Here is a 51,726-nt window from a genome sequence, read left to right on the forward strand (position 1 = left end):
TAAAAAATAATTTATTAGGGAGAAACAGAGCATAAAGGAAAATCTTTCTATATGTTTTATACAATATTGAGAATCATTGTTTGAAACTGATTTATTCCCTAGCTCATTTTAAATTTGATTTGCTGTCATATTTAGCATTTGAGATAAACGACTGGTTATAAGTCTATTCTGAATGAGAAAGTTATGACAACAATGACTGGGAAAACAAAAAGATAGACTGTAGCAAAAGTTCTTTTCCACATTTCTTCATCGTTGAATATAGCAATACAAGTAAGCTATGATAGAGATAGTGGATGGGGTCTTAGTATCATTGACCCACTTTTAATACAGTCTATCAACTAATATTCAATATCCGTAGGAAATCCCTAGATATTACTTCTTCAAGTCTTTAACAAGTTCTTGAGTATCACGTGCAATGACAATCTCTTCATCAGTTGGCACAAGAACAACCTTTACCTTTGAATCGTCAGTAGAGAGAATCTGCTCTACTCCACGTACTTCATTGCGCTTCTTGTCCAACTTGATACCAAGATACTCCATGTCTTGACAAGCATCCCAACGCAATCCAGTCTGATTCTCCCCAACGCCTGCTGTCCACACAATGATGTCTACACCATTCATAGCAGCAGCATAAGCACCGATGTACTTCTTAATACGATAAGTGTACATCTGCAGTGCTAAATGAGCAAGTTGATTACCTTCGTTATCAGCATTCTCTATGTCACGCATATCAGAGCTGATACCCGTAATACCCAACACACCACTCTCCTTATTCAAGAAGTCTGCCATTTCCTGTGGTTTCTTACCGAGCTTCTCCATCAAGTAAGTTACTGCAGAAGGATCGATATCACCAGAACGAGATCCCATCATCAAGCCTGCCAATGGCGTTAAACCCATTGAGGTATCGATGACCTTACCATTCTTGATAGCTGCAATAGACGCACCATTACCAATGTGACAAGTGATAATCTTCTGTGTCTTGATGTCTACACCTAACATTTCACATACACGTTGTGACACATAACGATGACTAGTTCCGTGGAAACCATAGCGACGAACATGATACTTCTTATAGAGATCATAAGGAACAGCATATAGGTAAGCATAATCTGGCATAGTGCTATGGAAAGCATTATCAAACACTGTTACCTGTGGTGTGTGAGGCATCAAAGCATCCACAGCACGCAATCCGCGCAAGTGTCCAGCATTATGAACTGGCGCTAAGTCTATAAGACTTTCAATACCTTCTTCTACTTCTTTTGTAACGATACAACTCTTCTCAAAGAGGTCACCTCCTTGCACTACTCGGTGTCCAACAGCGTCTATCTCATCAAGACTCTTTAATGCACCAATCTCTGGATCTAGTAACACTTTGAACACAAGAGCCACACCTTCTTTATGTGTAGGAAGGTCTGCCATGATTTGTTTCTTCTCACCATTAGGGAGCTTAACCTTTATGAAAGCCTCATCAAGTCCAATGCGTTCTACACCGCCCTGAGCCAACACTGACTCGTCTTTCATATCGTACAACTTGTACTTAATAGAACTACTTCCGCAGTTCAAGACTAATATCTTCATATTTTGATTATAGGAGTTAAAGGAGTAAAGGGAGTGAAATGGAGTTAAGGTAAATGTTCTTATTAGGGTAAAGCAATACCAATAAACGATTCACACGCAGATAAATATAACCCCAGAACTTACGCTCTTCCCTTCCTCTTTATTGATTACTTAATTACTTAGGAGTGTTCCCCTCTATACGGACGACTCCTCTCTCCATAGGGAGAGGAGCTGAGGAGAGGCTTCTTTATAGCTTTTTTGCATCTTGAGCTTGGCATGCTGTGATAGCTACCATATAATAGATATCATCTACACAACAGCCACGAGACAGGTCGTTAACAGGGCGGGCAATACCTTGGAGGATAGGTCCTATTGCCTTAGCACCACCAAGACGTTCGATTAACTTGTAGCCAATGTTACCTACTTCCAGGTTTGGAACAACAAGCACATTAGCCTTACCTGCTATCTCCGAACCTGGTGCCTTCTTAGCAGCAACAGCAGGGACTAGAGCAGCATCAGCCTGTAATTCACCATCAACCTTCAGTGTTGGGAACTTCTCCTTGGCTATCTTTGTTGCCTCAACAACCTTATCTATAATGTAAACACTCTTACCCGTCTCACGGTCGATAGCATCTTTTGCTGATCCCTTAGTAGAGAAACTCAACATAGCAACATGTGGGTCTTGGAAGCCAGCAACGCTCTTTGCGGTCTCGGCAGTAGTGTAAGCGATTTGAGCCAACTGATCGGCTGTTGGGTTAGGAGTAACAGCTACATCACCCATAACGACAATACCATTCTCACCATACTGCTGTTCGTGAGTGAGGATGAGCATAGCTCCACTCACACAAGTGATACCTGGCGCACATTTAATAATCTGTAAAGCAGGGCGAAGGGTGTCACCTGTTGTAGAGAGAGCACCTGATATCTGCCCGTCAGCGCCCTCTGTCTTAATAATCATACAACCCAGATAGAGATTATTCTTCGTCACCAACTCACGTGCCTGTTCGATAGTCATACCCTTTTTCTGGCGTAGTTCAGCTAGCTTAGCAGCATATTCTTCGCACTTAGGGTTATTCTCTGGGTCAACAATGGTCGCCTTGTCAATGTTCTTAAGCCCCCACTCTGTGGCGAGCTTATGTATGTTGGCGGGGTTACCAATGAGGATTAGATTGGCAATGTCATCGGCTAATACCCTGTCAGCCGCTCTAAGGGTTCGCTCCTCTTCTGCCTCGGGGAGCACGATACGTTGCTTATCGGCTTTAGCGCGTGCAACGATTTGCTCTAATAAATCCATAGTTCTTATTCTATTGTAATAATTGTACTTCGGTCTTTAAATTGTTTACCTGCAAAGATAGCTAAATTAACTCATAATCCCAAACAAGAGTCTTGTTTTATATCAGAAAAGAGCTATCCTCTTGGCTATCCCAGCTTTTCTACATATCTTTGTAGCCTAACCAGATTATAGACAACATGATTAAATTCCACGATGTAAAGACGTCTGATCGCGAACTAATACAAGGTTATACACTTTGTGGAGACCGTCAGAACTGTGATTTAAGCTTTGCAAATATCATCTCATGGAGGTTTCTTTATAACACACAAATCGCTGAAGTCGATGGCTTCTTAGTGTTCCGCTTTTATACAGGGCACCATCTCGCATACATGGCACCAGTATGGAAATGTGCATGGGATGAGGCTATGCGCGACCGATTCGCTGCCGTTGTCCGACAGATGAGGGACGATTCTATCACCTTAGGGCATCCTTTCTTAATGCTAGGTGTATGCAGTTATATGGCGGAGATACTAGAGACTACTTTCCCCAACACCTTTGACATCAAACCAGACCGTGACCACTTCGATTATATCTACTCACATGAAAAGCTCGCAACACTATCCGGTAAGAAGTTACAAGGTAAGCGAAACCACTGCAATAAGTTCCGTAAAACATTCCCAAACTACGTATATAAGGACTTAACAAAGGACATGATTCCAGAGTGCATAGCTGTGGAAGAGAACTGGCGAGAGGTTACAAAGGAGGATACTGAGGGCGATGAAGAATTATCGGAAGAGCTTCGTTCGATGACACGTGTATTCGATTTATGGGATGAAATCGGTGCTATCGGTGGCACAATATGGGTAGATGATAAGTTGATTGCCTTCACCTTTGGCGCACCTATCACCAACAAAGTATTCGATGTATGCGTTGAAAAGGCTGACACAACCTATGAAGGGGCGTTTTCTATCATCAATCAGGAGTTCGCCAGACACCTCCCTGAGCAATACGAATACATGAATCGTGAGGAAGACCTTGGTATTGAGGGCTTGAGATACGCCAAACTTTCATACAAGCCAGACATTCTTTTAGAGAAGAATGTGGTCATGGAGAAATATCCCTTGGCGCAAGAAGAGGATCAGCAACGCATTAAGGAGGAGACGATCAGCCTATGGCGAGATACTTTCCACGACGTGGAACCATTCATACAACTCTATTTCTCACGTGTATTCAAGCCCGAATTTAACATCACTTGCCAGGCTGATAAGCATACTGTTGCAGCCCTTCAAGCCTTGCCCTATACAATGAAATACTACGATGAGGAGGTGCGCACGGCTTATATCTCTGGTGTTAGTGTGCGTGAGGAGTACCGAAAGAAGAACATGGGAGGCAACTTGATGTCGCAAGCTCACTTCCAACTCTATCACAAGGGGGCTGTCTTTGCAACATTGATACCTGCCGAAGAGTGGTTATACGACTGGTATGAACGATGCGGATATGCACGACATATCATGGTAACGGCACCGCCTACTGATGTTGACAACATGGACTTTGATTCGTTCGACAAGTGGCAACGTTCCAAAGATTGCGTTCTATTGCATGATGCGGAGGGTTTCGATATTATCAAGGAGGACCATCGCATTGCGCTTTCTATCGACCCGAATGCTAAAAGACAAACGGAGAATATACAAGGAATGATACGTGTTATCAATGCAGAAAAGGCGTTGCAGCTTTATGCTCAACGGCATCCTAATCGCATAGAGAACCTCCGTATATACAATGACTCGGATATTCCAAAGAATAACATGTACTTCCAAATAAAGGAAGGGCACGTTTGTCATACGAATCAACCACTGCCGAACACACGTTCATTGACAATCAATGAGCTGGTAGACTATATCTTCAAGGATGACAAACTAGAGATGAATCTAATGTTGAATTAGGTTAGTTCGAATAGAAGAAGGCGTTTCCTCATTACAAGGAGACGCCTTCTTCAAAACAAAGAAACGCCCTTCTCGCATTGAGAAGGGCGTTTCCTTATTTTCGTTCCGATGGTTCAATCTAACGAATCAATACCTCGTTGCACACCGACCCATCCTCTACTTTCATACAGACGTCTGTCTCGCAAGTTACTCCTCCCTATTCGGAGAGGTTGGGTGGGGCTTACTCTGAATTTAAGACAGCACCATCTCCTTTGTCAAGATACTCTCCAGTTGTTCGGCAGAAAGGCGCAGTTGGAACTCACCATGCATGGCAACACTAATGCGACCAGTCTCTTCTGAAACGATGATAGCCAATGCGTCCGAATCTTGTGAGATTCCCATGGCTGCACGGTGACGCAGACCTAACTCCTTAGGAATATCTTGCTTGTGGCTTACTGGCAATATACATCCTGCCGCCTTAATGCGTTGTTTGGAGATAACCATCGCTCCGTCATGCAGAGGCGAGTTCTTGAAGAAGATGTTTTCAATCAGTCGTTGATTAATGCGAGCGTCTATCAAGTCGCCAGTCTCAACTATGTCTTCCAACATCACACCCCGTTCTATAACAATCAAAGCACCCACCTTGCCACGACTCATACTCATGCAAGCCATGACGATAGGCATAATTGTTTCCTTATCAACCTCCTCCTTGTTTGCTCTCGTAAATAGTTTGATAATGTTTTTTACCTTCCGATGTGCGCCAAGACTATACAGGAAGTGGCGTATGTCTTCTTGGAACAGAACGATAAGACCAATGACTCCCACCGAAACCAGCTTATCAAGGATACCACCTAAAAGTCGCATCTCTAGCACCTGACTGACAATGAGCCATAGGATAACAAACAACATAATTCCGATGAAGATGTTCAGTGAGCGTGACTCCTTCATCACACGATAAATATAATAGAGCATCAATGCCACAAGCACGATGTCGATTACATCCTTTATACCAAATGGGAAAAACATAAAAGAAAAGCTTTATTATTTCACTTTACAGTATTTTGTCGCATTGCACCAACTATTTTAACAGCTTCAACCGCCTCACGAACATCGTGCACTCGCAGTATGTTTGCACCTTTCAGTAGGGCGATTGTGTTCAAAATGGTTGTTCCGTTCAGACTTTCAGCCGCCGTAATCCCCAAAAGTTGATGAATCATTCGCTTCCTACTAATGCCTACAAGGATGGGAAGTTCCATTACTTGCAACCGTTCCATGACGCTCAATAGCTCGTAATTGCCCGCTACAGGATCCTTACCAAAGCCGAAACCAGGGTCGAGAATAATGTCTTTTTGCCCCAAAGTGCGCAATTCTTGCACCTCACGAGAGAAGTCGATAAGCATGTCATGAAGGTTAGCTGCGGTAGACATAAGGATATAAGGTGCCCCAAGTTCGGCTACTGTACGGAACATTTCAGGGTCTTTACCTTCCTCAACATCGTTGATTATATCTGCACCGAACTCCTCAATCGTCCTTCGGGCAATATCAGCATGGAAAGTATCAATGGACAGTATGGCATCAGGCTCGGCTTCTTTGACAATCGGGAGAGCAAAGGCTAATCGCTGCATCTCCTCTTCTGCACTGACAACAACGCCTCCTGGACGTGTTGAACAGGCTCCGATATCAATAATCTTAGCCCCTTCAGCAACTATCTGATGGGCTCGCTGGCGGATAGCCTCAGCCGTTTGCACTCGACTATTAGCATAGAATGAGTCGGGCGTAACGTTCATAATTCCCATCACCAGCGGTTCGCCCAAGTCGATGAGTTGCCCACGAACGTTGATAGTATAGCTTATGGGCGTTCCATCACCCAATGTTTTCATCTTCTCCATAGGCACAAAGGTAATGTAATTATTGCACATTTATATCAGAAAAGGGCAACCTTTTTAACGAAAAGCATAAGTTTCAGTAGGCAAACAGACGATAGTTCCAATGCTTTTCACCAACGATTCAACTTCAATCGAACGTTCAGAAAGGGCGAAAAAAGCATTCGACCCAATGGTATAGATAGGACGAAACCTGCGGAAATAACCTACTACATTTGTAAAGAAATACTGCTAAAATCTATGCTTATAACTGCGTTTTTATCGAAGAGCACCCTCCTTTGGGTCAAATACGCGCGTTTTGACGAAGTTTGCAAACAATCGTATAACTCATTAATAACCAACGTTTTACGTAAATCTTACATTCTTTTCAATCGAAAGTAACCGACCATCAATGGAAAAAATAACCTATTTTTACCTAAAAAGTACGTACTTTTCACCCAAAACGTATATACGTTTCACTAAAAACGGATATACATTTCACCAAAAACGTATATACGTTTCACCAAAAACGGAGGTACGTTTTCATAAAAACGGAGGTACGTTTTCTAAAAAAGGTATATACGTTTTTATTTTGAAGAATATCGCTTCCTATTTGGCTCTATATTGATAATTCCGTTTGTAAAAGATATTCATTCCATACGATAGATATAATAGACAAGAAAAAAGGATGTGCCCATCTAGGCACATCCCTCGCATTTATATTAGTTTGTTAAGCGACTCTGAACGGGTTATTGACCATAACCATCGTTCTGCTTAATATTCTTGTTTGCATCTATCTCATAGCTTGGTATAGCTGCAAGAGCTTTGAAGTAATCGCGGTTGTAACTACGCACATCTGCTGGGAGAACAGCGCTCCAACCACGGTCGGATTCGTTAGTATAACGTGTGATAGTCTCATTGTTGCGTATTGCATCAAAGAAACGTTGACCCTCACCAACGAGTTCCTTACGGCGTTCGAGTGATATACGAGCGGCTGTAATAGTTGACGCTGTTACCAAACGAGACGCATCCGACGTTCTATTCTTCAATAGATCATTCAAATACTGGACTGCTTTTGCAGTGTTACCATCCTTAAATGCAGCTTCAGATGCTATCAGATAAACCTCTGAAAGACGTAATATTGGCACGCTAGCATAACGAGGATCACCATTGTAAGCAGGCATCTTGTTTAGATAAACCTTTGCGCCATGGAATATGTTTTTAGTGTCATTGCTAGGTGCAAGGAACACATCTGCGCGCACGTCGTTAGGGTCTTGAGCCAGAAGAGCAAGGAAGTTCTTGTTGGCAACAGCCTCACCATAACCAGGAACATCAGGACGATTCTCTGCATATAGATAGGCTATACCCTCACGGTCATTCCAATCATTTGTGTTGGTAACAGGTATCTCGAAAAGCATCTCTTTGGCGTGTGCTGCATCGTCTTTCTTCCATGCATTCACATACTCAGAGATTGTCCATAGACTCTTACCAGAGTTGTTGATAACATCTTCAGCAGTACTGAGAGCATTTGCCCAATCGCCCTTTGTCAAGTAAACACGTGCTAAGAGAGCCTTTGCAGCATAGAGACTAACATAACCAGAAGTAGTCTCTGATGGGAGCTTACCAGAGCTAATTGCTTCGGTCAAGTCCTTTATAACTTGAGCATAACACTCTGCAACAGTACTACGAGCAGGCTTAACATTTGATTGTAAAGAACTTGTTACCAGTGGAACTCCTAGCGAGGCACCATTGTCCTCTGTATAGGTCTTACCATAAACACGTGTCAAATCGAAAGTCGCCATAGCACGTAGAACCAATGCTTCTGCACGATATTGTGCTATCTCATCAGCCGCCTCAGTTTTATCAGACAACTTACCACCATCGGCTGCCTCTATGATTCGGCAAGCACGACCTATCACTGCATAAGGAGATTGCCAGATTGCTTCCGAACGATCAAAGTCGGATGCTGTGGTGTAAGACATCTGATAATAGAAGTTCGCACGGTTACTTCCGTAAGTTGAATTATACACTAAGTCTTCACCATGCAACTCGCCATATAGGAACATTTGCTGACCATAGTAATCGACCATTTTACTATTTCCTTTAAAGACAGCATACATACCCGCACGAGCCGAAGCAAGGTCACTACTACTCTGGATGGCTGTCTCCGCAGGGACAGAATCGGCTGGTTTCTGCTCAAAGAAGTCGTCACCACATGATGACATACCCATCAGGACTGCACCTGCGAGCATTAAGCCGTATATGTTTTTATTGTATTTTCTCATAAACAAAAATTCTTCAATTAATAATTTAGAAGCCTAACTCAATACCGAAAGTGAATGTTCTTAAGGCTGGAGTTTGGAATACACATAGACCATCTACTGGCATCTCTGGATCAACATAGAGGTTCTTTGACTTCAATGTGAAGAGATTTGATGCTGCAAAATAGACTCTTGCCTTATTCAAACCAAGTCTAGATACCCAGTTATTAGGTGCTGTAAGACCAAGTGTTAAGCTCTTCAAACGCAAGTAATCAGTAGGCATTAACCAACGAGATGACTCAATCGTTGGGTTGTTTCCGAATTGGAAAGCAGGGAGACTAGCCTTTGTGTCGCCAGGACCTGTCCACATCTTGTCAATATCATAATAGGCTGGGACAGCACCACCATATAGGAAGTTACCACCATTACTATGCTGCCATCTAGCTGCATCGTAAGCCTTTCCACCGAAAGAGAAGGTGAAGTTCAAACCGAAGTCGATAAACTTCCATTTGATATTATTCGTCAAACCACCTTCTATAGTAGCCTCGTGGTCACCTACGATAACCTTCTTTGCAGCTGCAGGGTCAGTTGTTGTCTTGCGCGCATTAGCTGTACCATCATTGAGATAATAAGCTTCCTTACCAGTAGCAGGGTCTACACCAGCATACTCAAGAGCGTAATAGCTGTAATAAGTGTGACCCACCTTGTGAATCAATCTACCACTGATTACCTCATCCTGACTACCATTGAGCTTAGTAATCTTATTGTGGTTATGACCGAAGTTCAACATGGTTGTCCATGTGAAGTCCTTTGTGTTAACGTTATTACTTTGTAGCGTAAACTCGTAACCTGTATTGCGTAAAGAACCAATATTCATTGGTGTTGTGGTCTTATAAGTCTCTCCGTCATAATAACCAGGTACAGCTGATACAGGGAGATCATAGATAAGATCTGATGTTGTACGTGTGTAATAATCGAAAGTCAAAGAGATTCGATCAAAGAAGGTAAGGTCTAAACCAACATTGAAAGCACGGTTCTTCTCCCACTTCAAGTCAGGGTTACCAATACCAACGATACCCATTCCAGACTGACCATTATAGTACTCACCGAAGTGATAGAGGTTCAAATAAGCATAAAGACTAGTTGGCAATGTTCCATTCACACCATAGCTGACACGCAACTTACCATCACTTAGCACGCTCTTAGCTGATTCCATAAACTTCTCAGCACCGAATCGCCATGCACCAGATACTGACCAGAAGTTACCCCAGCGGTTAGCTTTTGCCAAACGACTACTGCCATCGCGACGGAAACTGACACCTGCATAGTATCTGTTATCGTAGTTGTAGTTCAAACGACCTAACCAACTTGCCATCGTGTAGCCTGTTGCATTACTAGAACTACTCGTCGTTCCAGCATTAGAAAACTCATAAAGAGAACCAGGATAATTGGTTCCTTGGAGATAATTGTACTTGTAGGTGTACTTTTCTGTCTCGTATCCAAGAAGTGCATCAAGGTTATGTAAGCCGAAAGACTTCACATAAGAGAGCTGCGTCTGACCATTTAATTGAGTAATACCACTCACTACACGCTGTAGAGTACCACCAGGGGCACCATCGTTAGAGAAGCGATCCCAGAGTACATTCTCTACTGATGAAGTATAATCATAAGTGAACTTCTCACTCAAATGGAGTGCATCCCAGATGTTCCAATCGAGCTTCAATGAGTTGAAAGCACGTCTTACGTCGTTCTTATCACTTGAATGCTTGTATTCATAGAGAGGGTTGAGCTGTACGTAAGAACCAGTTTGAGTACCTGGAGCCAATGTGCCATCAGGAAGATAAGCAATGGCTGAAGGACTATCAAAGAATGCATAGTGAGCGATAGAACTTGTATAAGAAGTTCCCTCATTAGCCATCTGCTGATTCATCTTAGAGAACAAACCAGAGTAAACCAAAGTAAATCTTCCGAACTTATGAGTAAGGTTGGCATTACCTGTGAAACGCTCCAAGCCTTGGTTCGCAGTGATACCTGTCTGCTTCATATATGACAAAGAAGTATAGAACTGGGTGTTATCACTACCACCACTAAGGCTTATTTGATAGTTCTGATGGTGTCCCGTCTTGAAAAGAAGATCCTTCCAATTCGTCCAACCATAGATTGGTTTGTTATTAGCATCGTATCCTACGACTGGTTTAGCAGCGTAGTCATCAATCTGATCCTTAACGAATGCAGCTGCATCAGCCTTTGATTTGCCCTCTTTATATATGGCATAGTTCTCCAAACCACGTGAGAGAACAGCACGACGAGCGTCACCATCCAACATTGGACGATAATTGATAGCCATGTTAGAGAAGCCCCAGTCACTACGGAAGTCTACATGCGTCTTACCCTTCTTACCGCTCTTGGTTGTGATGACTACCACACCATTGGCAGCACGAGAACCATATAAAGAAGCTGCTGCAGCGTCCTTGATGACGGTGATTGACTCAATATCATTACTATTCAAAGTGGATAGAATGTCCGTACCAGTATCATTGAACTGACCTTGACCGAACGCATTAATATCACCAGATACCATTGGTGTACCATCAATGACATATAATGGATCATTGCCAGCATTGATAGATCCCATACCACGAATACGTATATTGCTTACAGCACCAGGCGCACCTGATGAACTAGTAACCGTTACACCAGGAACAGAACCAGATAGTTTATCCTGCACAGAGGCTACTGGTACGTCTGCTAACTTACCTGGATCTACGTTTGCCGCAGCACCTGTAAAGCTAGATTTCTTAAAGTTTCCGTATCCTGTAACGATAACTTCATCGAGAGAGCCAGCGTCTGGCTTCATCACAACCTTCATTCCATTCTTTACAGGAACAACGACAGTCTTGAGTCCAACATACTGTACTCTTAACTGATTCTTACCCTCTGGAACCGAGAGATGGAAGTTACCATCAATATCGGAAACAGTACCCATTTGTGTCCCAACAACGAGTATGGATGCACCTACAACAGGCTCTCCATTCTCAGAAGACACAACAGTTCCTGAAATCTCTGACTGTGCCAATGCTACGCCTAAGCATAGGAACAGACCCGCTAAAACCATTGATAATCTTTTAACCATAAGCTTAATCTATAAAATATGACTATTTCCTATTAAATAAGTGCAAAGGTATAAAGAATTACTTAACAAACCAAAACATTTGTAACTAAATTGTACTTTAAACTCAAATAACGTTACGAAACAACATAAATATTCAATTTATAATAACACTTCAAAGCATTACTTACATCATAACCATTACACCTTATATATATAGGACACCGATAGTCTGCATCCTCGACCACGCTTAACACGGATGAAGAACAATGATAATCCATCTGTTAAAAAGCCTCTCTTTACTTTGTGTTGTCTGCCTTTTAGACTATCTTTGCACCATAGAATAAAGTTGAAATCATGGATATACAGGAGATTTACAAGATTTATTTAAGTCACCCAACAGTGACCACTGACAGCAGAAACTGCCCTGAAGGAAGTATCTTCATAGCACTAAAAGGAGCATCATTCGATGGTAACAAGTTTGCAAAAGCTGCTTTGGACAAAGGTTGCAGCTATGCTATTGTTGACGAAAAAGAATACGTTGATACCACTGATGAGCGTTTTATTTTAGTTGATGACGCACTCGTTACTTACAAAGAACTAGCACGTGAACACAGAAGACAATTCTCCATCCCCGTCATTGGAATTACTGGAACGAACGGAAAGACCACCAGTAAAGAGCTTATCTCTACTGTCTTGGCAGAGAAATATAAGGTTCATCACACCGAAGCAAACTACAATAATGATGTGGGTGTGCCTCGCACATTGCTCGGAATAGGCTCTGATGATGAGATAGCTGTCATCGAAATGGGAGCATCACACCCTGGGGACATTGAGAAACTAGTAACTTATGTTGAACCAACCTGCGGTTTGATAACGAATGTTGGTCGTGCTCATCTACAGGGATTCGGCAGCTTTGAGGGCGTAAAACGTACCAAGGGGGAGCTTTACGACTTCTTAAAAGCACATGACGCCTTACTTTTCTTGAATGAAAGCAACGCCGATCTCACAGAAATGGCGGCACAACGTGAATTCGACCGCATTATCACTTATGGTCAAGATGATACTGCCGACGTACAAGGAAAAGTAATCAACTGTGCTCCATTCCTCAAATTCGAATGGCAGTCATCAAGCCTTAATAAGCAGCAACCTGCCAATACGATATACGAAGTACAGACTCATCTCATTGGTTCGTACAACCTTGATAACATGTTAGCAGCTATCACCATCGGTCTACACTTTGGTGTAACTCCACAGCAGATAAACCATGCCTTAGAGAATTATATCCCTCATAACAACCGTTCACAGCTCACAGAAACAGCTCACAACAAGCTCATTGTGGATGCTTATAACGCCAATCCTTCCAGCATGGCAGCGGCTATTGAGAACTTCCGACTTATGGAGGTTGAACACAAGATGGCTATTCTCGGAGACATGAGAGAGCTTGGCGCAGCTTCTGCAGAGGAACATCAAAAGGTTGTTGAACTACTCAAAGCGGCAGGCTTAACCAACGTATGGCTTGTTGGTGAGGAATTTCAAAAGACTAACACAGACTTCCGTAAGTTTAAGGATGTTGATGAGGTAAAGGCTGAAATAGCTCTTCATCGACCAGAAGACCATTATATCCTTATTAAAGGAAGCAATGGAATAAGACTCTTCGAACTGCCCAACTTGCTCTAAACATATCATAAAAAGAGCATAAAACATTGCACTAGTTCCGAAAAATTAACTACCTTTGCAACTGCTTGTAAAGGCTATCGGGATGTAGCGCAGTTGGTAGCGCACTACGTTCGGGACGTAGGGGTCGCCAGTTCGAATCCGGTCATCCCGACTCGAAAAGGGGAAGAACTATGATGGTTCTTCCCCTTTTTTGAGCCTCCTAACAACCTCCTCACTACCCCTCCCAGCCTCCCCAAAGGGGAGGAGCGCCTAACGGAAGCTAACCATGGGATGGTTGGTTGATGTGTAACAAGGCAATGCTCCGGTAGTCGGAAACGCAGAAGACAAAACAAGTAAACGCCCTCTTCGCTTTGAAGAGGGCGTTTACTTGCAATGAAGAAAGCCTCTCTTTGATACAAAGGAACGCCCTCTTTGAATCCTCTCCTAGCCTTCCTCAAGGAGAGGAGTACCTAACGAGAGCTAGTTCGGAAAGGCTATATCCCACACAACAAACAACTTGTTTACTTGTCAACTCGTCAACCCGTCAACTCAAATAAACCCTTCATTCTTTAGAAATCTCTTGCTGTTTTCAATACAATTCATTATATTTGCAGGGTATTAAGAGGTTTAACTACAACGTCTTATACGATAATTTGAAATACATTTTACTGACAAGTAACAACAGAGGCTATGGGTATAAAGAACTTATTTAAACGGCAATTAAGAAGTGTCATAGAGTGGAAAGAGCAAGACAGCAAGCTACTTTTCCATCAGTTGGAAACAACAACTGATGAAATAAAGGACGCTAGTAAACTCATTATTGCACCTGGTCAGGGTTGCATTATCGTCTATGATGGACAGGTGAGAGCCACACTTACAGAACCAGGAGTGTATGAGATGGAGTCTGACAACCATCCTTTTATCACCACATTGCTTAACATCTCTCAGCAAGCAGAGAGCGACCATAAGATGAGGTTCTACTTCTTCCGTACAGCGGAGATGGTGAACATCCTTTGGGGAACTGCTTCGCCAGTGAAATACATAGAGCCTGATTATCAATTACCAGTGGCTCTCGGGGTTTGTGGAAACTTCTCTGTAAAGATACAAGATGCGTCTCAAATGTTCGTCACACTGCTTGGAACGGTCGCAGACTATTATGCAGAGGATGTGCAAGAACTCGTATCTTCACGTATTGTGACGCCACTCACAGCCTTTCTTGCAGTCAAAGCCTACCCTTACCGAGAGGTGGATACCCACATAGGTGAGCTTTCTAAGGAGTTACAAGAGAAGACTTCAGAGGAGTTATCACGATTGGGTTTGGAGCTAACTGACTTCCGCATTACTTCTGTTACATTCGATGACGAAACGATGGAACGCATTGGTAGGATTGCAAACATGACTACTGAGAAACATGCAGCAGCCGAGGTAGACCTTGATTACACTGGATTGCAAAAGTTAGGAGCCTTACGTGATGCTGCAAAGAACGAAGGTGGACTGGCAGGAGCAGGCTTGCAAATGGGAGCCGGACTACAGTTAGCACAAGACATATTCAAGTCGGGTGATGTTAATAGTGACCCTACTCTACGCCTACGAAAGCTCAAGAAACTCTTAGATGAACAACTCATCACTGCTGAAGAATACGAACAAAAGAAGAACGAAATACTTTCTAAATTATGAATAAAGTCTTAATCCCCGCCATAGCTGTCCTCTTTGTCAATATCATTGCAGGTCTGGTTCTATCAATCTATCCATTGGTAAACATGCTCTACACAAGTGTTGCCATTATAGTCAACACCCTATTGGTTGTAATGTTGTTTGCCCTTGGTGCAGAGCGTTCGCATCGTTTGAGCCTTGGTATGCTCTTCCTCTTAGCAGGAATCATAGAGTTTGTTAGTGGAATGATAGCACCGAGTGGCGTAAAAGACAACTGGTGGATTATCCTCTTCGCTATCTTTACAGCCATAGAAGCTATCTTGTGTTATCTAACCATACATTATAAGAAACAATAAAAAGTACTGATTGAGTTATACAATGTCAACAAAGATAAAACCAATAAAGTGCCCAAACTGTGGTAGCGAGAAGCATGTTCAACTGGATGAAAAGCGCTATCAATGTAGAAATTGTGGGACGGAATACTTCTTGGATGACGATGATATAACCATTAATGTCAAGCATAATTTCGAATACGAAAACTTCACGCAGCCCAAAGAAGAGCCCCGCGTCACCATGAGCAATGTGATAAGAAACCTAGCGGTTGTACTTATTGTCTTTCTCTTTCTGTATGCAGCTAAGCACTTTTGGGGCGGAGATATCAAAGTAAGTAAGCTCTTGGGTGTAAGTGATCTATTCTCTGTCGACTCCGTAGAGGTGACAGATGACTACGATGCCATCTACCCTATGAAGCATAAAGGACGTATTTGTTTCTTCTACGTAACGAATCGTAGGTACGATTACGGGCTTAACGATGATAAGACCTTAGTAGATGGTCACTATTATGGATTCGTCGATGCGCAGACTGGACAAGTGTTAGCTGATAAGCTCCTCATCAGTGACGATGAGAGCAAAAGCCTTGAGATGTACTCGTTTGATGAGCTTAAGTTGCAGCATCTCCCGCAAGCAAATAAGTGGTTATGCCTCATTCCGAAGCAGTTTATCTATGAGATTAATCCGCAAACACTCACGATGAGTAATGTCACAAATACTATCTTTGCTCATAAGGAAGCAATGTCAAGTGGAATCTCATCTGTGAATTTTATCTCTCGAACAAGCCATTTCTTTGATTTTTCATTAGAGGGAGATGAGGGCTTAGAAATATCTAATAACTTGGCAGAAGTTTACTATTACTTCCCTGCCACAGACCATCTATATACAGAAGAAGCCTATAATTACGCAAAGGAACTACCATCATCTGAATTAAAAGGAGAGATGCGTGATAGCGTATTATACATATTAGAAATCAAGAAGTCTAATGCCTCTTCAAGCAAAGAAAGTCAAAACAGACTAACAAGAATACAATTCACGTATCACCTTGGGAATCCTAAATACCTTAGCAATCCCTCAAACAAGAAATACGATTTTGTGGCTGAAGACATACAAGTGGTTAGTAGTCAGCAAATATCAGATTGGTTCACAGGATTCGATGCAGAGCTCATTTATCAAGATTCAAAGTATTTATGTATTGAGTATAAGGCAAATATCTCGAAAAATGCACCAACGATTCTTCAGCTAAGAAACACTAATGGAGGAATCCTTTGGACACGCTCTCTTGATTGTCCAATAAAGATTGGTGGTGTTCTACGAGACAATCAGAAGATATGGTTCAGAGCAACAAGAGAGCACACTGATCGCTACGATGATGAATATATCATAAGCCTTACGTTAAAAGGAGGTAACATAAAATACGAATACAAGTTTGCAACTAGTCACAACGTAAGGAAGCAATAAGTAGATATAACAAATACAGAAAAAGCAATACAATGTCAACAAAGATAAGACCCATAAAGTGCCCGAATTGTGGCAGTGAGAAGCATATTCAGTTGGATGAAAAGCGTTATCGCTGTAAAAACTGCGGTACAGAATACTTCCTAGATGATGACGACATAAATATTAATGTTAAGCATCAATTTGATTATGGAGGCTACACACGCACCAAAGGAGACGCAGACATCTCCACTAGCAATGTGGTAAAAGTATTCGCTATCATCGGTGGTTCTTTATTCTTTCTATTCATGTTATTGTTCTTCAGCATAGACTCTTCCAAGCCAAGCGCTAGTTATAAAGACTCTATCAGCGTAGATGATTCATATAAAGCCATTGTCCCAGTAAAGTATAACGGACGTGTTTGTTTCTTCTATTTAACCGACCGTAGTTTCAGTAACTGGTATTCTGACGACGAGACACCACCATCAGGTTACTATTATGGATTCGTCGATCCAGATAGTGGGAAGGTGTTTGCTGACAAACTTTTCATCAGTGATGACGATGCAAGGAAGGTTGGTATGACAGCTTTCCACATGCTTCAGATACAACATCTGAACCAAGCCAAGAAGTGGTATATCACGATTCCTAGCCAGTTTATACTTGAGATAGACCCACAGACACTCACGCTAAAGGATGTCTCAAAGACTATCTTCGCCAAGAAGAAAGCGATGTCAAGTGGTATCTCATCAGTAGAATTTATCTCTGATACCTACGAAGACCACGCAAGTACGGCGGGCGTAGGTGAAGGGTTCAAGGTCACCAACAATTTGGCAGAAACCTATTATTATTTCCCAGCTACAGACCGTCTTTATACGAAGGACGCCTATGAATTCGCCCAGCAACTACCCACTTCTGAGCTTAATGGTGAGGTTAAGGATAGTGTGTTCTATATTTTAGATCGTAAGGAAGCAAGCGAATCCTCTAGCCAAAAGAGCCTCAACCGCTTATGGAGAATACGCTTCATGTATCACTTAGGAGACCCTCAAGACGCAGGTTACTTCCTGTATGGTGTGACTGATTCTCCACGTGGTGACAAGCGAATGATTAGTCACAACGCAATAACAGATTGGTTTACCGGCTTCAATTCAAAGATTGATTACCAAGACTCGAAGTATATCCTTATAGAGTATAATGCTAGTATCTCGGAGGATGCACCAACGATTCTTCAGCTGAGAAACACTAATGGCGTTATACTTTGGACACACGCTTTTGAGCTCCCACTGAAGATTCAGGGCATCATACGAGATAATCAAAAGATATGGTTCAGAGCAACCAAGGATAACGATCATACTGAAGACGAAGACTATATAGCGAGCCTTACCTTAAAGGAAGGTTATCTGAAATACGAATATAAGTTTACTACTAAACACAAGGTTCCAAAGTAATAAGTATTAAACACGAATATAATATGATAAAGATAAAATTACTTCTGCTCTCTCTAATCGCACTACCTTTAGCAAGTAACGCACAGGTACAGAAGATAGTAGAGTCTTATGACAACGGACAGATAAAGTCGATTACATATGAAAATAAGGAGACGGGTCTACTAGAAGGGCATTGTGTTAGTTATATGGAAGATGGTCGCTTATTCATGGAAGAAGACTATAAGGACGGTCTAAGGGATGGGCTGGTGAAGTATTACGATGCATTTGGTAACATCGAAAGCATTGTGAGTTACAGCAAAGGGAAGAAGCAGGGTAAGCTCATCAAGTACCAAAAGATGAATCGTCCCAGTGCAAATCCTTATCTTGACTACATTGAGAACTACGAGAATGGACTACTACAGGGAATGACTTACGTGTACGATGATACTGGGCAAAAGATTATCGAACACGCACGTTACGATGATGGTCTATGTGTCGAAGATACTGTATATCTCCCTAAAGGTACGTTCTATGCGTATCGGACGAAAGGACCTGATGGTACTTATGTTGGTGGTGAACTGAAGAGCAGAATAGTACCCAACAAGAAGAATGCGGCTATTCATCAACCTACGAGGAAGGCTCCCGTTAGACAACGCCCAACAGCACCGAGACCTGTTAAGGCTAAACCCGCTCCACAACGCAAGCCCACTCCTGCCACTAAGCCCAATCCTCAACCACAGCCTAAGCCTCAACCACAACCTAAGCCAACGCCTAAGCCACGCTTAAAGGTAGGTAAGGATGGAACAATAGAGATGGGTTAGCATATATCATAAGGTGATGAAGGCACACGGCTAACCTATCTACTTTACGGAAGAAACCTATTCTATTACGAATAGGTCATAAAGAAATCGAACCAGCTGGATACGTCCAACTGGTTCGATTCTTATAATAACTCTGTCCCAATGAGGGGACAGCAGTTGTCATTACTTACTTTGTCAGCTTGATTATCTTACAACCATGTGCTGGGATAACAGCCTCAATCTTATCGGTTACCTCGCCCTCGTCAGCATGCTTCCAAAGGTCACGCACTTTATAAGTTCCTGATAGTCCTAACTTAGACAATTCTACAGAACGTGTTGCAGCAGCTGTCTCACGATTGAAGAGACCTACAACGTAAGAGCCGTCCTTCATCTGTCCATACCATACCTCACCATCTGTATTCCACAGATTACGTGCTAGTGGCTTACCTACGAATCCGTCCTTATTCAATGCAAGTAGCTCGTCATTCTGGAAGAACTTGAGGTCATCACCTGTTGGTAAGTCGGTGATTGAGATAGGACCGCCTGCCATCAAAGGAAGAGAGATAACAGACATCTTCTCATTGTCATCAGCGTAACTTCCAATACGGATAAAGTCACCATCAAGACGTATCTTCTTACGACCAGAGATCTTTGACCAGTTGATAAAACCATCAAATGCGTTCTCTGAATTAGGCCACCCACCACGCAGGCTACCACGGTTGTTATCTGAGAAACGATACCAACTACCTTCAAGTGCATCGGCATCAATACGTACCATGTTACCAGCGTACTTTTCAATGATAGCGTCATTGCGCAAGTGTGGCATTACAAGAGAAACATACACACCATACTTCTGTGCATATTTGTTGATCCATTGCATACCCTTCACGTAACGCTCACGACCAAAGCCTTTATCGATAACATCGGTATAATTCATTCCATCTTCATACCAAGAGAGGAAGTCCATACGCACGAATTTCACGCCTAAGTCAGCATAGTGTTTGAAGAAACCTTCAAAGAACTGTTCGGCACCTGGGTGGTCAGTCATTACCCAACCGAACTGCTCTTTAGCCGTAGGATACTTCACATCCTTGTCCTTTGCAGGGTCATAACCAAGACTGCTCACGGTAATAGAGTCTGTTCCTGGGATGATAGCATTAGGGTTAGAATAGTGTAACCAGAATGGACTGTCATACACACCTAACTTCAGACCCTTCGCTTTCAGCTTTGCAACGATAGTAGTCAAAGGTATCTCTGGAGAACCTTCATCCTTTGTAGAGTGACTGTAACGTGTCATGTAACCATCATCACCGCCCATGGCAGCGAAGCCATCAGTAACAAGCATATCATAGCCATGTGACTTGAGGTTAGTGACTACATAATCGATTGTCTCATCCCAGTCGTTCTCTGTGAAGATATTTGGGAATGAGCCTGCCTTTTCCTGTGCTCGGAGGTTACCATATACACTCCAATAAAGAGGAGCATAATCCATACCTTCCTTTTCTGCAACAGGTGTAAGGCCAACAGTAGGGTCCTGCTTATCGACACTCAAGTCGCTGGTGACATCCCACTCATTACTATTACAACTGGATAGCAAAGCTGCGAATGCTAAACTTGCAAATATATATTTCTTCATTGTTGTTTATTCTGTCATAAGTAGTTATTAAATGGTAGCTGCAAGAGTCGACATTTGTCGTATCTCTATTTACACTCTTGTATCAGGAGTGTAAGCCTATAATCTTGCTGCTACCTTATTATATTAGTGGAGTTATACACCTAAGTACTCTGCCTTAAACTTCTTATTCTTTAAGTCGAGTGTCAACTTATACTTACCAGCCTTGGTCACCTTCCACTTCTTGTCGCCATAGCTCTTCTCTGTACCATACACAAGTGCATCGTTAGCAACGCCCTGCGCATTTACTTCCGTATTCTCTGCAGGCGCAAAGAAGTAGGGCTTTTCGTCAGAGAAGCCAGTTTTATCAAGCATAAACTTCATCTCACCCTCTGCCAACTGAACCTCAACAGAGAAGATATGATCGCCTGACTTCGTGAAAGCAACACCATTATCAGTTACCCAACCAGCAGGAGTTGCGCTACCAATCATATAGACGTTTTCAGTGTCCCAAGGTGATGGTGCAGCTGGAGCAGGTGCATCAGCAACAAACTTCGTTACCTTAATCTCGTGCTTTGTGAGGTCGAATACTATCGTATAAGTACCAGCTTCCGTTACCTTCCACTTATTGTCATCACCACCAACAACCATACCTTGCTTTGCTGGTCCATCATGGTTGAACTCACAATCGGCTACAGGTGCTTGAATCATGTTGTTCCATCCATCTGATTTATCGAATGACAATTTGAACTCACCCACGTTGAGATGACCCTCATAAGTGAATTGTAATAGGCTAGTAGAAGTCTTAGCAAACTTAGCAGTGCCAGCTTGCACCTTAGCCTTCAAACCACCGATATCCCAGCCATAAGGCGTTGCATTACCTATGAATGACAACCACTCTGTCTCGATAGGAACGATTGGACCAGCTGGCTCTTCGCCCTCATAAGTAACCGTGAGCTTACGTGTACGGAGGTCGACAGCGAAGGTATAAATACCCGTCTTTGTCACCTTCCACTTATTATCGGCACCACCTTTGCGAATATCAATCGCATCGCTGGCAACGCCCTTATCATTGATTTCAGTATCAGCAGCAGGTGCGTAAACAAATGTGGCACCCCAATCACCCTTAGAGAGTGGCAACTTAATCTCGCCCGTCTTTAGTTTACCATGATAAGTGAAAAGGTACTTATTATTCTCATCACGTGTCATCTCGTATGGATTGTCAATGATCCACCCAGCAGGGGTAGCATCACCCACCATATAGAGATGGTCAACCTTCAATGGAAGCTCTTCTGTGATGACCACGATATCCTTATCATCATGACATGATTGGAAGGTTATTGGCGCTAGAAGAGCCAATAGAGCCATACCATATTTTACTATTGATTTCATCTTACGAATAGGTTTTAATCATTTAATAAATTATTTACTATCATAGCCTGGGTTCTGCTTCATACCCTTGTGAGAATCCAAGATATCAGGATGGAATGGGAAGATTTCGGTGTGCTTATCAGCATCTGCCTCCTTATCCCACCATGCATCTTCAAACTTTCCGAAACGAATCAAGTCGATACGACGACGTCCCTCTGCGAAGAACTCACGTCCCCACTCTGCCAACATCTCCTTCATATCGAGGGTTGCTGTACCTTCTGGGGCATAGAGAACAGTGCTCCAATCTGAAGAAGGATAGTTACGCTTGCGAACCATATTCAATAGCTTGCCTGCTGTAGTAGCATCGCCCTTACGCAACTTGCACTCTGCTAGACTATAGATAATCTCTGGGAGGCGAATCTCACAGTAATCTGCCTCAAGTTGATGATCCTCTTCCGTATCTGGATAGAGAGGGTACTTAGCAAACATCCAACCAGAGTTGTCGTCACCATCCTCGAGTCTACTATCAGCCTTATTGAGCCACTTGCTACCATCAGTAGCACCGAACTTACCAACAGCGTCACGTATATCAAGAGCAAATCTACCATTGTGATCCTTCAAATACTGTGGGTGTCCGTCATCATCTATATAATGAATCTTACCGAAGATGAACATACCTTCACGTCGACCATTGTTTAAGTTCTTGTACATCTTTAGTCGAACATCTGATGGATACTTCTTGAACTGAGCGATAGGCATACCTAACTCGAAGTTATACTTCTCTCCCTTAGGGTTATAAGATGGTGAGGCAGAATACTTGATGTTGTGTGAACCTTCCTTGCACTTCGTATCCTTCAACCAGTCATTAGCCTTAGATGGAACTGACCACCAATACATATCACCCTTGTAATGCCAGTGTGTCTCGCCCTGAGAGCTTGGGAATGCGAAGATAACCTCATCACACTTGTCATTATCCCAATCGAAAGCAGCGTCCCAACGGTCAGCTACGGCGTATGTACCATACTTACCATCAAGGATGTCCTGTGCGTACTTCTCAGCATCAGCATAGCGGTCTTCACCAACATAAACCTTTGCATTCATGTACAAACGAACCAACAATGCAGCCGCACCAGCTTGTGTCCATTGACCTTCGAGACGATCGTTACCACCAAGTGAAGCCTTCTTTACTAACTCTGGAAGAGCATCTTTAATCTCTTTCTCTATAAAGTCAAAAATCTGACGTGGTGGTACTTGTTCCTGTGAGTTCTTTGATGTGTCTTTGAAACCAACTGAGTAATAAACGTTGCGGAACGCATCCAACAGACGAAGATAATACCATGCACGGAGAACGTGGTTCTGTGCGCGAAGGTTAGCGAACTCTGCTTCTGAAAAACCAAACTTTGACGCAGAGAGTGTATTAAGGTCTTCAATAACCTTATTAGCCTGTCCGATACCTTGATAGCAACCATTGAACTCAGACTGAGCCTCACCATTCTTGTTAATCCACTTATGGCGGTGCATACGAGCCCAACGACCACCATCATCCCACCAGTCTTCACGTGTAGGAGTAATCAATTGGTCGGCTGTTTCTTCATTCAATACATGGCGACTCTGGATACTCCAGAAGCCATGTTCGAATGGACGAAGTACTGCACGAATAACGTCATCCTTCGTATTATAATAGTTGCTTGATGCCACTTGGTCGTACAGTGTCTCACTAAGATCAGTACAACTTGAGGCTGTCATAAGAGCCGCAGGCACTGCTAACAATGCTGCGTATTTATATAACTTATTCATTGCTTTTCATTATCTAAATGATTGAACTATTGTTTTAGAAGTCAACTTGCAATCCTAACATGAACTGGCGTGTTGATGGATAGTATGTACGTGAACCCGTAGCACCTGGTGTCAAGCCATTCAACTGATAGGTAGAAGGGTCTACACCTGAGAACTTCGTAATCGTAAAGAGGTTGGTTGCTGTTGCATAGATACGAACAGAGCTAAGATACTTCTTCTTCATATCTAAGGTATAACCAAGACTTACAGAAGAGAGCTTCAAGTAGTCACCTGGCTCAAGGAAGTAGTCTGAGACGATAGGGTTCTGTGTTACTGCAAGGTTCTTACTGTATGCTTTATCCATTACATTACCTTGGAAGTTCTTAATACCATAATAGAAGTCATGGATATTGAAGATATCAAAGCCCAAAGCTGTCTGGAAGAACAATGAAGCATCTAAGTTCTTATAACGGAAACTATGTGTCATAGAACCCGTGAACTTTGGAAGACCATTGCCAACATACTGACGATCATCATCTGTAGCGTTGTCTGCTAAGACCTTATCACCATCCTTGTCATATACAATCCACTTACCATCAGGAGTGATACCAGCATACTTCCACATATAGAAGCTACCGATACGGCGTCCCTTCTCAATACGCTGTAATGTATGGAATGGGTATGGATCCTGTGTATCAACCATGTAATAGAAGTCCTGACCAACAAACTTACTATTGCTGAACTTAACGAACTCATTACCCATTGTTGCTCCTACAACATTGAGTGTATAGGTGAAGTCCTTCTTCTTAATAGCATTCCAAGTTACATCAAACTCGAAACCAGTGTTACGCATAGTACCTACGTTCACGAAAGTAGTCGTAAACAAATAAGGTGGAACAGTCACATTATAATCACCCAAGAGGTCTTGCTGTGTACGATTGAAGTAGTTGAAAGAACCGAAGAGGTTACCATTGAACAACGCCCAATCAAGTCCGACGTTCCAGTTCTTACCCTTCTCCCAGTGCAAGTCATCGTTTGGATTCTTACCAGGACCCCATACTTGATAAGACTTACCATTATACATATAATAACCAAAGCCCTGCATTGTATCAAGTGACTTATATGAACCGAAGTCCTGATTACCTGTCACACCGAAGTCAGCACGGAGCTTCAAGTCGGTCAACCAGCTCTTTGTTCCTGCCATAAAGGCCTCGTCAGAGATACGCCAACCAGCAGACACAGCTGGGAAGTTACCCCACTTATAATGCTCACCGAACTTTGTTGAACCCTCATGACGCAAAGAAGCTGTCAACATATAACGTCCCTTCCAGTCATAGCTTACACGTCCGAAGAATGCAATCAGCTTGTAACCATTCTTATAAGAACCCATACCAAGCTCGTCCTTCTTCTTCATGAACTTACCTGTTCCTAAGTTGTTGTCCTCAAGAGCATCGTTAGGGAAGTCCTTGTTCTCAGCATTGAAGCCAGAGTACAGTGCCTCTTGATAAGAGTAACCAAACATAGCCTTAAGGTTGTGATTACCAAAAGAGTTGCTATAGTTGTTAATCCACTCCAAGCTATGGAGAGACTCCTTGCCATAACTCTGTGATGCTTCACCATCACGACCTGCATTAATAGTGCGGGTGTTGGTTGATGGGCTAAACCACTGGTTATAGTTATCATACTGATGGTCAGCGAATGTCAACTGTGTAGTCAACACCTGCTTTCCAGGATTGGTCAATAACAATGGGAAGAGATTCAACTTAACGGTACCATCCCAGTCAATCAACTTTGTTGTACCAGTATCTTTACGTCTCTTCTCCTGCTCAATAGGGTTCCACTCAGCAGGCTGTCCCTTAAAGTTATAGTACAGCGCAGGGTTCTGTGGATCCCAGATAGGAGTAGTTGGGTTAGCCTCTAAGGCATTACGGAACACATCCCAAGTTGCGTTCTTACGATAGGCAACACGTGGAGCAATATTCAAACCGAAGGTTATCAAACCGTTGTTGGTTGTATGGTTCAAGCTGATACGAGCACCATACTCCTGACGACCAGAGTACTTATCAATACCCTTTGCATCACGATAGTCTACCGATGCACGGTAATTAGACTTGATATTACCACCACTAAGCGTCAATGTATGAACAGTGCGAACACCTACTCGGCTCACTTCCTTCATCCAGTCTGTTGAACCACCAAGGTCATAACCAGTACCAGAAGCCAATCGGTTGGCACGATACTCATCAGGTGAGAGCATATCAAGATCCTTCTTAATGACATCTAAAGCGATAGATCCATTATAAGAGGTGTGCAAGTTTCCGTCGCGTGCTCCCTTCTTTGTCGTTACGAGAATAACACCGTTAGAACCACGAGTACCGTAGATTGCTGATGCAGCACCATCCTTCAAGACATCATAACTCTCAATGTCATTAGGATTGAGGTTGGTTAAGTTACCACCAGGTACACCATCGATGACAATCAATGGACCAAGTCCTGCAGCACGAGATGAGACACCACGCACCTGGATACTTGCCTGATTGTTAGGGTCACCAGCACCAGTATTGGTAATACTAACACCAGCTACCTTACCTTGAATCATCATAGATGGGTCTACACTTGCTACCTGTGTGAAGTTCTTAGAAGATACGTGAGACACAGCAGAAGTAAGTTCCTTCTTGTCCATTGTACCATATCCGACAACTACAACCTCATCCAAATTAGCTGCATCTTCCTGTAACTTTACATTGAAATCGGACTTCCCTGCAACAGGAATCTCCTGTGTCTTGTAGCCGATGTAAGTTACTCGAATACGAGATTTAGCACTTGTAACAGGCAAAGTGAAGTGACCATCAATGTCTGTTACTACACCATTCTTGGTTCCTTCCTCCATAATGGTAGCACCTATAATAGGCTCTCCATTCTGGTCAGTTACGGAACCCTTTACATTGAAATTTTGAGCAGCTACGTCCAACGTACAGGCTAGTCCCACCGCAAGGGTAAGTACTTTGCGCCATGAACTGTTCTCTGTTTGCAATGGCTTCATGATTGTTCTTTTGTTTTGATTTATGTTTTTAATACTTCTATCTACGCTCTTCTATGAGACAATGTCCCTATAGGAAAGTATGTGCAAAGATAACAAAAAAAAAGCCTTTAATATACTTAAATAAAGGTAGTCAAGCAAATGTACAAACAATATTAATTGATTATCAACAACTTAGAACATACTTCATACAACAAAATACAACGTTAGTTATAAGCCTTGATACTAAATGATAAGTATCATAGAGTACTATTAATTAACATTTAAATGATGCCTTTATCTTACAGAATCAATAATATTTATGAGGAAATTGGATAATGAGTTGCTATCCTACTAGTAGGTTATAAACATAAAATCAAACAACCTTTTACCATAAGAAAAACCGATGAAATGGGCTAAAATTGCACCAACTTTACCATAACAGGAGAGTTAAATCAATGTAACAAGTAGATAAATAAGGTCAGAGAGAAGCCCTCTGTATAGTGAAACCAAAACCTTTGACAATAAGAAGAGAGAATTAACTAAAATGGAGACTAGGGATATTTGCGAGAAAAATTAGTCTATTTTTCTTTATAAAACAAACTAATCTTTAAATAAAAATAGACTATTTTTAGTTTCAAGAGGATACCTCGACAAATACATCTACCTACATATAATGACGAAAGAGATGCTTATCTGGCAGATTAGAAGTATTCTTCTAAGAAACAGAAAGCCTGTTTTTATCCTATAACAATAACCTCGTTTATTTCCTACTAAAGCCCTTCTGCTCAAGTTCAAGACATCTAGTAATATCAAAATAAACGTTTTTCTCTTTATAAAATTCGTTTGACTCTCCCAAAGATATGCGATCTGTATCGCCCAAAAAGGCTTGCCCTTTTATATTGGAAATCTTTAGATAATAACGAATAAAGTTGTATTCATCGGCAACGCAGGTAACAGCAAAGGGATGAATCTTACTTCCGTCACCAGTCATAGCAATGGTATTTAAAATCAGCTCAGTGCGTAGAAGGGTCTTCTTAACATCTTCCTCAACACTCCATGACCTATCAGGATGATTGTTAGCGAGGTCTGAATAATAACTTAACTTACCTAGTAAAGCATCCAAACTCAATGGGTTTACCTTCAATATAGAGTCTGCCAATTCACTAACAACTTCCATCTTGCGACAACGAAGAGAGTCTTTCATATCCCTACAAACGTTCATTTCCTCACCACAACTGATGTACGATTGACCAAAGAAAGCCAAGATACGATCCTGACTTGTCATTGTCGAATCCATACGCAACAATGCCATACGCTCTACCAAAGTCTTCACTCTCTGCGGATTATGCTCTACTTCCGTCCGAATATAGTCCCAATCAACGGGGCTAATAGGTCGTTCTGTCTGTGCAACTATCATAAGATTAACTGAAAGAAACAATAAAATAAGTATTTTCTTCATCTCCATTTACTTTTACTCAACGCTCTGCCCAATCACTTCTATCTAAGTTTCTATAACCTATCGCCTCGGCTATGTGCTGTGAAAGGACAGCCTCAGAACCATCTAAGTCGGCTATCGAACGAGCCACTTTCAGTATTCTGTTGTAAGCACGAGCCGACAGTTTCAACCGCTCCATAGCATTCCGAAGCAACTCCATAGAGGCTTTGTCTGGTTCAGCAAACGTGTGGATGAGCCGCTCGGACATCTGTGCATTACAATGAACATTGCGGTATTCACGGAAACGCTCCGTCTGTATGGCTCGCGCTCGGATAACTCTTTCACGAATAACAGCACTCGATTCGCCCGCAGCTGCTTGTGAGATGTCTTTGAAAGGGAGCGGAGCTATCTCGCATTGGATGTCAATTCGATCCATGAGAGGTCCTGATATCTTCGCAAGATACTTCTGTATCTGCCCCGGAGTACACACACAATGATGCGTAGGATCGGCAAAGTAGCCACAAGGACAGGGATTCATACTCGCCACAAACATAAAGCTACAAGGGTAAGTGACCGTGTATTTGGCACGAGAAATCGTTATATGACGATCCTCCAAAGGCTGTCGAAGCACTTCTAAGGTATGTTTATTGAACTCAGGAAGCTCATCGCAGAAGAGCACACCATTATGTGCTAAGGTGATTTCACCCGGCATTGGATTGGCTCCCCCACCAACGAGTGCAACCTCAGAGATGGTGTGGTGCGGACTTCGGAAGGGTCGCTGCGTAATTAATCCAGCGTCCCGACCTAACTTCCCAGCGATGGAGTGTATCTGAGTTGTCTCTAAGCTCTCTGCAAGGGATAGCGGAGGAAGGATGGAGGGAAGCCTCTTTGCCATCATACTCTTACCACTTCCGGGTGGTCCAACCATAATGAGATTGTGCCCACCAGCGGCTGCTACCTCCAAAGCACGCTTCACATTCTCTTGTCCTCGGACGTCAGCAAAGTCAAGATCGAAGGCATATTGATGTTCATAAAACTCTTTTCTCGTATCGACATAACAAGGTTCTGGATTGGTTGTACCATTCAGGAAGTCAATAACTTGCAATATGTTCTCCATGCCATAGACCTCCAATGTATCCACAACAGCCGCTTCGTGCTCGTTAGCTTTCGGCACAATAATACCTTGGAACTTATCTGCTCGTGCCTTAATAGCAATCGGTAGCACTCCTTTCACGGGTTGCAACGTACCATCAAGACTTAATTCCCCCACCAGCATAAAGGCTTTCAAGCGGTCATTACTCATCTTGTCATTGGCGGCAAGGATGGCTATTGCCAATGGAAGATCAAAGCTGGAACCCTCCTTCTTGAGGTCAGCTGGCGCAAGATTAGCCGTGATGTCGGCTACAGGAAACTTATATCCAGTATTGAGAAGGGCTGCTGCAATACGGTCATGACTCTCCTTTACCGCGGCATCAGCAAGTCCGGTAAGATGAAACAAGACGCCTCGCGTAATGCTTACTTCGACTGTCACGGTGGTAACTTCCATTCCGTTAACAGCTGCACAGAATGTTTTTACAAGCACGTTAGTAGTTTTTATTCAACGCCATAACGCTGACGTATGGTATTGGCAGTAATGTTTCTCTCTGTTACTTTACCATTGCGTATGACGATATTATCAGGTATCATAGTCAGTCCGAACGTCTTTAACAATGGTGAACTCAGCATTTTTCCATCACAGACGTTGGGGAATTGGATGTCATCACGTACCAGTGATTGACGCACCTCCTTAGGGTTTGCATCCACACAAATGCTTAATGCGGCTATTTTACCAGCCTTTACAGCATCGTTCAAGGCTCGTTGTATATCCAAACTTTCATAACTCCACGTTGCCCAAACATTGATGATTGCAACGTTCTTATTGCTATACATTGCATCATTCACAGCCTTTCCGTTTACGTCTTTGGCTGTAAAATGAGGCAACTTACGCCCTATCTCCACATTACCCAAGTCCTTTATTTGTCGGTTAAGACGACTCAAAGTTGTGTTCTCGGGCTGTTCCTTTATCAAAAGAGGGAGCAGTTGGGCTGCCAACTTATAGTCGGGAGATTCTGTTTGAATAAGATATCGGTTTAATAAATATGCGCTCACAGGCGACTCGGGATGGTCTTTAATAAACTGAATAGCATATTTAAGTTCTTGAGGAGGAGCCACACTCGCAATCTGCTTACGGAACTTTGTCATCAATTCATTCGCATCGGTACCCTCCACCTCCATCTCTTTAAGGTGCGACGCATCGGCTTTCACCTCTACAGCCTCACCTGACTCTGCGAAGATAGGTTGCGTTGAGTAATTGGGAAAGACTATAATAAGTGTGGCAGACTTATTACATGGTCTCTCATACGAAAAGCGCCTAGTTTCCACCTTGATAGTATCCAATCCACTGATACCACCATCTGGACTATATACATAAAGTTCGCCTTGATTCATGTGCAAGAAGCGCCCCTCCATCTTGAAGTAACCACTGCGAGTACCACAAGAGACCAACAGTAAGGAGAGTAAAAACATATAAACTATTCGCTTCATGCGCATAGAGATTTAAGAAGAAGTGCCGCGAGCGGGACTCGAACCCGCACAGCCATTACTGGCCAAGGGATTTTAAGTCCCTCGTGTCTACCAATTCCACCATTGCGGCAAACCGTTTGCAAAGATAAGGCTAAATCTCCGAACTGACAAAAGATTTGCTTGTTTTTTTGATTAGAAAAGCTCATTTTGACTCCAGATATAAGCTAATTGAGACCTAAATAAGCTATGAAGAACATTTGAAATAGCACAATCTCATTTGCAACAGACAAAAGAGTGCAAAGAAGGAAAGCCCTTCCTTGCATTAAAGAGGGCGTTTTGTTGCTATGAGAAGAGCCTCTCTTCCAATAGAAGAAAGGCTCTTCTTGACTTCAACAACAATCTACATTAATTGAAGATAAGGTTCTTACCCCTACTTGATACTATTCAATTCAGAACATAGAAACCTACAACTAACCTCATCTTCCAATGTTACTCTATCGTTTATAGAGGTTATTAAGAACATATTTCCTTATGATTTTCTATCTAAAACGCACTTTCTTCCAACTCAACTAACGCCTAATACGCCAAAAGGACCAGTACTATTAGCACGATAACGGGTTAGTTTTTTACCCGACCCACCGCTGACTATATTGCCACCAGTATTGAGATTGTATTTGCGATGACAGTGGTTACAAGTGGCAATACCCGTGTTATTGATTGTCAACTCATAGTTCCGTAGGGGCAACTCACGCAAGTCAAAGCAATTAGGACATTGCAAGTCATAGGCAAAGAAGAGGGCTGGGTTGTCTAGATTCCCATAACCAACTATGAGTCCATTGTTCATCCCGACATGCTTCCAAGACTCTAGTCTAAGGTCGATACCATCAAACCATACGGGGGCAGAGGAGCGTAATCCTTGGTTGTTCTCGAACTGAAAACAATACCTCCCACTCGTGTAGGACGACTTGATGATACAAAAGACTCCAGGTGAAAGAGCATTCATTGCTGTTGCAAGAATTGGGTCTCTATGCGTGTCGTTATTAAATGTAAAGTAAGGATGATAGTTGCTGTATTCATAATCGAAATTGTCTCCACAAGATGAGAAAGACAATAAGATCATGAACACAACACACTTTAGAATTTCTTTCATAGGCTTTCCTTTATTCAAAAGGAATCATTGCCAACGCATCAGCAATCTTCTCTATACCCTCTTGCAAAGGCTTTGATACCATCGACTTAGCAAAGAATGGGATGTCTGCATCAATGGTTAATTTCATCTTAGAAGACGCCTCTGTTACAGGTAATATTTGTATCCAGAAGTTAAAAGAGAAGGGCGAGTTGTCACTCTCAAACTTGATAGTCTTAGGCTCATCACGCTCTATGATACGCATCGAAACTTGCCCAACAGGATCAACCTTAATCGATAAGGAATCATGGTCGAAACTAAGGTTCTGGAGTTTATCCTTTACCTTATCCATATCTTCATTACCGATTGATTCGTCTGGAAGATGGTCCTTTAAACGTTGTATATTATTAAGATCACTCAACATAGCATACACGCTTTTCTGTGAGTGAGGAATCTGTTTTACACTGCTTTCAAACTTTGTCATTATGTTTATTGATTATGTTTTCTTAGTCTTTCTGCCAATTCGCAGGATCCTTGCGCCACTCATGTAACATAGAGACATCGGCTTCTTTGATGTAACCAGTTTCTAGAGCCGTCTCTACAACATGCTCATAATCGGTCAAGGTAACGAGTTTTACACCTGCTTCTTGGAATGCTTTCTCTGCGACGGGGAAGCCATAAGTATAAGAGGCAACCATACCAACGACTTCAAAACCAGCCTCTCTAAGAGCAGCAACAGCCTTTAAAGAAGAGCCACCAGTTGATATTAGGTCTTCAACAACAACCACCTTAGCACCAGCGGGAAGCTCTCCTTCAATCTGATTCTTCATTCCGTGGTCCTTTGGCTTTGGTCTTACATAAGCATAAGGCAATGCTAGTTCATCAGCAACAAGCATACCTTGCGCAATAGCTCCAGTCGCTACACCTGCAACAGCAGTAGCTTCTGGGAAGTTCTTCAGCACTGCATGCACTAGTTCTAACTTCACAAACGAACGCACATCATGGTATGATAGCGTCTTGCGGTTGTCACAATAGAAGGGAGACTTCCATCCACTAGCCCACGTAAAAGGGTCATTAGGTTGCAACTTGATCGCTTTGATCCCTAGTAACTTGCCTGCAAAGGCTTTCTTTAAATCGTTCATCTTGATAGTTTATGGTTATATTCTAAATGCAAACTTACACATTTTTTTGATATTAAAGGGCTAAAGGTAGGAAAAAGAATAGCTCTTTAATTGTTCTTGGCAAAGCCTAATGAGAGTACACTCAACTTCACGTTATCTCCTTTGAGTAGCTCTTGGGCAGCAGAAACAAGGGTTGCACCAGAGGTTATTATATCATCTATCAAAAGGATATGCTGCCCAGCTATACTGGAGGAGTCTGTTAATCGGAAGGCTTTCTCTACATTCTCATTGCGTTGCCAGTGGTCTTTTTGTGTCTGACTACCATGAAATGTAACACGTTGGAGAGCTTTTCCCAATATTGGAATACCTGTAACAGCGCTAATGCCACGTGCTATCTCCATACTTTGATTGTATCCTCTCTCGCGTAAACGTTGCTTAGTTAAAGGTACAGCAACGATAGCTGTGATTCCATCAAAGTATTGCTCAACGTTGAACTCATCTGCGATAAGGCGTCCCAAAGCCTCTCCTATCTCAGGATGATGCCCATATTTAAGCTTATAAATCAGTCGGCTCGTATCGGAATGAGGCTTATAAAAGAAGAAAGAAGCCCCTTTCTCTATTGGTATCAGCCCCCAAAACAAACGAACAAGCTCGTTATCATAGGGTGAATGGACATATCCTGTACGGGGAAGTCGTAGGTTACAAGCCCCGCAAAGTATCTCTTCTGACATGGACAAACGCTCTCCGCACACCGCACAAGCACGTGGGAAAAAGGTGTCTAAGAGTCTGGAAAGAAAGCTAATTGTCCTTTTCATTCTTCTATGAAGTCTACATCTCCATCGCTGTCAACCACTCCTTCATCAATACACCGCCGTATTAAATCTATCGTGAAGCCACGTCCCATGGCGAACTTAATCAGTTTCATCGAACGCTCGTAATCGCTTTCTGCCTTAATAGTGCGGTACTTATTAGCCATTAAGGGGCGTAAAACCTCTAAGTACTCGGCATCATCAACAGCATCCAAAACGCTTGATGCGATGTTACTATCCACTTTCTTCAACCAGAGAGCCTGCTCTATTTTACGTCTACCCCACCTATTGTAACGTATTTTATCATGTACAAAGAACTGCGTGTAACGCTCATCATCAACATACTTCAGGCTTATCAATTTCTCAAGTATGCGTGTTTGTGCTTCTTCGGAAAGCCCCCATTTGCGCATCTTCTCAATCATCTCACCCGAACAATGCTCTCCTTTTGCACAAAGATCGGCAAGCTTTTTCAAGGCTTGAGGCTCTAATATCGGTCGTTTCTGTATCATCCTCTCATCGCTTTAACGAACCTCTGTTTGCCAAACTGGTCTTCCTTCAGTTCAATCTGTTTATATCCTAGATTGCTTAACATGTCTTTCACCTTATATATATATAGTGGATTGGTCTCAAAATAGAGTTTCCCTTCATCACTCAAAGCCGTCACACCATATTCAGCAATAGCCCTATAAAACTTGATTGGGTCGTTATCAGGAACGAAGAGGGCTGTTTCTGGCTCATACTTCAGCACATTCTCCGCCATAGAAGAGCACTCTTTATCGCAGATATAAGGTGGGTTACTAACGATGATGTCCCACTTCTGTTCCTTAGCAGTAGCCGAAATCGATAAGATATCCTCCATCTGTAGCACCACAGAAGAGTCCCATCTATGTACATTGTCACGTGCTATCAGGAGCGCATCAGCCGATATGTCCCATGCAGTAACAGCCGAATTATACAGATCTAAAGCCAGTGTCACAGCGATACAACCACTACCTGTACCCACATCTAGCACTTGCAAGGGTACAGGAGGTTGCAGGGCGCAATACGGATGATTGTTATCTACTTCTATCCAATGGCACAACACTTCCGTTTCTGGGCGTGGTATCAATACACCAGGGGCAACTTTAAAGCTCCGACCACAGAATGTCTCCATGCCTAACACATACTGAACAGGCTCTGAAGAAGCAAGTCTTTGCATGATTTTATCGAGTTCCTCCGCTGCATCTCGGGATATTTCATTAACTTTGCCAGTATATATATCGGTTAAGGAAAGCCCAAACTTCACTTCCAAAACTAATCGAATGATAGCTTGTGCTTCGCCTTCTCCATATAAAGGAACAAGTCTGTGCCATAAATCTTGGTATGTCATAGATGCAAAGATATGAATTTTAATGATATGAAACAAGCCGATATTGACGAAAAATACATGCGTCGTTGTTTGCAATTAGCCTACAATGGGATGCTAAAAGCTAAACTCAACCCTATGGTGGGGGCTGTTATTGTAAGCAAAGAGGGCAGGATTATTGGTGAAGGTTACCATGTGCAATGTGGTAAGGGGCATGCTGAAGTGAATGCGTTTGCCTCTGTTAAGGAGGTTGACAACCACCTCTTACATAGTGCAACATTGTATGTTAGCCTCGAGCCATGCTCACATTATGGAAAAACACCACCTTGCGCCGACCTGATCATACGCAAGGGTGTACACCGAGTAGTGTGTGGTTGTATAGATCCCTTTGCTGAAGTGCATGGTAGAGGAGTTCAGAAACTACGTGACGCAGGCATTGAAGTGACTGTAGGAGTACTCGAGAAAGAGTGTTTGGAACTAAACAAACGCTTCATAACATACAACACGCACCATCGTCCCTACGTCATCTTGAAGTGGGCACAAACGATGGGTAATCCTGCATATATAGGTTATCTGCCAAGCAAAGATTACCATCCTTTGAATATATCAACGCCTTTCTCTAAGATGTTGGTGCATAAGTTAAGGGCGGAGAATGACGCTATTCTCGTTGGAAGAACTACTGACGACTTAGAGCATCCACAGCTTACTGTAAGGGAGTGGAGCGGTAAGAACCCCGAAAAGATAGTTCTTTCACAACAGAAATCAACCTCATCTGCACAATACCCAAGTCCCCAATCCGTCCTTGAACACCTATATCAAGAGAAGAAACAAAGCCTCATTGTAGAAGGTGGAGCAAGTACTTTACAGAGCTTTATAGATGCTGGTTTATGGGATGAGATACGTGTTGAGACTGGTTCCTTATTGGTTGATAAGGGTGTAAAAGCCCCTCAATTACCTCCGAATATACGCATAACTCGTATCGAACAATGGGATGGAAACAAGATTGTAACCTATCACCGAGAAGAGAGATAAGCCCTTAGTCACACTTATGAGTCATGATGTTCAACACCATATCATCGGTATTGCACATCGCTTCCTTGCCTATGCTTGTAAGGTTAAGGATAGACTTATCAACGTCATCATCGATGATTCCCTCCGCAGCTGTCACATGTTTACCTTCCATGGAGAGCGTTGCTGATAGTATCGCAGTGGATACTCCAGATGAAATCTTCAGTGAACAGCTAGGCTTCGCACCATCACATATCATCCCAGTAAGGTTTGCGATCATGTTTTTCACCGCATGGCAGACATTCACGTAATCACCTCCCATGAGGTAAGTAATGCCACAACTGGATCCAATACTTGCCACTACGCAACCGCAAAGGGCTGAGAGAGCACCCAAGCTCTGCTTTATATAGATGGCAGTTAGGTGACTTAATGCAAGCGCACGGACTAGTTCTTCACGCGTATTCTCGTTCTCCTTTGCAAAAACAGCTACTGGATTCGTTGCACAAATACCCTGGTTTCCAGAACCACTATTGCTCATCACGGGTATTAATGCACCTCCCATACGAGCATCACAGGCTGATGCTGTCTTTGAGATGATATGTGAATAGATACTGTTCCCGAATATTCCTCGACTCAAAGGACGGTCCATTATCTTCCCAAGACAGTGCCCGTAATTACCTTTCAAAGCCTCTGCTGCAGCACGAAGGTTATATCGCTTCGCTTCAAGAATGAACTCTATCTCCTCAACGGGAGTAGTTGTTGCAAACTCCCAGACTGTTCGTAAGTTCAGATCAACGCCTTTGCAAGCAGCAACAGAACCACTCGGACCACGCTTATCCATACATACTTTGCCATCGACACTCTCGTAAACAAAGTTCGTATGACTACATGAAATAATAGCAACCGATTGGTGTTCTCCTGCCTCACAAATCACTTCAATGTATAGTTTCTCGGTGATTCCTTCCTTCAACTTAATGTCTATTCGATTCTCACCAATAAACTTCTTACCTTCTTCCAAGCCCTTTGGAGTAAGCTCCTTAATAACTTCTAATTGGTATTCGGACTTCCCTATCAATGCTCCCAAGGCAATAGCAATAGGCAAGCCTATCATCCCTGTACCAGGAATACCCACTCCCATGGCATTCTTAAGGATATTCGCAGAAAGCAACACACGCACTTTCTCGGGTTTAGAACCTAGTAATTCGGCGGCACGAGCGACGCATAATGCCACAGCCATAGGCTCTGTACAGCCCACAGCAGGTACCACTTGATGATGTATCAAGCTGATAATTTGTTCTCTAATGTTTGTTTCTAGCATAATGATTTATATCGGTTTAGCCTGTTTATAGCATCTGATTTAAATGAAAAACACACCCTTTTGTCGTTCTTCTCACTAACAATTCTCAGAGAGGAGATTCCCCAATTCATGCCTCATAGCCTCCATCTTCTGTTGTCTATCTATAGAGAATGTAGTGCCATGAGCCTCTACATAATAAAATAAAGCGTATGCTTTTTCCTGTAAAAGAGAGCGCAAAGGATTACCCTTATAGCTTGCTTCAGCATAAAGAAGCTCTGCCACCATATCAATGCGGTCTATCCTCTCGTTCTCAGCCCATTGTTCTTTCGCATACAACAACAGCTCATCAACGGAGAGATTACGCAAGTCTTCATATTCACCAACATATTGTTTATAAAGGTCTTTTAGCTCTTTATCACGCTTCAAGTCATCTTCCTTTTTCGTTAGAAAGCGTGAGATTGCTGCGCTAAACTCCTCTATTAGTCTAATGAAATAATCTCGTTGCAACATAGTGTACTTCTTTTTATGTCACAAAAGTAAATAAAAAAAACATATAAAAGCGCTTTTCTCGAAGTTAATGTACAAATAACTTTGATACAAGCTCTATCCTTTTGCAATGTAAAAAACCAACTTTAAGTTTGCAGGTATTAGATATAATACCTATATTTGCACCATACTAAGACAATAAGACAATGCCTGAAATATTTAGATTCTACGGTTTCTCATTTTTCTTCTACAGCCGAGAACATGAGCCAATACACATACATGTAGAAGGAAACGAAGGTTTCGCAAAGTATAACTACAATGGGGAAGACTTCGTGTTGGGTGTTCATAAGGGTATAAAAAACAATGACTTAAAGAAGATAAAGTCAGTAATAACCGAGAATAAAGATATTATCATATCACGCTGGCAAGAGTATTTTGAAAAATAAAGGAGGCTAATATGAATATTAAGAAGATTTGGTTTGATAAAGATTACATCTATGGTAAAAGTGAAGAGGGACTGACATTTCGCCAATCTCTACTATGGTATCCACGTCTTGCAACTGCTACAAAGGAAGAGAGGGAACAATACCATATAGGCTTTGACGGCATACATTGGCGTAATATAGATGAAGATGTTAGCTTCGAGAGCTTTACTTACAACGATGCTGAACCTACCGCCTTACAACGTTTCTTCCTAACTCATAAGGAACTAAACATCGCTGAATTCGCAAAGAGTATAGGCATGAATGCATCCCTACTACGCAATTACATTAATGGATTCAAGAAGCCTTCGAAGGAGAGAGAAGCAGAGATTCTAGGTCATATACATAGGATTGGAATGGAATATAGTGCTGTTGTCTTTTAGTGAACAGCACTACTCCGCCTGCTCTATGCTCTCCCATAGCTTCTTATAGAACGGATGCTGCGTCATTGTTTGTACGTTTCCAAGGATGATAAGTTTCATCCTTGCACGCGTAATAGCCACATTCATGCGACGCAAATCACGCAAGAATCCTATCTGACCAGCGTCATTTGAACGCACTAAAGAGATGAGTATCACATCCCGCTCTTGCCCTTGAAAGCCGTCAACTGTGTTTACGCTAATCAAAGAACGGTATGGTTTAAAGAACTCGCGCTTCTTAATTAGCCCCCTCAAGTACTGTACCTGCGCACGATAAGGCGATATTACACCTACATCAATACGCTCGTCTAAGATGCGTTGTTTGCCTATCTTCGTAAAATAAGATTGTAGTGTTTGCAATGTCAATTCGGCTTCTCCCTTGTTAATACGCCCAAATGACTCACCAACAAACTGCTCTTTAAAGATAGATTTATCCTCATTTTGTCCCCCTTCTGATTGATTCTCTATGCTCGAATCGGACGTATCTATCCACACCATAGGGTTGTCGTAATCAAGGATACCACGGTATTTTATCTGTGGCGCACTCTCTACTTGCCCCCCATAGAACCAATTGGACGAGAAGCGCATAATCTCTTCATTCATCCTATATTGCACCTTCAGCAACGTTACAACCTCTGGTTTATTCTCTACGACACGCTCCATTAATGTTTTACCCAGCCCAGCATGCAAGGCAGCTAAGCTCTTCACCGTTGGTGGTAATTGGCAATGATCACCTGCAAAGATAACTCTTGATGCCCTACGAATGGGTATCCAGCATGCCGCCTCAAGTGCTTGTGCAGCCTCATCTATAAATAAGGTGGTGAACTTCTGACCCTCCATTACCCTACTATTTGCCCCTACTAAGGTCGAAGCAATCACCCTCGCCTCACCAAAGAGTTCGCTATTGATCCTTATTTCAAGCTCTGTGGCACGACTTTTCAGGCGTTCCATCTTCTGATGATAATTCTCTGAACTCCGCTTACGATGGTTTCTTAACTCCCGAATAGCCTTACGGATAGACCATAATTGAGGGTAGTCTGCATGCGCCTCAAACTTCCTTTCGTAGGTAAAACCAAGCATTTTATCATTCACACGAGTAGGATTACCTATACGAAGGACGTTGATTCCACGATCAACTAACTTCTCCGATATCCAATCAACAGCCATATTACTCTGCGCACAAACCAACACTTGACTCTCACGCATGAGTGTTTCATTGATTGCTTCGACCATTGTTGTGGTCTTACCTGTGCCTGGAGGACCATGCACAATGGCTACATCTTTTGCCCACAACACTTCATTAACGGCCTTTTCCTGCGTTGGATTCAACCACGGGAGACGGATAGGAGCAAAAGAGAACTTACCCACTTTTTGTCGAGAATAGAACAAATCACGCAAGTAAGCAAGCCTATTTCCCTTAGCTTTCATCGCTCTTTCTAAGGCATCAAACATCATTTGATAACTCGTCTCATCAAATCCTAACTGACAACCAACCTGCTGCTGTGCTGATTGAAGTTCGAGTAAAGGAGCCGATTCGGGCACTGCAACAACCATTCTATCGCCATCCACATAAGAAACAGAGCCTGTAAAACGGAAATATTCCAGCTTATTTGCGTTCGTACTAACACTCACCTCTTTTGCAAGAAACTTGAAGAACAAGACTGGACGACCACATTCAAAGTTATGTTCAATATCTCCGTCTTGCGTTCGAAACACCTCAATACATAATTGGTTGAGCCCATTATAAAAGCGTTTACCCACTCTTAATGGGAACCAAGCATCTCCTCTTTTCACCTTCCTATGCATACCTGTCGCCTCAGTTTGCTTCCTGAAGGCTTCCTTCTCAGCGTAGTATTCCATCTGAAGTAGCATCTTTTGCCGTTGTAGTGCTTGTATCGGAGATTCCTGTGTCATCGATTATCTATTATATTAAAAACATGTTTCTGCTCGTCACAAAACGAACATTACAAAGATACACATAATATTCCAATAAGGCAACAAAGCTTCATTTAAAGCCTCCCCAAGCCCCTCCAAAGGAGGGGATGTGCCTAACGGGAGACTGTTAGAAGAGGCTGGGTTGGTGTGTAACGAGGCTATGCTTCGGAAGACGGAAACGATAAAGACAAAACAAAGAAACGCCCTCTTCAAATGGAGAAGGGCGTTTCCTTGCAATGAAGAGAGCCTCTCTTTGTCATGAAAAGACGCCCTCTTTGGATGGAAAAGATACAAACCTGTAGGGACAGACGCCCTCGTCTGTCCGAAACATCCTACTTTTATAGCGGACAGACGAGGGCGTCTGTCCCTACTTCGAGGCATTATCTCGGGTTGGAAATATCTATCCTAACCAACTATCATTAGGTGCCCCTCCCCTTAGGGGAGGCTGGGTGGGGTTTCCAACGAGGGCGTCTGTCCCTACTTTGTGGTGCTCTATTCCACAGAACAAATAACCTGCCTACTTGTTAACCAGTCCACTCGTCAACTCTCCCTAATCTGAATTTTGAATTCAAGCAAAGCCTCTTTTATAGTTTTTTGTATGACCTTTTGCATCACTTCTATCAATTAATTACTACTTTTGCGATTAGATAGAAATTCGCAATTAAATACTTTTAAGCTTATGAAAAAGACTAATATGCAACAAAAGCAGAGCCTTCCATCAGAGTGTACAACCATCATTATCGGACAGGAACAGACCGCAGATGGTTCTATGATAGTAGCTCGTTCTGAAGATTGGGATGCTATGGTAGCTAAGAACTATGAGATCTTTAAAGATACAGAAAACGGCTCTCAAGAGTTCGTGGCACTTGATAGTCCGTTCCGTTGTGAGCTTCCTTCCAAGGCATTAGGCTATCACGCACTATCACCTCACCATCTCCACCACCATTGGGGAAGTGCTGGTTTCAACACAGCAGGTGTTGGCATGAGTGCAACTGAGAGTATCTTCAGTAACGATGAGGCGTTAAAATACGATCCATTGGTGGAGAATGGCGTTGCAGAAAACTCTGTTTTCAATATCACCTTACCATATATACATACAGCAAGAGAGGGTGTTGAACGTCTAGGAATGCTTGTTGAAAAGTACGGAATAGCCGAAGGCTTCGGTATAGGTTTCGTCGATAAGGATGAGATCTGGTACTTTGAGACAGCTTGTGGACACCGCTGGTTAGCCTGTCGCATGCCACGTGATCAATACTTCGTTACAGGTAATCAGAGTCGTTTCCGCAAGTATGATCCAAACGACAAAGACAACTATTTAGCATCAGCTGACCTCATTGAGTTTGCCGAGAAACATGGTCTCTACGATCCAGCTAAGGGCGAGTTCGACTTCCATGAGGCTTATGCTCGTGATGTAGAGTTGGATACCACTTATAATTACCCACGTGTATGGGGATTGCAACAGTTCTTCTCTCCAGAGATAAAGAACGATGTTACGAAGAACACCTTCCCAGTCTTTGCGAAGCCAGCACATAAGATTTCACTGACAGAACTACGCTCTGCTTTCCGCTTCCATTACGATAACACGGAGCATGACCCATATCTCCATAGTAATCCAAAGGAGGTTTATCGCCCTGTATCTATCTTCCGTACGACTCAAACTCACCTCTTGCAGGTACGTCCAGAGCTGCCTCAAGCCATCGGATGTATCAACTATGTCGCAATGGGAATGGCTGATCTTGGAGTCTTCCTTCCACTCTATCAGGGTGTGACGTCATACCCAGAAGCCTATACAAAGGGCACCAATGAGTCAAGTGCAGACTCTGCTTATTGGAAGTTCCGCAAGGTAATGGCACTGGGAATGACCAACTATAACAAGTATGCACCAGTCATCAAAGAAGCTTACGCAGCCTTTGAAGCAGAGACAGACCAGCGTCAACGCGAAATGGAAGAGGAGTATCTTCGTATCTATAAGACACAACCTTTCCATGCACAGGATATGTTGCAAGCCTTCTCTGATAAGGTTCTCAACGATGCTTTAGCACTATCCGATCAATTACAAGAGAAGCTCTTTACGCTGCTTACTCAGGACATCCAACAGGAGTATCTCTTCCATGGTGCATAAGAGAAAAAGCCGCTTTTGTGCTTAGAAAATAAATAAAAGAACTATTTACAAAGGTATATAAGTTTTTTTTCCTACCTTTGCAGCTATAAAGAAGATGCCCTCTTATAGGACAACCATTCTATAAGAGGCATCTCTATTAACGGTTTGCTCTGATAGTTCAATGGATAGAACGGAGGTTTCCTAAACCTTTGATCCGGGTTCGATTCCCGGTCGGAGTACTCTTAAAGACTAACCTAAACTATTATGATTGGCGCTATTATTGGAGATATAGTAGGCTCTCGCTTTGAATTCGGAGCGGCTCCAAAGGAAGGATTCGACCTATTCACAGAAGATTGCTCATACACAGATGACACCATTTGTACTATCGCTATTGCTGATGCGATACTAAATGGTCGTGATTATCAAGATAGCTTACTCGATTGGTGCAAACGCTATCCTGACCCTATGGGAGGCTATGGTTCTTGGTTTGACGAGTGGTTACATGCCGAACACCCACAGCCTATGAACTCTTATGGAAATGGTTCGGCAATGCGTGTCAGTTCGATAGGCTGGCTCTTTGATGAGTGGGAAGATGTGATCGAAGAAGCGGCTAAGAGTGCACGAGTTAGTCACAATCATCCAGAAGGAATAAAGGGTGCGCAATGTGTTGCCGAGGCTATTTGTTGGTTGCGCCTAATGCGTTTCTCCAAGGCAGATGTTGAGAAAAAAGTACACAAGTTCTATGGTTATGAGCTGCCATCCATGCGTAACATCCTCAAGATTGGGGCTGAAGGTCACTTCGATGCAACCTGTCAGGAGACTGTTCCAATGGCGTTACGTTGCTTTATGGATTCTAATAGTTTCGAGGAGGCAATACGCTTAGCTGTGATGTGCGATGGCGACACTGACACCAAAGCATGTATAGCTGGTTCTATTGCAGAAGCCTACTATCAGGTGCCAGAATGGATGATTGAGAAAGCAATCGACTATCTCCCTGCCGATATGTTAGATATCTTGGGGCAGTTTTATGAGCGTGTTAAGAACCTTTGCCAACCTTGGAAAGCAACTCGGTAAGCTGTGGTTGATACAGCTTCCCTGTCTCTTCTCCAATGCGAATCATATCCTTTATTGCTTTAGCATTGAAGTCTTTTACACCATAAGAGCCTAAGTTGGGATTGATGTAGATGTCGGCTTGGGTACGATTCACATTATATTTCTTTATATCAGGGCGTTCCGCCAACCAATCCAGCACGCCACCCATTCCCTTCAAAAAGGCGAATGGCGAATGATAATCATCGTGTTTATTCTGTTGGAGATCAATGGCAATAACAATGTCGGCACCCATCTTGCGCACAACATCTACTGGGAGATTATTAATCATACCGCCATCAACAAGCGTCATAGTATCTAATGGAATCGGTTTGAACACTCCTGGAATAGCCATACTAGCCCTCATATTACGAGCCAAAGAACCCGTATCGAGCACTATCTCTTGCTGTTTCCGAATATCGAAAGCCACACAAGCAAAGGGAATAGGCTTTTGCTGTAATCCACGTTGTACGGGGGAATGAGCGACAAGAGTATCTAAGAAATTATAGATATGGTCACCATGCAATAGTCCGAAAGCCTCTTTAGCCCCTGTTCCAGCCTTTCGACGAACGGGAAAACCGAACAGATAGTACACACCATCCTCTTCTTTGAACACCTTTCCCATAAGAGTTGTATCGCGATCAGCCATCAATGAAAGCCAATCTTGCGAACGGAAAAGGGTGTCGATATCATTCGCTCGATAGCCCTCAGCATATAGCCCACCGATAATTGAGCCTATACTTGTCCCAGCGATATAGTCGATAGGAATGCCCACACGCTCTATCTCTTTCAAAACACCTACTGCCGCAGCTCCTTTCGCACCACCTCCTCCAAGCACAAGTCCTATCTTTGGACGACTTACGGGAGCTTTCGTAGTCTGTTGGGCAATACTATTCAGACCACAGCATATTATCATTAGAAATACAAAAAACACCTTCTTCATAAGGGCAAAAGTAATGTTTTTCTAAAAGATTAGCGTGTTTTACGAGTTTATTCTTCGTTTTATTAGTTCTAATTAAAACCTATCAACACCCCCAATTACCAATAACGCCTTTCCTTGTAACCCCATTCATTTGTATACTTCCCCATCAACTTGTCTACTTGTAAACCCGTTTACTTGTCAACTTTTCCTTACCTTTGCAGCATGAAGTTCCACCCGTTAGTTATAGATACACCTCTCCCCGCCTGCTTTAATAATCCTTTTGATTATGAACCAGACGCAATCTGTCGTGCTGCTGTTGCTCAATTACAGACTACATTGCCCCCAACACCTATTGAGGGAAAGATGTATGGCGTATTAATAGTTGAACATCAAGGACAGATAGGATACCTACAAGCCTATTCAGGACAGATGGAGAAAGGTGGAGAAGACTATGTTCCCGCAGTATTCGACTATCTACAACCGGGAGAATACTTCAAAGTTCAAGAGGAAGAAATAACTCTTCTCAACAAGAGAATAGCGCAGTTGAAAGCCTCAACAGCCTATAAGGAGACAAAAGAGAAGCTCTCTCAACTTCAGAAAGAGGCGACAGAAGCTATTGAGCAAGCACGCAAGACAATGCAAGAAGCCAAACAATTACGTGAAAAAAGACGTAATGAGAACGCTGTAATAACCGATGTTGAACAAGCTGAAATGATAAGAGAAAGTCAGTTTCTAAAGGCTGAATTGCATCGAACAAAGGTGTTATATACGGAAAAAATCACGGCTGCCAAGGAGGGACTGGCTCACTATCAAGAGAGGATAACAGCGTGGAAAAGGGAGCGAAAGATGAAGTCTGACCACTTACAACAATGGCTTTTCTCACAGTTCAATTTGCTCAATGCTTGCGGAGAGACGAAGAACTTACTCACAATCTTCCGTGAGTATTATCTAAAGAATAGTCCAGCACGTACACAAGTTGCCCATCTGTCACTAGCTACCGAGAGTCTCGCTCCATCGTTACTTCCACCTGCTGGTGCTGGAGAATGTTGTGAACCAAAGCTCTTGCAATATGCCTTTCTACACGGATATAAGCCTATCTCAATGGCAATGTTTTGGTGGGGAGCATCACCAAAGACAGAGATTCGACAGCATAGAAACTATTATCCAGCCTGCAACGGGAAGTGTAAACCTATATTAGAATGGATGTTGAAGGGTTTACAAACGCCTTTCTTTGGTGAGAAGATAGTGACAAGTCATAAGAAAGAAGCAGAACGGATAAAGTTAGAAACACTTTACGAGGATAATTATTTGGCTGTTGTCGTAAAGCCATCAGGCTTGCTTTCTGTTCCTGGGAAAGGTGATCAACCTTCTGTTTATAGTCTATTAAAGACACAATGGAATGGTAAGAGTGATGTATTCATCGTACATCGATTGGACATGGCGACGAGTGGTTTGCTTGTTGTGGCACGTTCATTGGAGATTTATAAGGCTTTGCAAGCTCAGTTTATACAGCGTTCTGTAAAGAAGACATACGTTGCTTTGCTCCCAATGTCTTTCCTCAATAAAGCTTATCCTTCGTCGGGTAGGATTGAATTACCCCTTTCCCCCGATATCAATGACCGCCCACGACAATGCGTCGACTATCTACATGGAAAACAAGCAATCACAGATTATTGTGTGATTGGCAAAACCTTATATGGGAAAGAGAATCTACCAGCTGTAAAGATAGAGCTTCATCCACTAACTGGACGTACCCACCAATTACGCATCCATTGTGCTCATCCAGACGGATTAGATACGCCCATCATTGGTGATAACCTTTACGGACAACATGCAGAACGCCTTTGGTTACACGCAGGACACCTTGAATTCACGCATCCAATCAGTCGGGAACAAATGAGCTTCGAGACTCCTTTATAAGTATCGAAGCGGGTTTATTCGGCGTCTTCCTCTATCCTTTCAACTCTAGGAATACCAGTCTTCGCTTGTTTTGCATGTGACCTCACCACAAGTGGAACATTCTCTATCAAAACATTACTTGTGTTCAATCCTAAAGAACGGGTCATACTTAGTTTCAATCGGTCAATCCATTCATAGGCATCCATGATAAGGCGCTCCTTAAAAGAGAAGGAGGTGAAAGTGGCATAAAGCCTATTAATCAGTACAAAGACAAAGTTTCCCATAACGTCATGCTTAGCTAATGACGGATAAGATGACGCTAGTGAAAAGCCATCTTTAGCCACCATATCCTCGATGATCTGCCTAAAATAACGATTAACAAGTGGATGAACACGGAATCCTAAACGTAAGTTGATGCGGTAAAGGGTATCAGGTATCAGCGTTGTAACATCATATTCCAGTGTTGAAGGGCTGTCCTGATAGTCTATATGCAGCAAGAAATAATGGTCAGCACGCATTGGGTGCTTATTAATTATCGAATAGAGAATCTTCTGTTCGATGTCATATTTACCACCAAGTTTGCTTAGATAGACTATATTCGTGGCATACTTGGGAATAGTATCATCGTTCTTTATATCTGAGATGATACTAAATGATTTGCGAATATCACGTATCTGAATCTGTGCGTTACGAATGGTTGTGGCATTGTACCATACATACATGATAATTATCATCACACTGGCAAGAAGCATGGTAACCCATCCACCATTCATAAATTTTGCCATATTGGCAATAAAGAAGATACTCTCTAACCCTACAAAGACAATGAGGAACAAAGAGATTAACCAACGATTTACACGACGAATAGTGAGATATGCACTCAAAAGGAGTGTTGTCATCAGCATGGTTATCGTAATAGACAAACCATAAGCAGCCTCCATTCGCTCTGAACTCTCGAAGAAGAGAATGACAATCACACATAGAATGTAGAGTGACATATTAACAAACGGAATATAAAGCTGCCCTTTCACGTCGGTAGGATACTTAATCTTCTGACGTGGCCAAAACTTTAAGTTCATCGCTTCACTGAAGATAGTAAACGAGCCACTAATCAATGCTTGACTCGCAATGATGGCTGCTATCGTTGCCATGATAATGCCAAAGAAGAGCATGCCGTGGGGCATGATGGCATAAAAAGGGTTCATCCCAGGATTCAAACTATCAGTATGCGCAATTATCCAGGCTCCTTGACCTAGATAGTTGAGGATGAGCATGACTTTAACAAACGCCCAACTGGTTCGGATATTATTGATTCCACAATGTCCTAAGTCGGAGTATAAAGCCTCAGCACCAGTCGTACAAAGGAAAACCGCACCTAAGATTAAAAACCATTCAGGGTTACTTGCCAACAAATAAACGGCATGTAAAGGGTTAAAAGCCTGTAAAATGGGGATGTAAGCACCTATATTTGCAGCTCCGAACACACCTAACATTGTGAACCATAATAACATCAATGGACCAAAAAGCTTACCTATAGCATTTGTACCGAACTGCTGAATAAAGAACAAGATGGTGACAATACAAAGGGCAATAGGTACTACTGGGGTCTCTGGCTCATAGACTTTCAAACCTTCAATAGCCGAGAGAACGGTGATAGAAGGTGTTATGACACCATCAGCTATCAGTGTACTGGCTCCGACAATCGCCAAGAGATAGAACCACTTACGACTATGTCGACGTATCAAAGCATACAGAGCCAGGATTCCACCCTCCCCTTTATTATCAGCACGAAGTGCAATTAAGACATACTTAACCGTTGTTTGGAGTGTTAACGTCCATATAATACAGGAGACAGCGCCTATGATATACTCCGCATTAACAGGATTCCCTGCTCTTACTATTGCTTTCATCACATACAAAGGAGATGTTCCTATATCTCCAAAGACAATACCTAATGTCACAATCACGCCTATCAAACTAAGTTTATGACGTGTTGAATTGTTACAATTGTTATCCTGAGTCATTATAACTAAACTTTAAAACGAGTGCAAAGGTAAATAAAATAAGGATAACGACACCATCAACCATTGGCTTTTATCTATATTTCTTTTGCCGTTTACCTTATTTACAGTAACTTTGCAACCTATAAATAACAATCAAACATATATGGAAGAAAAGAAATTCAAGCGCACTACTGTTACGGCTGCATTGCCTTATGCCAATGGTGGTGTACATATAGGACACCTTGCAGGTGTATATGTTCCAGCCGACATCTACGTGCGTTATCTTCGTCTAAAGAAGCGTGATGTGATCTTTATCGGTGGTAGTGACGAGCATGGAGTACCTATTACTATTCGTGCAAAGAAGGAAGGTATCACTCCTCAAGATGTATGTGATCGCTATCATAAACTTATCAAAGACTCCTTTGAAGAGTTCGGAATATCATTCGATATATATAGTCGCACAACAAGTAAAACGCACAACAAGTTCGCTTCAGACTTCTTCCGTAAGTTATATGATGATGGTAAACTCATCGAGCAAGAGAGTGAGCAATATTACGACAAAGAGGCTCATCAGTTCTTGGCAGACCGCTATATCATGGGAGAATGCCCTCACTGTGGTAACCCCAATGCGTATGGCGACCAATGCGAGAAGTGTGGTAGCGACCTTAGTCCTATGGAATTGAAGAATCCTCACTCTACTATCTCTGGTTCACAACCCGTTATCAAGAATACAAAGAACTGGTACTTGCCCTTGAACAATTACCAAGAATGGTTGAAGCAATGGATTCTTGAGGATCATAAAGAGTGGCGTCCAAACGTTTACGGACAGTGTAAGAGCTGGCTGGATATGGACTTGCAACCTCGTGCAATGACCCGTGACCTCGACTGGGGAATCCCTGTTCCTGTAAAAGGAGCTGAAGGCAAGGTCTTATATGTTTGGTTTGATGCACCTATCGGATACATCTCAAATACGAAAGAATTATGCGATAGCGATCCAGAACACTTTGGCAACTGGCAAAAGTGGTGGCAAGATTCAGAGACAAGATTGGTTCACTTCATCGGAAAGGACAACATTGTCTTCCATTGTCTCATCTTCCCAACGATGTTAAAAGCCCACGGCGATTACATACTACCCGATAATGTCCCTGCAAATGAGTTCTTGAACCTTGAGGACAATAAGATTTCTACAAGCAAGAATTGGGCTGTTTGGCTCCATGAATACCTTCGCGACTTTGAAGGGAAGCAGGATGTTCTGCGTTACGTATTGACTGCCAATGCTCCAGAAACTAAGGATAACAACTTCACATGGAAAGACTTTCAAGAGCGCAACAACTCCGAACTCGTCGCTGTCTATGGTAACTTCGTGAACCGAGCATTGCAGTTAACGAAGAAGTATTGGAATGGTATCGTACCAGCTTGCGGTGAATTACAGGAAGTGGATCGCCTAACTATACAAGAGTTTAAGGATGTCAAGGCAAAAGTAGAGGCTTATCTCGAAGTCTTCAAGTTCCGTGAGGCACAGAAGGAAGCGATGAATCTTGCGCGTATCGGTAATAAATACATCACAGAATGTGAGCCATGGAAGGTTTGGAAGACTGATCCTAAGCGTGTAGAGACAATTCTCTATATCTCACTTCAGCTCGTTGCAAACCTCAGTATCGCCTTCGAACCATTCTTGCCATTCTCTAGTAAGAAGCTACGCGAACTCATTAATATGACGGAGTACGACTGGAGTGAACTTGGTTCAACCGATCTCCTCCCAGCAGGTAAACAGCTGGCAGAACCAGAACTCCTCTTCGAGAAGATTGATGACGAGGCTATCGAGGCACAGCTCCACAAGCTAGAAGAGACCAAGAAAGCCAATGAAGCCGCATTATATAAGGCTGAACCAATTAAGAAGGAGATTCCTTTCGAAGACTTCGAGAAGCTCGATATCCGTGTAGGACATATCATCAAGTGCGAGAAAGTGAAGAAGAGTAAGAAGCTCCTAAAGTTCACTATCGACGATGGTTCAGGTGTTGAGCGCACCATCCTTAGTGGTATTGCAGCCTATTATGAGCCAGAGCAGCTCACAGGTAAGGACGTTCTCTTCGTTGCCAACTTTGCTCCTCGTAAGATGATGGGCATTGAAAGCCAAGGAATGATCCTCTCCGCTGTTAACTTCGACGGCTCACTCACGGTTACAACAACCATGGGCGAGGTGAAACCAGGTAGCCAGGTAGGATAAAAGCCTCACACCTACAAAGGATGTATCAAAACGCAATCACCTTTTTGAGATAAACAAACACTTTAAAACTAACCAATAAGAAAGACCATTTCCGAACTCCTCTCGAGTAAAGAAATGGTCTTTTTTGTACTGCCTCCCCAAGCCCCTCCGAAGGAGGGGATGTCCCGAACCCTACTTACATACTTTCAGTCGTTTCAAACTATATCCAATATGTTTCTTTGCTTTCTGTCTAAACCCGATGTTACTATCCCCCTATGTTCCTCTGTTACTCTGTCTTCAAAACCTATGTCATTGAAAAATATGTCTTTTTGTCATTCCGTCTAAAATCTATGTTACTCTGTCTTCAAAGCCCATGTTCTTCTGTCTTACACAAAAGCCCCACCCCGTTAGGC

General features: G+C 42.6%; 38 protein-coding genes and 3 tRNA genes. 16 read left to right on the top strand and 25 right to left on the bottom strand.

The window, feature by feature from the left end; genetic code table 11:
• Window positions 1-372: 372 nt before the first annotated feature.
• Both O3603_RS08745 and pta read right to left on the bottom strand, forming a co-directional pair.
• Window positions 373-1,578: an acetate kinase gene (locus tag O3603_RS08745; RefSeq protein WP_288953590.1), complete on the bottom strand. Its 1,206-nt coding sequence runs from the start codon at window positions 1,576-1,578 to the stop codon at window positions 373-375.
• A gap of 226 nt (window positions 1,579-1,804) precedes the next feature.
• Complete coding sequence (pta, locus tag O3603_RS08750) at window positions 1,805-2,851, bottom strand: phosphate acetyltransferase (protein WP_315088251.1); 1,047 nt, start codon at window positions 2,849-2,851, stop codon at window positions 1,805-1,807.
• A 176-nt stretch (window positions 2,852-3,027) separates the two neighbouring features.
• Between pta and O3603_RS08755 the strand changes: the two genes are divergently transcribed.
• Window positions 3,028-4,773, top strand: a complete 1,746-nt coding sequence (locus tag O3603_RS08755) for a GNAT family N-acetyltransferase (protein ID WP_371522253.1) — start codon at window positions 3,028-3,030, stop codon at window positions 4,771-4,773.
• 231 nt (window positions 4,774-5,004) lie between these two features.
• Here the strand turns inward: O3603_RS08755 and cdaA are convergent, their stop codons facing one another.
• The 4 genes from cdaA to O3603_RS08775 all read right to left on the bottom strand — a co-directional run bounded on the left by cdaA (window position 5,005) and on the right by O3603_RS08775 (window position 12,008).
• Window positions 5,005-5,778, bottom strand: coding sequence for a diadenylate cyclase CdaA (gene cdaA, locus O3603_RS08760; RefSeq protein ID WP_314518762.1), 774 nt, complete (start codon window positions 5,776-5,778; stop codon window positions 5,005-5,007).
• A 20-nt stretch (window positions 5,779-5,798) separates the two neighbouring features.
• Complete coding sequence (gene folP, locus O3603_RS08765) at window positions 5,799-6,641, bottom strand: dihydropteroate synthase (RefSeq protein ID WP_371522255.1); 843 nt, start codon at window positions 6,639-6,641, stop codon at window positions 5,799-5,801.
• Window positions 6,642-7,363: 722 nt separating this feature from the next.
• The gene (locus tag O3603_RS08770; protein WP_371522257.1) at window positions 7,364-8,899 is read right to left on the bottom strand and encodes a RagB/SusD family nutrient uptake outer membrane protein; all 1,536 of its coding nucleotides are present in this window, start codon (window positions 8,897-8,899) and stop codon (window positions 7,364-7,366) included.
• Between the two features lie 25 nt (window positions 8,900-8,924).
• Window positions 8,925-12,008 (bottom strand): SusC/RagA family TonB-linked outer membrane protein, encoded by a 3,084-nt coding sequence (locus tag O3603_RS08775; protein ID WP_371522259.1) that lies wholly within the window; start codon window positions 12,006-12,008, stop codon window positions 8,925-8,927.
• Window positions 12,009-12,341: 333 nt separating this feature from the next.
• On the opposite strand from O3603_RS08775, the gene murF reads away from it, so the two are divergent.
• The 7 genes from murF (at window position 12,342) to O3603_RS08810 (ending at window position 19,308) form a co-directional block, all read left to right on the top strand.
• Window positions 12,342-13,664: a UDP-N-acetylmuramoyl-tripeptide--D-alanyl-D-alanine ligase gene (gene murF, locus O3603_RS08780; RefSeq protein ID WP_371522261.1), complete on the top strand. Its 1,323-nt coding sequence runs from the start codon at window positions 12,342-12,344 to the stop codon at window positions 13,662-13,664.
• Window positions 13,665-13,742: 78 nt separating this feature from the next.
• Window positions 13,743-13,815: transfer RNA gene (locus O3603_RS08785), tRNA-Pro, on the top strand.
• 518 nt (window positions 13,816-14,333) lie between these two features.
• Window positions 14,334-15,320, top strand: a complete 987-nt coding sequence (locus tag O3603_RS08790) for an SPFH domain-containing protein (RefSeq protein WP_371522263.1) — start codon at window positions 14,334-14,336, stop codon at window positions 15,318-15,320.
• Window positions 15,317-15,652: a hypothetical protein gene (locus O3603_RS08795; protein ID WP_009433917.1), complete on the top strand. Its 336-nt coding sequence runs from the start codon at window positions 15,317-15,319 to the stop codon at window positions 15,650-15,652. The genes O3603_RS08790 and O3603_RS08795 overlap by 4 nt, the downstream gene beginning before the upstream one ends.
• A gap of 22 nt (window positions 15,653-15,674) precedes the next feature.
• Complete coding sequence (locus O3603_RS08800; protein WP_371522265.1) at window positions 15,675-17,087, top strand: TFIIB-type zinc ribbon-containing protein; 1,413 nt, start codon at window positions 15,675-15,677, stop codon at window positions 17,085-17,087.
• Between the two features lie 32 nt (window positions 17,088-17,119).
• Window positions 17,120-18,508, top strand: coding sequence for a TFIIB-type zinc ribbon-containing protein (locus O3603_RS08805; protein WP_371522267.1), 1,389 nt, complete (start codon window positions 17,120-17,122; stop codon window positions 18,506-18,508).
• Between the two features lie 23 nt (window positions 18,509-18,531).
• Entirely contained in the window at window positions 18,532-19,308 is a 777-nt protein-coding gene (locus O3603_RS08810; protein WP_371522269.1) for a toxin-antitoxin system YwqK family antitoxin, read from the top strand.
• Between the two features lie 166 nt (window positions 19,309-19,474).
• On the opposite strand, the gene O3603_RS08815 is transcribed toward O3603_RS08810, so the two are convergent.
• From O3603_RS08815 to prmC, 14 genes are all read right to left on the bottom strand, one after another.
• Complete coding sequence (locus O3603_RS08815) at window positions 19,475-20,923, bottom strand: signal-peptide-containing protein (RefSeq protein WP_371522271.1); 1,449 nt, start codon at window positions 20,921-20,923, stop codon at window positions 19,475-19,477.
• A gap of 132 nt (window positions 20,924-21,055) precedes the next feature.
• On the bottom strand, window positions 21,056-22,291 hold the full coding sequence (locus O3603_RS08820) for a SusF/SusE family outer membrane protein (RefSeq protein WP_371522273.1): 1,236 nt from the start codon (window positions 22,289-22,291) through the stop codon (window positions 21,056-21,058).
• Window positions 22,292-22,321: 30 nt separating this feature from the next.
• The gene (locus tag O3603_RS08825) at window positions 22,322-24,067 is read right to left on the bottom strand and encodes a RagB/SusD family nutrient uptake outer membrane protein (RefSeq protein ID WP_371522275.1); all 1,746 of its coding nucleotides are present in this window, start codon (window positions 24,065-24,067) and stop codon (window positions 22,322-22,324) included.
• Between the two features lie 34 nt (window positions 24,068-24,101).
• Complete coding sequence (locus O3603_RS08830; RefSeq protein WP_371522277.1) at window positions 24,102-27,089, bottom strand: SusC/RagA family TonB-linked outer membrane protein; 2,988 nt, start codon at window positions 27,087-27,089, stop codon at window positions 24,102-24,104.
• Window positions 27,090-27,828: 739 nt separating this feature from the next.
• Complete coding sequence (locus O3603_RS08835; RefSeq protein WP_371522279.1) at window positions 27,829-28,527, bottom strand: DUF4919 domain-containing protein; 699 nt, start codon at window positions 28,525-28,527, stop codon at window positions 27,829-27,831.
• Window positions 28,528-28,543: 16 nt separating this feature from the next.
• Window positions 28,544-30,085: a YifB family Mg chelatase-like AAA ATPase gene (locus tag O3603_RS08840; RefSeq protein ID WP_311453938.1), complete on the bottom strand. Its 1,542-nt coding sequence runs from the start codon at window positions 30,083-30,085 to the stop codon at window positions 28,544-28,546.
• 11 nt (window positions 30,086-30,096) lie between these two features.
• Window positions 30,097-31,092 carry a DUF4369 domain-containing protein gene (locus tag O3603_RS08845; protein ID WP_371522281.1) on the bottom strand — a complete coding sequence of 332 codons (996 nt, stop codon included), beginning with the start codon at window positions 31,090-31,092 and terminating at the stop codon, window positions 30,097-30,099.
• A 17-nt stretch (window positions 31,093-31,109) separates the two neighbouring features.
• A tRNA-Leu gene (locus O3603_RS08850) sits at window positions 31,110-31,195 on the bottom strand.
• 435 nt (window positions 31,196-31,630) lie between these two features.
• Complete coding sequence (locus O3603_RS08855) at window positions 31,631-32,215, bottom strand: hypothetical protein (protein ID WP_288954299.1); 585 nt, start codon at window positions 32,213-32,215, stop codon at window positions 31,631-31,633.
• 10 nt (window positions 32,216-32,225) lie between these two features.
• Window positions 32,226-32,675, bottom strand: a complete 450-nt coding sequence (locus O3603_RS08860; RefSeq protein WP_288954297.1) for an SRPBCC domain-containing protein — start codon at window positions 32,673-32,675, stop codon at window positions 32,226-32,228.
• Window positions 32,676-32,697: 22 nt separating this feature from the next.
• On the bottom strand, window positions 32,698-33,333 hold the full coding sequence (gene pyrE / locus O3603_RS08865; RefSeq protein WP_288954295.1) for an orotate phosphoribosyltransferase: 636 nt from the start codon (window positions 33,331-33,333) through the stop codon (window positions 32,698-32,700).
• An 86-nt stretch (window positions 33,334-33,419) separates the two neighbouring features.
• The gene (locus O3603_RS08870; protein WP_371522284.1) at window positions 33,420-34,127 is read right to left on the bottom strand and encodes a ComF family protein; all 708 of its coding nucleotides are present in this window, start codon (window positions 34,125-34,127) and stop codon (window positions 33,420-33,422) included.
• Window positions 34,124-34,630, bottom strand: coding sequence for a regulatory protein RecX (locus O3603_RS08875; RefSeq protein WP_371522286.1), 507 nt, complete (start codon window positions 34,628-34,630; stop codon window positions 34,124-34,126). The genes O3603_RS08870 and O3603_RS08875 overlap by 4 nt, the downstream gene beginning before the upstream one ends.
• The gene (gene prmC / locus O3603_RS08880) at window positions 34,627-35,490 is read right to left on the bottom strand and encodes a peptide chain release factor N(5)-glutamine methyltransferase (protein WP_371522288.1); all 864 of its coding nucleotides are present in this window, start codon (window positions 35,488-35,490) and stop codon (window positions 34,627-34,629) included. Before prmC ends, O3603_RS08875 begins: the two co-directional genes overlap by 4 nt.
• A gap of 27 nt (window positions 35,491-35,517) precedes the next feature.
• Between prmC and ribD the strand changes: the two genes are divergently transcribed.
• Window positions 35,518-36,498, top strand: a complete 981-nt coding sequence (gene ribD / locus O3603_RS08885; RefSeq protein ID WP_371522305.1) for a bifunctional diaminohydroxyphosphoribosylaminopyrimidine deaminase/5-amino-6-(5-phosphoribosylamino)uracil reductase RibD — start codon at window positions 35,518-35,520, stop codon at window positions 36,496-36,498.
• A 4-nt stretch (window positions 36,499-36,502) separates the two neighbouring features.
• On the opposite strand, the gene O3603_RS08890 is transcribed toward ribD, so the two are convergent.
• Window positions 36,503-37,792, bottom strand: coding sequence for a serine dehydratase subunit alpha family protein (locus O3603_RS08890; protein ID WP_371522290.1), 1,290 nt, complete (start codon window positions 37,790-37,792; stop codon window positions 36,503-36,505).
• A gap of 75 nt (window positions 37,793-37,867) precedes the next feature.
• Complete coding sequence (locus tag O3603_RS08895) at window positions 37,868-38,281, bottom strand: hypothetical protein (protein WP_009433946.1); 414 nt, start codon at window positions 38,279-38,281, stop codon at window positions 37,868-37,870.
• 182 nt (window positions 38,282-38,463) lie between these two features.
• Between O3603_RS08895 and O3603_RS08900 the strand changes: the two genes are divergently transcribed.
• Together O3603_RS08900 and O3603_RS08905 are read left to right on the top strand one after the other, a co-directional pair.
• Window positions 38,464-38,703, top strand: coding sequence for a DUF4160 domain-containing protein (locus O3603_RS08900; protein ID WP_009433989.1), 240 nt, complete (start codon window positions 38,464-38,466; stop codon window positions 38,701-38,703).
• Window positions 38,704-38,714: 11 nt separating this feature from the next.
• Complete coding sequence (locus O3603_RS08905; RefSeq protein ID WP_009433982.1) at window positions 38,715-39,122, top strand: DUF2442 domain-containing protein; 408 nt, start codon at window positions 38,715-38,717, stop codon at window positions 39,120-39,122.
• 9 nt (window positions 39,123-39,131) lie between these two features.
• Here the strand turns inward: O3603_RS08905 and O3603_RS08910 are convergent, their stop codons facing one another.
• Window positions 39,132-41,072: an AAA domain-containing protein gene (locus O3603_RS08910; protein WP_315088288.1), complete on the bottom strand. Its 1,941-nt coding sequence runs from the start codon at window positions 41,070-41,072 to the stop codon at window positions 39,132-39,134.
• 700 nt (window positions 41,073-41,772) lie between these two features.
• On the opposite strand from O3603_RS08910, the gene O3603_RS08915 reads away from it, so the two are divergent.
• The 3 genes from O3603_RS08915 (at window position 41,773) to O3603_RS08925 (ending at window position 44,268) form a co-directional block, all read left to right on the top strand.
• Window positions 41,773-43,215 carry a C69 family dipeptidase gene (locus tag O3603_RS08915; protein WP_371522293.1) on the top strand — a complete coding sequence of 481 codons (1,443 nt, stop codon included), beginning with the start codon at window positions 41,773-41,775 and terminating at the stop codon, window positions 43,213-43,215.
• A gap of 146 nt (window positions 43,216-43,361) precedes the next feature.
• Window positions 43,362-43,433 (top strand) — tRNA-Arg (locus O3603_RS08920).
• A gap of 25 nt (window positions 43,434-43,458) precedes the next feature.
• The gene (locus O3603_RS08925) at window positions 43,459-44,268 is read left to right on the top strand and encodes an ADP-ribosylglycohydrolase family protein (protein WP_371522295.1); all 810 of its coding nucleotides are present in this window, start codon (window positions 43,459-43,461) and stop codon (window positions 44,266-44,268) included.
• Here the strand turns inward: O3603_RS08925 and O3603_RS08930 are convergent.
• A complete protein-coding gene (locus O3603_RS08930) occupies window positions 44,231-45,226 on the bottom strand; it encodes a patatin-like phospholipase family protein (protein ID WP_371522297.1) in 996 nt (331 codons plus the stop codon). The two genes, O3603_RS08925 and O3603_RS08930, sit on opposite strands and share 38 nt — an antisense overlap.
• 201 nt (window positions 45,227-45,427) lie before the next feature.
• On the opposite strand from O3603_RS08930, the gene O3603_RS08935 reads away from it, so the two are divergent.
• Window positions 45,428-47,125 (top strand): pseudouridine synthase, encoded by a 1,698-nt coding sequence (locus tag O3603_RS08935; protein WP_371522299.1) that lies wholly within the window; start codon window positions 45,428-45,430, stop codon window positions 47,123-47,125.
• A gap of 14 nt (window positions 47,126-47,139) precedes the next feature.
• Here O3603_RS08935 and O3603_RS08940 read toward each other — a convergent pair whose 3' ends face one another.
• Window positions 47,140-49,128, bottom strand: a complete 1,989-nt coding sequence (locus tag O3603_RS08940) for a KUP/HAK/KT family potassium transporter (protein ID WP_371522301.1) — start codon at window positions 49,126-49,128, stop codon at window positions 47,140-47,142.
• Window positions 49,129-49,270: 142 nt separating this feature from the next.
• Between O3603_RS08940 and metG the strand changes: the two genes are divergently transcribed.
• Window positions 49,271-51,334: a methionine--tRNA ligase gene (metG, locus tag O3603_RS08945; protein ID WP_371522303.1), complete on the top strand. Its 2,064-nt coding sequence runs from the start codon at window positions 49,271-49,273 to the stop codon at window positions 51,332-51,334.
• Window positions 51,335-51,726 lie beyond the last annotated feature (392 nt).

The sequence above is a fragment of the Prevotella sp. 20925_1_30 genome (assembly GCF_041433025.1).
GTDB classification, from domain to species: Bacteria; Bacteroidota; Bacteroidia; order Bacteroidales; family Bacteroidaceae; genus Prevotella; species Prevotella vespertina.

Coding starts and splice junctions, on each gene's coding strand:
- O3603_RS08745 (WP_288953590.1), bottom strand. CDS start 1,578: ATGAAGATATTAGTCTTGAACTGCGGAAGTAGTTCTATTAAGTACAAG.
- pta (WP_315088251.1), bottom strand. CDS start 2,851: ATGGATTTATTAGAGCAAATCGTTGCACGCGCTAAAGCCGATAAGCAA.
- O3603_RS08755 (WP_371522253.1), top strand. CDS start 3,028: ATGATTAAATTCCACGATGTAAAGACGTCTGATCGCGAACTAATACAA.
- cdaA (WP_314518762.1), bottom strand. CDS start 5,778: ATGTTTTTCCCATTTGGTATAAAGGATGTAATCGACATCGTGCTTGTG.
- folP (WP_371522255.1), bottom strand. CDS start 6,641: ATGGAGAAGATGAAAACATTGGGTGATGGAACGCCCATAAGCTATACT.
- O3603_RS08770 (WP_371522257.1), bottom strand. CDS start 8,899: ATGAGAAAATACAATAAAAACATATACGGCTTAATGCTCGCAGGTGCA.
- O3603_RS08775 (WP_371522259.1), bottom strand. CDS start 12,008: ATGGTTAAAAGATTATCAATGGTTTTAGCGGGTCTGTTCCTATGCTTA.
- murF (WP_371522261.1), top strand. CDS start 12,342: ATGGATATACAGGAGATTTACAAGATTTATTTAAGTCACCCAACAGTG.
- O3603_RS08790 (WP_371522263.1), top strand. CDS start 14,334: ATGGGTATAAAGAACTTATTTAAACGGCAATTAAGAAGTGTCATAGAG.
- O3603_RS08795 (WP_009433917.1), top strand. CDS start 15,317: ATGAATAAAGTCTTAATCCCCGCCATAGCTGTCCTCTTTGTCAATATC.
- O3603_RS08800 (WP_371522265.1), top strand. CDS start 15,675: ATGTCAACAAAGATAAAACCAATAAAGTGCCCAAACTGTGGTAGCGAG.
- O3603_RS08805 (WP_371522267.1), top strand. CDS start 17,120: ATGTCAACAAAGATAAGACCCATAAAGTGCCCGAATTGTGGCAGTGAG.
- O3603_RS08810 (WP_371522269.1), top strand. CDS start 18,532: ATGATAAAGATAAAATTACTTCTGCTCTCTCTAATCGCACTACCTTTA.
- O3603_RS08815 (WP_371522271.1), bottom strand. CDS start 20,923: ATGAAGAAATATATATTTGCAAGTTTAGCATTCGCAGCTTTGCTATCC.
- O3603_RS08820 (WP_371522273.1), bottom strand. CDS start 22,291: ATGAAATCAATAGTAAAATATGGTATGGCTCTATTGGCTCTTCTAGCG.
- O3603_RS08825 (WP_371522275.1), bottom strand. CDS start 24,067: ATGAATAAGTTATATAAATACGCAGCATTGTTAGCAGTGCCTGCGGCT.
- O3603_RS08830 (WP_371522277.1), bottom strand. CDS start 27,089: ATGAAGCCATTGCAAACAGAGAACAGTTCATGGCGCAAAGTACTTACC.
- O3603_RS08835 (WP_371522279.1), bottom strand. CDS start 28,527: ATGAAGAAAATACTTATTTTATTGTTTCTTTCAGTTAATCTTATGATA.
- O3603_RS08845 (WP_371522281.1), bottom strand. CDS start 31,092: ATGCGCATGAAGCGAATAGTTTATATGTTTTTACTCTCCTTACTGTTG.
- O3603_RS08855 (WP_288954299.1), bottom strand. CDS start 32,215: ATGAAAGAAATTCTAAAGTGTGTTGTGTTCATGATCTTATTGTCTTTC.
- O3603_RS08860 (WP_288954297.1), bottom strand. CDS start 32,675: ATGACAAAGTTTGAAAGCAGTGTAAAACAGATTCCTCACTCACAGAAA.
- pyrE (WP_288954295.1), bottom strand. CDS start 33,333: ATGAACGATTTAAAGAAAGCCTTTGCAGGCAAGTTACTAGGGATCAAA.
- O3603_RS08870 (WP_371522284.1), bottom strand. CDS start 34,127: ATGAAAAGGACAATTAGCTTTCTTTCCAGACTCTTAGACACCTTTTTC.
- O3603_RS08875 (WP_371522286.1), bottom strand. CDS start 34,630: ATGATACAGAAACGACCGATATTAGAGCCTCAAGCCTTGAAAAAGCTT.
- prmC (WP_371522288.1), bottom strand. CDS start 35,490: ATGACATACCAAGATTTATGGCACAGACTTGTTCCTTTATATGGAGAA.
- ribD (WP_371522305.1), top strand. CDS start 35,518: ATGAAACAAGCCGATATTGACGAAAAATACATGCGTCGTTGTTTGCAA.
- O3603_RS08890 (WP_371522290.1), bottom strand. CDS start 37,792: ATGCTAGAAACAAACATTAGAGAACAAATTATCAGCTTGATACATCAT.
- O3603_RS08895 (WP_009433946.1), bottom strand. CDS start 38,281: ATGTTGCAACGAGATTATTTCATTAGACTAATAGAGGAGTTTAGCGCA.
- O3603_RS08900 (WP_009433989.1), top strand. CDS start 38,464: ATGCCTGAAATATTTAGATTCTACGGTTTCTCATTTTTCTTCTACAGC.
- O3603_RS08905 (WP_009433982.1), top strand. CDS start 38,715: ATGAATATTAAGAAGATTTGGTTTGATAAAGATTACATCTATGGTAAA.
- O3603_RS08910 (WP_315088288.1), bottom strand. CDS start 41,072: ATGACACAGGAATCTCCGATACAAGCACTACAACGGCAAAAGATGCTA.
- O3603_RS08915 (WP_371522293.1), top strand. CDS start 41,773: ATGAAAAAGACTAATATGCAACAAAAGCAGAGCCTTCCATCAGAGTGT.
- O3603_RS08925 (WP_371522295.1), top strand. CDS start 43,459: ATGATTGGCGCTATTATTGGAGATATAGTAGGCTCTCGCTTTGAATTC.
- O3603_RS08930 (WP_371522297.1), bottom strand. CDS start 45,226: ATGAAGAAGGTGTTTTTTGTATTTCTAATGATAATATGCTGTGGTCTG.
- O3603_RS08935 (WP_371522299.1), top strand. CDS start 45,428: ATGAAGTTCCACCCGTTAGTTATAGATACACCTCTCCCCGCCTGCTTT.
- O3603_RS08940 (WP_371522301.1), bottom strand. CDS start 49,128: ATGACTCAGGATAACAATTGTAACAATTCAACACGTCATAAACTTAGT.
- metG (WP_371522303.1), top strand. CDS start 49,271: ATGGAAGAAAAGAAATTCAAGCGCACTACTGTTACGGCTGCATTGCCT.